The following is a 54163-nucleotide window of genomic DNA, read 5'->3' as shown; positions in this document are numbered from 1 at the left end:
AGGAGATCGGCCCCGCCACCGCGCCGCAGGCCGTCGCGCTGTGCGACTGGCTGGAGTCGGTGACGATGCCCGACGGCGGCCTGCCGTTCGCGCTCCCGCTCACCCTGCCCGAGGGCACCGCGCCCTGGTGGGCGGGCGCGGACCATGCCACCTCGTCGTTGCAGATCACCGCCGTCTCGGCGGCGGCGGCCCACGCCGTGGCCGCCCACGACCCGGCCGTGGCCGCGCACCCGTGGCTGGAGCGGGCAACCCGCTACTGCCTCGACGCGATCCAGGCGCTGGAGGACCGGCCGCACGCCTACGTGCTCTCCTTCGCCGTGCACTTCCTCGACGCCGTCCACGGGACGCGGCCCGAGGCGGCCGGGCTGCTCAAGCGGCTGGCGGCGTACCTGCCCGACGACGGGCGGGTGCCCGTGGAGGGCGGCACCGCGAAGGAGCGGCTGAACCCCCTCGACTTCGCGCCGTTCCCGGGGCGGCCCGCGCGCGAGCTGTTCGCGCCCGAGGTGATCGCCGCCGACCTCGACCGGCTGGCAGGGTCGCAGCAGGACGACGGCGGCTGGGTCGTGGACTACGCGCCGATCTCGCCCGCCGGCGTGCTCGAATGGCGGGGCGCGGCCACCGTGCGGGCCATCCGGGTCCTGCGCGGGAACGGCGTGCTCTGACGGCTAGCGCAGCCCCACCCGGTGGGCCGACTCCGACTCCTGGGCCATGCGGCGCAGCGTGTCGAACGCCTTGCCGTACAGTACGGTGCCCAGCACCAGGGCCTCCACGGCGGCGTCGCGCGGCCCGTCGAAGGGGATGGTGGCCATCTCGACCTCGGTCACCAGCTTCCTGGCGGCCTCGACGTACGGCGCGAGGTCGACGTGCAGGCCGAGCTGGCGCATGCGGACCAGCGTCTGGGCCAGCTCGTCGCGGGTGGGGGCGTCGTCGGCGACGGTCCAGCCGAGTTCGCCGACCAGCCGGTCGACCTCGGCCCTGGCGGTCCGCCACTCCTCGCCCTGCTCGGGCTCGACGGTCGGGCCGAGCGCCCAATGCGCGATCCCCAGCATGTGGTGCATGGGCAGCGTCTCGTCCTCGACGGCGGCGATGACCTGCTTGATGGCGGCCACGGGGAGCCTGCCCACATCCAGGAGGGCCCGGATCAGGCGGAGCCTGCGCAGGTGGGACTCGTCGTACTCGGCGCGGGTTGCGGCGGTCTGCTCGCCCTGGTGCAGCATGCCCTCACGGAGGTAGTACTTGATCGTGGGGATGGCGACACCGGATCGGGCGCTCAGTTCTGAGATGCGCATCGATAGATAATAGCGCTATCCAGATCGGGCGACGTGGCGGGCCGCGCTCACCACCTCGTGGACGTCGGCCTGCCGGTTCCACAGGAAGACCGCCTCCAGCGGCGGCACGTCCTCCTTGACGGGGACGAACACCACCGTGTCGGGCACGGTGCTGCCCTCGTGGACGCACAGGCTGTAACCGGCCCCCGCGCCCACCATGTCGACCACCAGGTCATGGGTGGCGGCGGCCGGGCCCAGCCGGGGATGCAGCCGGTGCCGGACGAACCCCTCCAGGAACCGTCGGGCCCCGGCGACCGCGTCCGACTCCGGCATGATCAGCGGCTCGGAGGCGAGGTCCGCGAGCGACAGCGCCTCCCGCCCGGCCAGCGGATGGTCGCGGGGGAGCAGCGCGCGTACGGGGAAGCGGTGGACGAGCATGCGCGCCACGCCCCTGGGCAGCGAGCCGGGGGCGTAACCCAGGCCGGCCTGGAGCGTGCCGTCGGCGATGGAGACCATCTGCTCGGCCGTGCTCATCGGCGCGATCCGCACCGGCACGTTCTGGAGCTGTGCGAGCAGCCGGGCGGCCACGTCGGCCAGCCCGTCGGCCACGCCCAGCCGGGTGGTGCGGCCCCTGCTCCGGGCGGCGGCCACGGCCCGTTCGTAGGCGTCGAGCGCGACCGTGGCCTGGGCCAGGAACGCCTCGCCCGCCTCGGTGAGCCGCACGCCGCTGGACGAGCGGCTGAACAGCTCGACGCCTATCTCCTTCTCCAGCGCCCTGAGCTGCTCCGACAGCGTGGGCTGGGCGATGTGCAGCGCGGTCGCGGCGCGGCGCAGGCTGCCGGCGCGCGCGATCGCCATCGTGTACCTGACGTAGCGCAGATCCATCTCTCACCTCGGGGTGATGATGATGGGCTATCGGCTGATCACCTCTCCGTATTACAAGACGGGGCAGCCCGCGTGAAGACGTCCAGTCACGGCATGTGCTTTCACGCTGGTCGGGACCTCGTCCGGTCTTGCGACGAAGGCCTTGGGACGGCAGGCGTCGCCGTTGCGGCCGTCCGGAAGCCCGGCAGCGAGGTTGCCGAGCAAGCGCTTGGCTAGCTGTGTTATCGTGATCGCCGAGCCGGAGGGAGCGGGATGCAGTCCTTCGCCGGGTGCGCGGCCGTGGCCGGGATCGGGATGACCGCGCTGACCAGGCGGTCGGGGCGCGGCGAGCTGGAGCTGGCCGCCGAGGCGTGCCGGGCCGCCTGCGCGGACGCCGGGATCACGCCGGGCGAGGTCGACGGGCTGCTCAGCTACCACCTGAACGACTCCGCGCCGGTCGTCCAGGTCGCCCGCGCGCTGGGCATCGAGCGGCTGCGCTGGCACAACGACATCGCCGGCGGCGGGACGCAGGCGGCGTCCGTGCTGGGGGACGCGGCCATGATCATCCATGCCGGCCTGGCCCGGAACGTCCTGGTCTTCCGGGCGCTCAACGGACGGTCCGGCACGCGCATGAACACCGCCTCCACCGGCCCCCTGGAACGCCACACCTACGGCCTGGCCGGACCGGTCCCGCTGTTCGCCATGGCCGCGACCCGCTACCTGCACGACACCGGCCTCACCGCCGAGCACCTGCACGCCGTGGTCGCCCAGTCCAGGCGCAACGCCGCGGGCAACCCGCGCGCCCTGCGCCGCGAGCCCCTCGACCTGGCCGCTTACCTGGCCAAACCGTACGTCTGCACGCCGCTGCGCACCGCCGACTGCTGCCTGGAGACCGACGGCGCGTGCGCGCTGCTGGTGAGCGGCGTCCTGGACGGGCCGCGCATCCGGGCGGTCGTCCGCGGGGGCGGGCCGGGCTGCTCCTCCATGGACCGCTCGCCGGACGTGACGGGCGTCTTCTCCTCCCACGTCGCGCCCCTGCTGTGGGAGGCGTCCGGCATGCGTCCCTCGGACGTCGAGGCGGCGCTGCTCTACGACGCCTACTCCTGGCTGGTGCCCCGGCAGCTGGAGGACTTCGGGCTGGCGGCGCGCGGGGACCTGGGGGCGTACCTGCTGGAACGGCGGCACGCCTGGGTGAACCCGCACGGCGGCCTGCTCTCCGAGGGCTACGTGCACGGGCTCAACAACGTGGCCCAGGCGGTGCGGGAGCTGCGCGCCGGCCGCGAGACCGCCCTGGTGACCGGATTCGGCGGCAGCTACGGCAGCGCGGCTCTTCTCACGCGTTGAACGTCAGGGAGTGAGCGTGAACGCGGCGTGCGAGGCCCTGCCGTCGTCGCCGGGCAGCACGCCGCGGGCCGCCAGCCAGGCCGCCGCGCCGGCCGCGTCGCGCGCCGTCGCCACCCGCTCGCCGGACAGCCGCGCCAGCACGGCCCGGCGGACCGGCCCCTCGCTGGTCAGCACGCTGCCCGCGAGCACGACGTCCCCCGAGACGTGCACCCGGCGCAGGGTGGCCACCAGGCGGTCGGCGGCCTCCTCGGCGACCTTGAACGCCATCGGGTCGCCGGCCTCGGCCGCCCGGCTGACCAGGGCGGACAGGGCGGCCAGCCGCATGTGGTCGGCCTGCGCCAGCCGTACGAGCCGGTCGGCGACCGCCCGCGGCGACCCCGGACGCTCCTCACCCAGGAAGTGCTCCACGACGAGCGCGACCAGGCTTCCCGGCTGGGCCGTCGCGCCCTGGTCGAGGGCGGAGACCACGGCCTTGGCGGCGGCGCGGCCGATCCAGAAACCCGAGCCCTCGTCGCCCAGCAGCCAGCCGAGCCCGTCGGCGATCGTGTCGATGCGGTGGCCGGTGATCCTGGCCGCGACCGCGCCCGTGCCCGACAGCAGCAGCGAGCCGTCGGGCTCGGCGGTGCCGGCGACGTAGGCCACCGCCACGTCGCGCTCGATCAGCGGGCCCGCCTCGATGCCGTGGGCGGCCCACACCCGGGCCAGCTCGGGGACCAGCGTGTCGACCTGGCCCGCGACCCCGGCCAGCGAGGCCACGACCACGCCGCCGTCGTGCGATCCCAATGCCTGCCCGAGGGCCGTGCCGATCGCCGCCACCGCCTTGTCCAGGCCGTGCGCCGAAGGGTTGCCGGCGCCCGCCCGCGCGTAGCCGACCCGGGTGCCGTCGAGGGTGTGGACGGAGACGCGCGTCGAGGTGGCTCCCGCGTCGACACCGACCACCAGCGATTTGGTCACGGTCAAATTCTGGGGGTTGACGTGACCGGGAAGCAAGAATAATTTTCGCCAGAAGACCGGGTATTCGGAAGGAATATTCGTGACTTCAGGAGCGCTCGGGCGCGTCGAAACGGAACTGCCCGGTCTGCCGGAGGCGTTGCGCAGGGTCGGCGAGGTGATACTCGGCGACCCCGCCGAGGCCGCGCGGTCGACCATCATCGCGCTGGCCGAGCGGGCGGGCAGCTCGCCCGCCACCGTGACGAGGTTCTGCCGGGCCTTCGGCTTCTCCGGCTACGCCGAGCTGCGCGTCGCGCTCGCCACCGAGACCGGCAGGGCCGCGCAGGCCGGCTGGGGCGCGGGCGTCGGGCACGAGATCGGCCCCGACGACCCGCTCGACTCGGCCATCGAGGTGATGGCCGCCGCCGACGCCAGGCTCATCCAGGACACCGCCGCCCAGCTCGACCTCTCGGTGGTCGCCCAGGTCGCCGACGCCGTCGTCAGGGCCCGCCGGGTGCTCCTGATCGGCGTCTCCACCAGTGGGAACGTCGCCACCATGCTCGAAGGCAGGCTGCGCCGCATCGCCATCCCCTGCTGGAGCGCGGGCGACGCGCACGTGGCGCTGTCGGAGGCCGCCCTGCTCGGCGCGGACGACGTCGCCATCGGCATCAGCCACCGGGGCCGTACCCGCGAGGTCATGGAGGCGCTGGCCGAGGCGGGCAGCCACGGCGCGACCACGGTCGCCGTCACGTCCTTCGCCCGCTCGCCGCTGGCCGAGCTGGCCGACCTGGTGCTGACGACGGCCAGCAGGGAGACCACGTTCAGGCTGGGCGGGCTGGCGGCCGTGCACTCCCAGCTCTTCGTGCTCGACGCCGTCTACGTGGCGGTCGCGCAACGCACCTACGAACGCACCAACGAGGCGTTCGAGCTGACGATCAGCGCGGTGGAGAGCCACCGTGTGGAGAGGAGCTGAATGAGCTACGCGTCCACGGCCCTCGCCCTCGCCGGACGGGTCGCCGAGAGCCAGGCCGAGCCGGTGCGCCGGGCCGCCGCCCTGATCGTCGCCGCGCTGCGCGCCGGCGGGGTGGTCAACGCGTTCGGGTCGGGGCACTCCGAGGCCATCGCCATGGAGATCGCCGGACGGGCCGGCGGCCTGGTGCCCAGCAACCGCCTCTCCCCGCGCGACCTCGTCCTGTACGGCGGCCGTCCCCCGAGCGTGCTCACCCCCGAGCTGGAACGCGACCCGGCCGTCGCCCACGAGATCTACGACCTGGCCCCCGTCGAGCCGCAGGACGTGTTCGTCCTGGTCTCCAGCTCCGGGGTGAACGGCACGGTCGTGGAACTGGCCACGCTGGTCAAGGAGCGCGGCCACCCGCTCGTCGCGATCACCTCGGTCGCGCACAGCACGCGCATGACCTCGCGCCATCCCTCGGGCGTCAAGCTCATGGACCTGGCCGACGTCGTGCTCGACAACGGCTCCCCGTACGGGGACGCCATCCTCGACCTGCCGGACGGCGGCACGTTCGGCGCGGTCTCCACGCTCACCTCGGCGCTGCTCGCGCAGATGGTGGTCACCGAGGCGGTGGAGGAGCTCGTCGCCCTGGGCGAGCGGCCACCCATCTACCTGTCGGTCAACGTGACCGGCGGCGACGAGCACAACAAGGCCCTGGAGAGCCGATACGCAGGGCGCATACGACGAGGATCATGAAAATCTAGGAGCCATCAATGCCTGACACCCCCCATATCAGCCGTCGTGAACTCCTGCGCGGCGCGGCTCTCGTCCCCGTCGCCGGGGCGCTGGCCGCCTGTGCCACCCCCGCCGCCAAGCCCACCGCCACCGCCTCGTCGGCCCCGGTGGCGACCAGCGCGGCCAACCCGTTCGGCGTCGCGGACGGCAAGCCGCTGGAGGTGTGGATCTTCGACGGCGGCTTCGGCCAGGACTACGCCAAGACCATCCACGAGCCGCTGTTCACGACGAAATATCCGAAGAGCGAGATCAAGCACAACGCGACCAAGGAGATCACCAAGGTCCTCCAGCCGCGCTTCGCCGGCGGCAACCCGCCGGAGGTGATCGACAACTCCGGCGCCAACTTCATGGACTTCGGCGCCCTCTCCCAGGACGGCCAACTCCAGGACCTCACCGCGTTGCTCGACGCGCCGAGCTGGGACGACCCCGCCGTCAAGGTCAGGGACACCATCGACCCGTCGGTCATCGAGATCGGCACCTACGACGGCAAGTTCAGCGTGCTGGGTTACGTGAACTACATCCACGGCATCTGGTACTCCCAGAAGGTGTTCAGGGAGAACGGCTGGGAGATCCCCAAGACCTGGGACGAGTTCACCAAGCTCTGCGAGACGATCAAGAAGTCCGGCAAGATGGCGCCCTTCACGTACGCGGGCAAGTTCCCGCAGTACCTGTACGAGCCGCTGCTGACCATGGCCGCCAAGATCGGCGGCAACGAGGTGCTGGTCAACATCGACAACCTGGAGGACGGCGCCTGGACCACCGAGGCCATGAAGACCGCCGCCACGGCCTGGGCCGAGGTGGGCGCCAAGTACCTCATGGAGGGCACGACCGGCCTCGACCACGTGCAGACCCAGACGGCCCAGAACAAGTACAAGGTGGCCATGCTGCCGTCCGGGTCGTGGCTGGAGAACGAGCAGAAGAGCACCACGCCGCCCGACTTCGAGTACGGCATGTTCCCGATCCCCGACGTCACCGGCTCCGACAAGATGCCGTACGGCACCCTGCACACCCAGCCCGGCGAGAACTTCATGGTCTCGGCCAAGAGCGCCAACCCGCAGGGCGGCATCGAGTACCTGCGCGGCATGTTGTCGAAGAAGGCGGCCGGCGACTTCAGCGAGATGGTCAAGACGGTGACGGCGGTCAAGGGCGCGACCGAGGGCCGTACGATCTCGCCCGGTGTCACCAGCGCCTCCAAGGCCGTCGCCGACGCGGGCGCCAACACCGTCTACTACCGCTGGTACACCTGGTACGGCCAGCTCAAGGACGAGGGCATCGCCGCCACCGGCGAGCTGATGTCCGGCGGCCTGACGCCGGAGAAGTACCTGGAGCGCATGCAGAAGAAGGCCGACGAGATCAAGAACGACTCCTCGATCAAGAAGTACAAGCGCTGATGTTGTTCAACAGGTATCGCCGCGGGCTGTTCATCACCGCGTTCCTGGCAGCCCCGGTGATCCTCTACCTCGTCTACGTCATCTCGCCGCTGATCCAGGCGTTCCGGATCTCGATGACCGACTGGCGCGGCGTGACGGCCACGCCGGACTTCATCGGGCTGGACAACTTCGTACGGCTGTTCAAGGACGGCGTCTTCTGGAAGGCCGTCACCCACAACGCCATGCTGCTCGTGCTGCTGCCGCTGCTCACGATCGTGATCGCGCTGTTCTTCGCCTTCCTGCTCAACGTGGGCGGGCGCAAGGGCTCGTCCGGCATCGCGGGCTCGAAGTTCTACCGCGTGGTGTTCTTCTTCCCGCAAGTCCTGGCCGTGGCCGTGGTCGGGGTGCTGTTCCAGCAGGTGTTCCGGCCCGACGGCAGCGGCATGCTGAACGGGCCGCTGCTCGCGCTCGGCGCCAAGCCCGTCGGGTTCCTGTCGGACCCCGGCGTGGCCTTCTGGTCGGTGCTCGGCGTGCTGGTCTGGCAGGCGGTCGGTTTCTACGTCGTGCTGTTCTCGGCCGGGCTGGCCTCCATCCCGCGCGACATGTTCGAGGCGGCGCAGATCGACGGCGCCGGCCGGTTCAGCCTGTTCTTCCGCATCACGCTGCCGCTGCTGTGGGACACGATCCAGGTGGCCTGGGTCTACCTCGGCATCCTGGCGCTCGACGCGTTCGCGATCGTGTGGGTGATGACTGACCAGCACGGCGGCCCCGACTGGTCGACCACCGTCATGGCCGCCGAGATCTACCGCAACGCCTTCCAGTACTTCCGCTTCGGCTACGCCTCGGCCCTGGGCGTCATGATGTTCTTCTTCACCGTCGGCTTCGCCATCCTCTCGCTGCGCCTGTCCCGCCGCGAACGAATCGAGTACTAGATGACAACGACGACCACGTGGACGGTGGCGAACTCCCGCAAACTGGCCCGTCAGGAGCGCCGGCGGCGGCTCGGGCCGATGGCCGTGCTGTCCCACGTCGCGCTCCTGGTGTGGACGGTGCTCGTCGTGGTGCCGATCCTGTGGACCTTCCTGGCCTCGGTGAAGAGCGAGGACGAGATCTTCGGCGAGGCCTGGGGGCTGCCGGCCAGGCTCAACTGGGACAACTTCGCCCGCGCCTGGGAGCAGGCCCACATCGGGCAGTACATGCTCAACAGCGTCGTCGTCGTCACCTTCAGCGTGGCCGGGACGATGCTGCTCGGCTCGATGGCCGCCTACGTGCTGGCGCGTTACCCCTTCCGCGCCAACCGGCCGATCTACTTCCTGTTCGTCTCCGGGCTGGCCTTCCCGGTCTACCTGAAGCTGACGCCGCTGTTCTTCGTCGTGCAGAACATGGGGGCGGTGCCGCTGGTGGGGCCGTACATCGGGTTGAACACGCACGCGGGGCTGGTGCTGGTCTACATCGCGTACTCGATGCCGTTCACGGTGTTCTTCCTGACCGCGTTCTTCCGTACGCTGCCCACGGCGGTGGGGGAGGCGGCCATGGTGGACGGCGCCTCGCACACCCGCGTGTTCTTCCAGATCATGTTGCCGATGGCGCGGCCGGGCATCATCAGCATCACGATCTTCAACGTGCTGGGGCAGTGGAACCAGTACCAGCTTCCGCTGGTGTTGCTCCAGGACCGGGACAAATGGGTGCTCACTCAGGGGATCGCGGACATCTCCACGGCGGCGGGGTACGACCAGGACTGGTCGGCGCTGTTCGCCGCGCTGACGCTGGCGATCCTGCCGATGCTGGTCGTGTACACGGTGTTCCAGCGCCAGATCCAGTCCGGCCTGACCTCGGGAGCCCTCAAATGAACAGCTTCACCTAAGGGGGCTTCGCCTCTGGGCTCAATGGGCTCCGTCGGGGGCGCTTCGCGCCTGGAGACTCAGGCGGTCCTTCTTGGGGCGCCTGGCGGCGCAACCCCCGCGCCTGGCGGCGCCATGGCGCCGCCGGCGCCCGTGCTCTGACCGCATACGTTCGCCGGATCGGTGGCCGCTTCCTTCGCCCCAGGAGCGGCCCGTGTTTCTGGGAGGCGGTGTCACGCAAGAAAATTGATTGCCTGGGGGCCAAGGCTCATGTTGGCTGGTCAGCATGGCTGAACTGCGTACCGAGCGCCTCATCCTGCGCCGATGGCGTGACTCCGACCTTGAACCGTGGGCGGCCATGAACGCCGATCCCGAGGTCCGGGAGCACTTGGGCGACCTGCTCACCCGCGAACAGAGCGACGCCTCCGTGTCCCTCTTTCAGGCCGAGTTCGACCAGCGAGGCTACGGGTGGTGGGCGGTCGAGGTGGAGGGCACGCGTGAGTTCATCGGCTTCGCAGGCTTGGACGAAGTGGACGACCACATGCCGTTCACAGGAGTGGAGATCGGCTGGCGGCTCGCCCGCTCGGCGTGGGGCCAGGGCTACGCCACCGAGGCTGCGCTGGCGGTCCTGGCCCACGGCTTCGACGCTCTTGAGCTTCCTGAGATCCTCGCTGTCACAACGGCCACCAACCTTCGTTCCCAGGCGGTGATGCGCCGGATCGGCATGACCCGTGACCCGGCCGACGACTTCGACGACCCCACCGAGCCCGAAGGGCCACTGCGTCCGAACGTCCTGTACCGCATCGCCCGTAGTGCGAGCATCTGACGTTCTCCACCAGGGGCGTTTGATCAGACTGCGGTGGGCGTCACCGCACATCGAACCGCCACGACCGCCACCACGGCGAACCTGTGCGGTCAGAGCACCAGGTCGTCGGACTGGTCGGCTGGGATTCCGGCCAGGAGTCGCGTCCAAGGGCAGTGGCTCTTGAAACCGGATGCCAGATGTCTCCGGGCGGCGGTGCCATCTCGCTGGTCGCGCCTCAGAATTCGTCGTACCCGGAGACCTGGCCGATGGGGAAGATGTGCCGACTCGCGGCACAGATCGTCTCAAGGACATGGACCGGCGTGCCCTCGGTCGAATAGCTCGCGCGCAGCACCTGGACCACCCACTCGCCTGGATCAAGCTCCAACGTCTCACGCTCGAAGGCGGTCGGGAGCCGGGCGGTCAGATTCTCCTCGGCGTGGCCGAACGCGTAGCCCAGGGCGGTCAACGCCGACTGCAACGAGGGCGTCACGAACTCCGGCTCGGCGATCCGGGTATCGCCGAACAGGTCCGCCCGGAAGTAGCTCGTCGCGACCCGCACCGGTACGTCGTTCGCGCTCATCATCTTGCGCCGGGCCACGATCTCGGCCTCGGGTTCGACACGCAGGCACGCCGCCACATGCTCACTGGCGGGCTCCAGCCCGACGTACAACATGCGGCGATCCGCCTTGAGCCCCTGCCGTTCCGCCTCGGCCAGAAAGAGCGATTTCGAGCCTCGGACTGCCGGTTCGGTCGGCAAGGCCCGCTGCACCAGCACCCGAGGGGCGGGCGAGGCGGGCCCTTCCGGCGCGCGGGCCGCCGGTCCCTTCCGCATCTGCGAGATGCGTCCCGGTGAGACGCCCAGCCGCCCGGCGATGTCCTCCAGGCTCATGCCGGACTCCCGCGCCTCGGCGATGGCCTGCCGCCGCATCTTGGCGGCCTCGGTCACCAGTCCCTGTTCCTCGGTCATGAGCCGGCTGAGAACACGGGCTCGTTCCACGGGATCACTGACCTGGGCGACTTCCCTCAGCGTCTTCAAGTCCATCCGTGTGCCGCCTCCTCAGCGACCGACATTCGGCGCACTTTAGACCCCCTATTGCAGGGGTCTCACCTCGGCTCTACCCTCGACTTTAGCCCCCCTAAAGCGGGGCTGTAGTAAGACCCCCACCTACGGGACAAACGGTGCTGTAACACCACCCGTAAGCAGGGGTCTGGGCATCGAGAGCTTTGGGGCGTCAACGATGCAGGACAAGGTTATCGCCGTACCCAAGAACGGCAAGGAACTCCAAGCCGGACCATCCGCAGATCTCCTGTGCAAGGTCCTGCGAGACGAGCACGGCATCCAGACGGACAGCCACATCGGATACGGCCTCGCCTTGGTGTGGGTGTGGGACGGACTGGTGATCTGGTGCGACGGTGAGTGGTGCCGGTGGCGAGCGGACTGGGACGGCTGGCGCACGCGGGTGTTGCACGCCCGCCATCCGGCCATCGAGTCATCACGGGCCGCGCGCCGGATCGCCTTCCGCTACGCGGAACTGCGCAGGTCGCAGGAGAGGTCCGCGCTCACCGTGGGAGCACGGGCATGAGCCTGACGGTCCAGGAAGTTCTCGGCAGGTTTCCCGGGTGGCGGATCATCGACGTGACCGGCGGCTGGGTCGCGTTCCGCGTCCCCCTCGTGTCCCGTGACAGCGGGCTCTCCAACGTCCGCTGCGGGGCGACCCTGGCGGAACTGGCCGGCAACCTCCAGGCCGAGAGCAGGCTCGACAAGTCGCGCTCACCCGCGACGAGCAACTGAGCAGACGGAGGCCGACCGGGCACGCCATGCCTGTCCCGCCGCCCCCGAAGCAGTCGTTCTCAGAGTCTTTCCGGCAGGAGGAGCAGCGAATGGGTGTGGTGCGGGCGCACCACCGTGAAGTGTCGGCGATCGAGCGTGGCCACCTCTGGAGTGTTGAGCCGTTCGGCGATCGCTATGACGGAGGCGTCGACCGCGCCCAGAGGCAGGTTCGCATAGGCGGCGACCAACCTGCTCATACGCCGAAGGTCCTGCTCAGTAAGATCGACCAAGTTCAGACCTGCCCCGAAGGTTCGCAAGAACGAAGCCTCCGCTGCGCTGCCCTGCCGCCTCTCCAGCAGCTGACACACCTCGGTGACCACCGTGGACGGGACGAGCAACGGACCCGGATGCGTACGCAGAAGGCGTGCACACCTCATGGTGCCTGTCTTTGCTGTTGAGCGCCGCGACCAACGGGCCTGTGTCAAGGACGATCACAAAGGGTGATTGTCCTCCGCCCGCAGGATCTCCTCGGCGCGTTCCGCGAAATCCGGCTCCGCCTCAAGCATTCCGATGAACGGCAGGTCCCGTACCGCCTGCTGCTCGTCGAGCTGATCCCGGACCAGACGGAGCAGAGGCGCGACCTTCTCTTCGGGCAGCCGGTCCACCAGGTGATGAAGTTCATCGCGCATCACGCTCATGCCATCCAGTCTACGAGACATGAGCGTCCTGAGCCTGGGACACCCTTGTCCTGGCAGGGGAAGGTCGTCCCGTCGAGCTCCGGCTCGCTGGAGGTGAGGCCGACTGGGCAAGCGGCACCTCGTCGATGACGGCGCCGAAGCACAATCTGATCGCGACGCCGCGCCGCCGGCCTAACCCTGGGTGACGGCCTTGTGGACGTCGCTGAGGAAGCGTTCGATGGTGGCCTGTTCCGTGGTGTCGTACCGGCCCATGAGGGTGACGATCTCGTGGATGAGCGGGCCGAAGAAGGTCCAGCCCAGCGTGACGGCGCTCTCGTCGACCTTCAGCAGCACCCGCCGCCGGTCCTGGGTGTCGCGTTCCCGGCGGACGTGACCGAGCCGTTCCAGACGGTCCACCACCGCGGTGGTGCCCGCGGAGTTGAGGCCGAGGTGCGTGCCCAGCGTTCCGGGGGTGGCGGGGGTGCCGGTGCGGGCGGCGTCGAGAAGGCAGATGAGGGCGCGTACGTCGGTCGGGTGCAGGGCGTTGTCGGCGGCGAACCGCTCGCCCATGCGGTCGAGTTCCACGGTGATGGCGCGCAGCAGATGGACCAGCCGCATCCCGGCGTCCTGATCGTCCACCTTCCCGGCATGCTCAGGCCGCATCGTCATGCCACCAGTATGGCATTATCTCGCCCAGCGAGATTATTGCTGAGCGAGCTATTCAGTAAGGTGCGGCATGTCCGACTTCCTCTCCGCCTACGACGCGGTCCTCGAACGCTGGCCGGTTCCGGTCGAGACGATCGACCTGCCGTCGCCGTACGGCACGACCCGGGTGAACGCGTGCGGCCCCGCCGACGGCCCGCCGCTGGTCCTGCTGCACGGCGGCGGCACCACGGCGGCGATGTGGTTCGCCAATGTCGCCGCGTTCGCACGGCGTCATCGGGTGTACGCCGTGGACCGCATAGGCGAGCCGGGGCGGAGCATCCGGGGCGAACGCCCTCCTCGTGACGTCCGCGACCTGCTCGGCTGGCTGGACGGGGTGCTCGACGGGCTCGGGATCGACAGCGCCGCGGTGTGCGGACACTCCCACGGCGGGTGGATCGCCCTGACGTACGCCCTCCACGCCCCCCGGCGGGTCGGTCGGCTCGTCCTGCTCGACCCGACGCAGTGCTTCGGCGGGTTCCGGGCGGGATACCTGGCCCGCGCGCTGCCCACCCTGCTGCGGCCGACGGCCACGCGCGCGCGGGCCTTCCTGGCGTGGGAGACCGGCGGCGCGCCCGCCGACCCCGCCTGGCTGCGGCTCTACGGCCTGGCCGCGGAGTTCCCGGACACGAAGGTCGTCACCGGAAAACGCCCCGAGCCCGGATCGTTGCGCGCGCTCACCACACCGGCCCTCGTGCTCGTCGCCGGGCGTGGCAAGGCGCACTCCCCGCACCGCGTCGCCTCCGCCGCCGCCCGCCTGCTGCCGGGCGCGCGGACCGCTGTGCTGCCGCGCCTGTCCCATCACGCGATGCCGTGGCACGAGCCCGCCGACCTCAACGCCCGCGTCGTCGACTTCCTCGACGAACAAGCCACCTGACTCGACGGACGAGCCGCCTGACTCGACGGACGAGCCGCCTGACTCGACGTCGGCGCGCCGCCGCCCCCCTCCGGTGGAACCGCGTCTCTCGGAGGCGCGCGAGGATGCCCGTCTCGCCGCCCCGGAACTTAGACTCCCTGGCAATCCGCGACGTAGCAGGCCGTGAGGAGACTCCCATGTCGTCCGCGCCCGAGCAGGAATCGCTGGCCGCTCTCGCGGCCCGTCACGGGTTGCGGCGATCCGTGGCCCGGCCGGACATGCGCGTCTACCTGCGCCGATTATGGGAACGACGGCACTTCGTCCTGGTGTACGCGACCTCCCGCACCGCCTCGAAATACTCCGCCTCCGCGCTCGGGCAACTCTGGCAGGTGCTGACGCCGCTGCTGAACGCCGGCATCTACTGGGTCATGTTCGGCCTGGTCCTGGGCGGGCACGAGCACATCGCGAACTATCCGGCGTTCCTCGTCACGGGCATGTTCGTCTTCACCTACAGCCAGCGGTCGGCCTCCGCGGGGGCCAAGTCCGTCTCGGGGAACCTCTCGCTCATCCGCGCCCTGCACTTCCCCCGCGCGGCGCTGCCCCTGGCGTACACCCTTCAGGAACTGCGGCAGTCGGCCGTCTCCATGGGCGTGCTGCTCGTCCTGGTGGTCGTCATGGGGGAGTTCCCCACCTGGTACTGGCTGCTGATCCCGGTCGTCCTGCTGCTGCAGACGATGTTCAACACGGGGCTGAGCCTGGCCCTGGCGCGTCTGGGGGCCTCGCTGCGCGACGTGAACCAGCTCCTGCCGTTCGTCCTGCGGACCTGGCTGTACGCCTCCGGCGTCTTCTTCTCGATCCAGTACAAGATCGTGGGATATCCGGACCCGGCCACCGGCAAGCCGGTCGGAGGGGTCGGGCTGCCGCAGTGGGTGGCGGACGTCATGTACCTCAACCCCGCCGCCTCCGTCATCGAGGTCATGCGCGGAATCCTGATCCACACCTACAGCCCGCGCCCGATCGTCTGGCTGAGCTGCGTGTTCTGGGCGGTCGCCGGACTGACCCTCGGGCTCTGGTACTTCTGGCGGGCCGAGGACACCTACGGGCGCGGGTGAGGGCCGGAAAAGGGTTCGCGTGCGGGGGCGTGCTCTGATTTGCTCCACATCATGACGTCTGCGTGGGTCGGCGAGCGCGTGCGCCTGAGGGCCATCGAACCGGAGGACTGGGCGGCGTTCCTCGCCTTCGACGAGGACACCGACGCGGCCAGGAACGGCTGGCGGCTGCCTCCGCCCCGCTCGGCCGCCCAGGCGCAGAAGTGGGCCAGGGAGCTGGCCGAGCAGGAGTCCGACATGGACGAGCTCCGCCTGGTGATCGCCGACGCGGCCGACGGCCGCCCGGTCGGCATGCTCAACACGCACGAGGTCGAGCGCGTGCACGGCACGTTCTGCTACGGCATCTCCATCGGCACGCCCCACCACCGCAAGGGCTACGCCAGCGAGGCGATCGTCCTGCTGCTGCGCTACATGTTCGCCGAGCGCCGCTTCCAGAAGGCCGAGGCGTGGGTCTACAGCTCCAACGACCCGTCGCAGGCCCTGCACCGGCGGCTCGGCTTCGTCGAGGAGGGCCGCCGGCGCAGGAGCCGCTTCGCCGCCGGGCGCTACGACGACGGGATCCTGTTCGGGATGACGGTCGAGGAGTTCACCGAGCTCTACGGCTGAAGCTCGGCCCGCAGCCGCCGGGTGGCCTCGACGACGTGCGCCAGCGACGCCTCCACCTGCTCGTACGTCCGCGTCTTCAGCCCGCAGTCGGGGTTGACCCAGACGCGCTCGGCCGGCAGCGCCGCCAGCGTCCTGCGCAGCAGGTCCTCGACCTCGTCCGCGCCGGGCACGCGCGGGGAGTGGATGTCGTACACGCCGGGCCCGAGGCCGCGGCCGAACGCGCGCACCGCGCCCAGGATGCGCGCCCCCGAGCGGGCCGACTCGATCGTGGTGACGTCGGCGTCCAGGCCGTCGATGGCGGCCAGGATCTGGTCGGCGTCCGAGTAGCACAGGTGGGTGTGGATCTGGGTGCGGTCGGCCGCACCCGAGGTGGCCCGCCGGTAGGCCGCCACCGCCCACTCCAGGTAGTCGGCCTGCGCGGCCCGCCGCAGCGGCAGCAGCTCGCGCAGCGCGGGCTCGTCCACCTGGATGATCGACACCCCGGACGCCTCCAGGTCGCGCACCTCCTCGCGCACCGCGTCGGCGACCTGGAACACCACGTCACGCAGCGGCAGGTCGTCGCGGACGAACGACCAGGCCACGATCGTCACCGGCCCGGTGAGCATGCCCTTGACCGGCTTGTCGGTGAGCGACTGCGCGTAGGAGGCCCAGCGTACGGTGATGGGCCCGGGACGGCCGACGTCGCCGTGCAGGATCGGCGGCCGGGTGCAGCGCGACCCGTACGACTGGACCCAGCCGTTCCTGGTGACCGCGAACCCGTCCAGGTGCTCGGCGAAGTACTGGACCATGTCGTTGCGCTCGGGCTCGCCGTGCACGAGCACGTCCAGGCCGAGGCGTTCCTGCACCCTGATGACGTGCTCGATCTCGGCCTCGACGCGCCGCTCGTAGTCGTCCTCGGTCAGTGTGCCGGCCACCACGGCCGCGCGCGCCGCGCGCAGCTCGCCGGTCTGGGGGAACGAGCCGATGGTGGTGATCGGCAGCGCCGGCAATCCCAGGTGTGCGGCCTGGGCGGCGGCCCGGACGGCGTACGGCGCACGTTCCTCGGACGCGGCCGGCGAGGTCAGCGGCACCGAGGGCGCGACGGGGGCCGGACCCTGGAAGTCCGACCGGGCCAGCGCCACGACCTCGGCCACCTTCTGCTCGGCGAACGCCAGCCGTTCCCGCAGCGCCGGATCGAGGTCGGGCTCGGCGTCCACGTCGTAGGGCACGTGCAGCAGCGAGCACGACGTGCTCACCGTCACCCGGTCCGCCCGCACGCCGCCCAGGGCGGCCAGCGCGCGCTCCGGCGACGTGCGCCACACGTCCCGGCCCGACACCACGCCCGCGACCACGGTCTTGCCCGGCAGGTCGGTCACGGCGCCGCCGCGCACCAGGTCAATGCCGATCGCCTCCACGGGCGTGCCGGCCAGCACCGGCAGCGCGGGGCCGAGGTCGCCGAAGTAGGAGGCCACGAACAGTCCAGGGCGGGCGGTCGCCGACCCCAGCCGGTCGTAGGCGTCGCGGACGGCCTCCAGCTCCTCGGGCGTCCGGTCGCCGACCAGCGCCGGCTCGTCGAGCTGCACCCAGGCGACGCCCTCGGCGGCCAGCGCCGCGAGCAGCTCCTCGTAGCAGCCGAGCACGTCCTCCAGCCGCTCGGGCGCCCCGGCCAGCAGCAGGAACGTCACCGGCCCGACCACGACGGGCCGGGTCTCGTAGCCCAGCGCGCGGGCCTCGCGCACCTCGGCGAGCGGCTTGGAGGCGTCCAGCTTGAAGACGGTCTCCGGGCCGATCTCCGGCACGATGTAGTGGTAGTTGGTGTCGAACCACTTCGTCATCCGCAGCGGCGCCAGGCCCTCGGTGCCCCTGGCCATCGCGAAGTAGGGGTCCTCGGCCGCGCGGTAGCGCTCGGGCACCGCGCCCAGCAGCACCGCGGTGTCCAGCACGTGGTCGTACAGGGAGAAGGTGTTGGACGGCAGTCCCTCCAGGCCCAGCTCGGCCAGCCGGCGCCAGGTCCGCTCCCTGATCTCGGCGCCCGTCCGCTCCAGCTCCGCCCGGCCGGACCGCCCGTCCCAGTACGACTCCAGCGCCCGCTTCAGCTCCCGTCGCGGCCCGATCCTCGGATATCCGAGCACCGTGGACGTGGGGAATGGCGACATCTCAGCTCCTCGATCACGTCGGTCAGATGGCGGAATCGTGTCGGGCACCGCCGAGGTCGTGCATCATCGATAAGTGCTGCTTATGCTCAAGGAGATCCACTGCTTCCTCCTGGTCGCCGAGCGACTCGGCTTCTCGGCCGCCGCCGCTGACCTCGGCATGTCGCAGCCCGCCGTCAGCCAGGCCATCACCCGGCTCGAACGTGCCGCCGGGGTGAGGCTTTTCGAGCGCAATGCCCGCGAGGTGCGGCTCACGGCCGAGGGGAAGGGCCTGCTGCCGTACGCCCGGCAGGTGCTCGAATCGGCCCAGGCGTTCACCGCCGAGGCCGCCAGACTGGCCCGCCCGACCATTCACCTGGCTTATCCACCGTTGGTGGGGACACTGGCCGCGCGCATCGCCAGACGGCTGGCCGGGCGCGTTCCGGCGATCGGCGTGGAGCTCGTCGTGGCCGGCCGGGGCGCGGCCGCTCAGGCGCTGGGGAGCGGGGAGGTCTCGGCCGCGATCCTGGCCACGCCGGCGCCCGCGCAGTTCGTCACGGCGGCCCGCTTCCACGTCACCGTGGACCATCTGGCCGTCCCGCTGGGGCACCGGCTGGCCGGGCACGGCAGGGTCACGCCGGGCGATCTGGGCGGGCAGGTGCTGCTGACGCCGGGGAGCCGGCCGTGGCCGGGGCTGCCGGGGCGCTCGCGGATGGTGGCCGACGACGACTTCGCCGCCGCGCTCGACCTGGTGGCCGCCGGGGCGGGGCTGCTGCCGATCCCGCAGCTCCTGGTCAGGGCCGTCAGGCGGGAGGATGTGCGGTTCGTGCCGCTGGAGGCGGGGGAGCTGCGCATCACCTACGCGCTGGCCTGGGCGCGGGAGCGGGTGACGCCGGAGCTGATGGCGCTGGTGCAGGCGGTGCAGGACGCTCTGTGGACCAGATGAGCTGTGGACCAGATGAGCGGGGTCTAGTCGACGGCCAGGTTCTTCAGCGCCTCCCGGCGGCTCAGGCCCGAGATGCCCTTGGCGCGTACGTAACGCACGACCTCGTCGGGATTGGTCTTGGCGTACTCCCGTAAGGCCCAGCCGATGGCCTTGCGGGCGAAGAAGTCGGTGTCGGACAGGCTGGGTTCGATGCAGGCGTACAGCAGGGCGGTGTCGGTGCGGGACTTGAAGCGGTTCTGGCACAGGATCGCCGTGCGGCGCTTCCACAGGTCGTCGCCGGCGGCCCAGTCGAGCACGAGCGGGCGCATGGTGTCGGGGAAGGCGGTCAGCAGGCCGCCGACGCGGTGGGTGGCCAGCTCGTCGACCAGGTCCCACCAGGCACCGGTGACGATCATCTCCTCGTACATCGGCACGGTGTAGAGGGTCTGGAAGTCGCGGTAGTAGTGGTAGCCGGTCAGCTCGACGGCGGCGTAGCGCTCCTCGCGGAACTCGGCCTCCCGCCACAGCGAGAGCACCGCGCGCCGCCACTCGGGCGCGGAGTCGATGCGGTGGTCGGCGAACACCCGCCTGAGCGCCGCCCGCCTCGGCGTCGCCTGCACGCCGAGGAAGGGCATCTCCGACTTCATGTACGCGCGCATCGGCTCGGCCTTGTGCGGCTCGGCGATCTCCTGCAGTGCCAGCCGCACCGCCTTGCCGAGGCTCATCCCTGGCGCTGGGTCGTGCGCTCGCCGGTGGCGAGGCCGTCGAACAGCACGGTGATGTAGTGCTCGGCCAGGGCGGTGGTGTTGAGCCTGCCGCCGGGACGGAACCAGCGCACGGCCACCCAGATGGTGTCGCGGATCATCCGGTAGGTCAGCTTGGGGTCGACGTCGGCCCTGAACAGCCCGGCCGCCTGACCGGCCTTGATCTGGGCCACCCAGATCTGCTCGACCTCGTCCTCGGCCTTGACCAGGTAGTTGAAGCGCTCGAACTGGCGCAGGTAGTTCCAGTCGTTCTGCATGACGGTGATCGCGGCGCGGTGGGGTTCCAGCGTGCCGAAGCCGATGCGGACCATCTCCGACAGGACCGTGCGGGCGTCGGCGTTGTTGTCGACGGCGGCGCGGTAGCGGGCGATGAGGTCGTCGAGGAAGGTGGACAGCACCTCGTCGACGATCGTCTCCTTGGAGTCGAAGTGGTGGTAGAGGCTCCCGGACAGGATGCCCGCCTCGTCGGCGATCTCGCGTACGGTCGTGGCCTGGAAGCCCTTGCGCGCGAAGAGCTCCGCGGCGAGTTTGACGAGATGGTCGCGCCGCTCGGAGGCCGCCCCCGAGGTGGCGCGCTGGCGCTTCGCCGGTGACGTGGTGGTGCCGGAGTTCTTTCGCGTGGTCACGTTTCCATTATGAGCCCTCAGACAATCGCTTGTTCACGCAACAGGCCCAGCTCGTACGGCCTTACCTTGCTTACCAAGCGCTTGTTAGGATACGGAGATGAGTGAGGCTTACATCGTCGCCGCCGTCCGCACCCCGGTCGGGCGCAGGAACGGCGGGCTGGCCGCGGCCCACCCGGCCGACCTCGGCGCGCACGTGCTCCGCGAGCTGATGGACCGCGCGGACGCCGACCCCTCCGCCGTGGAGGACGTCATCTTCGGCTGCGTGGACACGATCGGGCCGCAGGCCGGCGACGTCGCGCGCACCTGCTGGCTGGCCGCCGGGCTGCCGGAGGAGGTGCCGGGCGTCACCGTCGACCGCCAGTGCGGCTCCTCGCAGCAGGCCCTGCACTTCGCCGCCCAGGCCGTGCTGTCGGGCACGAACGACCTGGTGGTCGCGGGCGGCGTGCAGAACATGAGCATGATCCCGATCTCCTCGGCCATGCTGGCGGGCCGGCCGCTCGGGCACGAGACCCCGCTCGCCGGGTCCAAGGGCTGGGCCGCGCGGTACGGCACGGCGGAGGTCTCCCAGTTCGCCGGAGCCGAGCAGATGGCGGTGGCCTGGGACCTGTCGCGCGAGGACATGGAACGCTACGCCTACGAGTCGCACCGCCGCGCGCTGCGGGCCGTGGACGAGGGGCGGTTCCGGCGCGAGATCGTCCCCTACGAGGGCGTCGCCGACGACGAGGCCCCGCGCAGGGACACCACGCCGGAGAAGATGGCCGCGCTCAGGCCGCTGACCGAAGGGGGACGGCTCACGGCGGCGCTGGCGTCCCAGATCTCCGACGGCGCGGCGGCGCTGCTGGTCGCCTCGCCCCGGGCCGTACGCGACCACGGGCTGACCCCGCGCGCCCGCGTGCACCACCTGTCGGCGCGCGGCGCTGACCCGGTCATGATGCTCTCCGCGCCCATCCCGGCCACCGCCCACGCCCTGGGCAGGACGGGCATGGCCATCGACGACTTCGACGCGATCGAGGTCAACGAGGCGTTCGCCTCCGTCGTCCTGGCCTGGATCAAGGAGACCGGCGCCGACCCGGCCCGGGTGAACCCCAACGGCGGCGCCATCGCGCTCGGCCATCCGCTCGGCGCGACCGGCGCGGTCCTGACCGTGAAGCTGCTGCACGAGCTGGAGCGCACCGGCGGCCGGTACGGCCTGCAGGCCATGTGCGAGGGCGGCGGACAGGCGAATGTCACCGTCATAGAGCGCCTCGCCTGAGAGCCGGGCCGCGGCGACTGGAGTGGCCATTTCCGGCATTGGTTGAATTCGACACGGAAGGAACGTGGCTGACATCAGAAAATGCCTCTAGCAAATAGGAAACTTTCCTATTAGATTTCGGGTCATGCCCCTCAGCGGTGACCTTCTTCGCCTCGCCGACGCCGTCCTCCTCCCTGGTTTCGCGGGAAGGACGCCTCCGGACTGGATCCTCCGCCGACTCGGCGAGGGACTGGCCGGTGTGGTGTTGTTCTCCCGCAACATCGCCGACCCCGCCCAAGTGGCCCGGCTCACCGCCGCGCTGCGTGCGGAGAACCCCGCGGTGCTCGTCGGCACCGACGAGGAGTCCGGCGAGGTCACCCGGCTGGAGGTGAGCACCGGCAGCAGTCGTCCCGGCGGGTACGCCCTGGGCGTCGTGGACGACGTCGGCCTCACCGAGGCCCTGGCCAGGGACCTGGGCGGCGACCTGGCGACAGCGGGCATCACCATCGACTTCGCCCCTTCCGCCGACGTGAACTCCAACCCCGACAACCCGGTCATCGGCCTGCGCGCCTTCGGCTCCGACCCCGCGCTGGTGGCCAGGCACACCAGGGCGTTCGTCCGCGGCCTGCAGTCGGCCGGGGTGGCCGCCTGCGCCAAGCACTTCCCCGGCCACGGGGACACCACCGTCGACTCCCACCACGGCGTGCCCGTGGTGGCCGACGCGGGCATCGAGGAGGCGCTCTTCCCGTTCCGGGAAGCGATCAAGGAGGGGGTCAAGTCGATCATGACCGGCCACCTGCTCGTGCCCTCCTACGACGCCGAACTGCCCGCCACGCTCAGCCCGAAGGTCCTCACGGGCCTGCTGCGCGAGGAGCTGGGCTTCCAAGGAATGATCATCACGGACGGCATAGAAATGGCCGCGGTGTCGGGGGCGTACGGGATCGGGGGCGCCTCCGCCCGCGCCATAGCCGCGGGAGCCGACGCGATCTGCGTGGGCGGCGAGCGGGCCGACGAGGCCACCGCCATCGAGGTCCGCGACGCCATCGCCGCCGCCGTGACCGATGGACTGCTGCCCGAGGAGCGACTGGCCGACGCCGCCCGCAGGGTCCGCGAGCTGGCCGCCTGGACCACCTCCTCGGGCAGCCCCGTACCGGAGGACGGCTACCTCGGGCTCTCCGCGGCCCGGCGGGCCGTACGCGTCACCCGCAGGTCCACCGCGCCCGTGCTGCCGCTCACCGGGGCGGCGCACGTGGTCGAGCTGACGCCCGAGATGAACCTGGCCATCGACAAGGGCACCCCGTGGGGCGTCGGCGAGCCGCTCGGCCGGCTGCTGCCCGGCACCGCCGTCACCCGGCTCGCGGCCGCGGACACGACCGGGGCCCGGCTGGAGCGGCTGATCGGCGAGGCGGGACAGCGTCCGCTGGTGATCGTGGTCCGCGACGCCCACCGCTACGCCTGGCAGGGCGAGGCGCTACGGCACCTGCTCAGCGCCCGCCCGGACGCCGTCGTCGTGGAGATGGGCCTGCCCGCCCGCTCCGACCTCGGCGCCGTGCACATCGCCACGTACGGGTCGGCCCGGGTCTGCGGCCAGGCGGCGGCGGAGGTGCTCACCGGTACGCTGTGACACCGTGAACCTCGACGGCGAAGACCTCTCCCACAGCCGCCCGGCCCTCCACGGCGACGGGCCGCACGTCTTCCGCGGCTGCGACCTGACCGAGGTCGACCTCTCCGGAGCCGCGCTGGCCGGCGCCCTGTTCGAGTCCTGCGTGCTCGACGGCGCCGACCTGCGCAAGGCCGACCTCGACGGCGCGGTCTTCAAGGGCGGCGGCGGCATGCGCCCGAGGTTCAACGACGCCGACCTGATCGACGCGACGTTCACCGACGTCGACCTGTCCTCGGCCCAGTTCGGCGGCGCGCTGCTGACCGACGCCTCCTTCACGGGCTGCCGCATGATCGGCGCCGCGCTCACGGCCTCGCGCGGCACCGGTTTCAAGGTCGCCCGCTGCAACCTGACGCTGGCCAACCTCGGCGGCTGCTCGCTGCGCGGCGAGTTCGTCGAGGGGGTGCGCTTCGACGACGCCGACCTGTCGGGCTGCGACTTCACCGAGGCCACCTTCAGCGACTGCCGGTTCATCGGCACGCGGCTGCTCAACACCACGTTCGCCAAGGCCGACCTGCGCGGCGCCGACCTCGGTCAGCCCGACGACGCCAAGCTGCGCGCCTTCACCGGCGCGATCATCAACCAGGCCCAGGCCAACGCCATCCTCGCCGCCCGGGGCATCACCGTCCTGTGAGCCGGGCCAGGCTCCCGCGCACGTCCTCGGCCTCGGCCATCACCCGCTCGATCAGCTCGGCGCACGACGGCAGGTCCTCGATCACGCCCACCACCTGACCGGAGGCCATCACCCCGAGGTCGGCCCGTCCGTCCACCATCGCCGCCCGCAGCAGCACCGGCGTGTTGGCCGCCTGGAGCACCTGCGCCCAGGTCAGCTCCCGGCCGCGCCGCATCCGCCGTCCCTCGCGGACCAGCGCGGCCCACGACAGGCCGGACAGCCGCCTGAACCGGGCGCCGTTCAGCACCGCGCGCAGCAGCCGCGACCGTTCCAGCGAGGCCACGAACGGCGTGCTGAGCACGCGGTGCGGCACGCCGTCCACACTGGTCGTCACGACGGTCTCGCGGGCGGCGAGGTAGACGTCCTTGACCCCGCCGGGCACCGGGGACTCGCGGGTCAGCAGGAAGCGGGTGCCCATGGCGACCCCGCACGCGCCGTAGGCCAGCGCGGCGACCAGGCCCCGGCCGTCGAAGAACCCGCCCGCCGCGATCACCGGGATGTCCACCGCGTCCACGACCTGCGGCAGCAGCAGCGTGGTGGCCAGCGGGCCGGTGTGCCCGCCGCCCTCGCCGCCCTGCACGATCACCGCGTCCACGCCCCACGCGGCCACCTTCTCGGCGTGCCGGCGCGCCCCCACCGACGGGATGGTGACGACCCCCGCGTCCTTGAGCCGGGCGACCAGCTCCCGCCGGGGCGCCTGGGCGAACGACGCCACCCGCACCCCCTCCTTGATCAGCACCTCCACCCGCTCGGCCGCATCGTCGGCGTCGGAGCGGAGGTTCACCCCGAAGGGGGCGTCCGTGCGCTCCTTCACCCGCCTGACCGCCGCCGTCATCTCGGGCACCGACATGGTCGCGGCGCCGATCACGCCCAGCCCGCCCGCCGCCGAGACGGCCGCGGCCAGCCGGGCGCCCGCGACGTACCCCATGCCGGTCTGGACGACGGGATGGCGGCAGCCGGTGAGCTCGGTCAGGGCGGTCCTCACGTCGCCACCTCGCGGTCGCGCGCCCGTCCGGGGTCCAGCCGGTCCAGGACGGCCAGCTCCCCGGCGTCCGGCTCCCGCGTCGTGGGCACGTCCGGCGGGACGACCAGCTCGAAGCCCGTGGCGGCCACCACGTCGGCCACGCTCACGCCCGGATGGGTGGACACCAGGCGCATCGAGCCGTCGGCGGTGGCGAAGTCGAGCACCGCCAGGTCCGTCACCACCCGCCGCAGCTCGTACGCCCCCCGGTCGGTCCCGAGTCCGCTCACCATGTCCACCTCGGGCACGAACACCCGGCGGGAGTGCCGCGGGATCCAGTAGCTCGTCGGGTCGCACCGCGTGTTCCCCGGCGCCCCGCGCACCCCCAGGAGCTGGGCCCTGGGCCGCGCCCAGTCGCCGATGCAGGAGATGTTGCTGTTCCCGTGCCGGTCGATCTGGCTCGCGCCGAGCATCACGTGCCGCCGGCCGTTCAGCACCAGCCACAGGTGCTCCCGGAACGGCAGCCAGCCCTCCACCACCCCGGGCGCCGCCCCCAGCGCGGGCACGTCGCCGGTGAGCAGGCAGACGCCGTCGTGGGTGAGCAGGTCGGGCTCGAACGTCAGCCGGGCCAGCCGCGCGGCCAGCACCGTGACCGCGCCGCCGATCCCGGCCGCCAGGATCTCCCCGTCGCCCCTGAACGCCTCCGCGCAGGCCAGCACGCACACGTCGGCCCTGCTCACCTCAGTTCCCCTCATCGACGCCGCCCTCCACGTACCGCCGCTGCCGTTTCTCGTCACGCCCGTAGTCCGGCTCGCACGAGGTGAACCCCGCCCCGCCGGGCGCCTCGACCACGCCGGTCACCATCGACCGGCTGATCAGCAGCGACTGCACCGGCCCCTCCTTCAGCAGGTCGGCGGTGTCCACCAAGCGCTCGCACGACACGTAGCAGCGCCCGGCCGCCTTGGCGTACAGGTCGTCGAAGTACGGGTCGGGGCCCAGGTACTGGGCGTTCCCGCGGGCGTCGGCCCGGTTGAGGTGCACCAGGGCCACGTCCATGGTCAGGGCGGGCACCGCGACCAGCTCCTCCCCGTCCCCGTACGGCGAGCGCACCGTCCGCAGGTCCGGGTTGACCCGCATCACGCCGGACCCCAGCCCGGCCCGCGTCGGCAGGAACGGCAGCCGGTGCGCCGCCGCCAGCAGGCCGAACATGAACATGCCCTCGTCGTACTCGGCGAACTCGACCGCGCCCGCCTGCCGGGCGGCCCGGAAGTGCGGTTCGAGGGGGATCGAGTCGAGCGTGACGAACGGCGCCACCACCTTGCGCACCTTGCCCGCCGCGCACAACATGCCGACGTCCGGGCCGCCGTAGGAGACGATCGTCAGGTCCTGGACGGGCGCCCGCAGCAGGCCGCCCACCAGGGCCATGGGCTTGCGCCGCGAGCCCCAGCCGCCGATGCCGACCGTCATCCCGCTCTCCACCGAGGCCGCGACCTCCTCGACGGACATCACCTTGCTCATCGGAACCGCTCCCTGTGCTCGTCGCCCATGCCCATGAGGTTCAGCTCGAAGGTGAAGCCCTGCTCGAAGCGGTAGCTGCGCCGGACGTCCACCGGGTCGATGCCGTTCAGCGACTCCTTGGCGCGGCGGATCACGTACGGGTCCTTGTCCGCGATCAGCCCGGCCACCTCCATGGCCGCCTCCCGCAGCTTGTCGCGCGGCACCACCTCCAGGACCGACCCGAACGCGTGCAGTTCGGCCGCCGTGACGTTCCTGCACGTGTAGACCATGGCCCGCATGAGGTGCTGGGGCACCAGCCGGGCCAGGTGCGTGGCGGCGCCGAGCGCTCCGCGGTCCACCTCGGGCAGCCCGAAGTAGGCGTCCTCGCTGGCCACCACCACGTCCGCGTTGCCCGCCAGGCCGACCCCGCCGCCCAGGCAGTGGCCGTGCACGGCGGCGATCACCGGCACCTCGCACTCGTAGACGGCCGCGAACGCCTCGAAACACTGCCGGTTCGCCCCGACCAGCGCTGTGTGCCCGGGATCGGCCTGCATCTCCTTGATGTCCACGCCGGCGTTGAACCCGCGTCCCTCGGCCCGCAGCACCACCACCCTGGTCGCCGGGTCGCGCCCGGCCGTGCGCACGGCCGCCGCCAGCTCGGCCCAGCCCCCCACGGTCAACGCGTTCACCGGCGGCACGTCCACCACGACCTCGGCGACCGGCCCGTCCCGCAGTGTGATCCCCATCGCGCTCCCTGGTCGCACCTAACGCTTGCTTGGTACGGTAGCACCCGTGACGGTCACTTACGACTACACGGGCAGGTCCGTGCTGGTGACGGGCGGCACCCAGGGCATCGGCGCGGGCATCGCCAGGGCCTTCCGCGCGGCCGGCGCCGACGTGACGGTCTGCGCCAGAAGGGACCCGGGCCCCTTGGACGGCCTGCGCTTCGTCCAGGCCGACGTACGCGTGCCGGAGGACGTCGAGCGCCTGGTCGCCGGGTTCGACCGGCTCGACGTGGTGGTCAACAACGCCGGCGGCTCGCCGCCCGCCCCCGTGTCGGGCACCTCGCCACGCCTGCACGCCCGCGTCATCGAGCTCAACCTGACCGCGCCCCTGCTGGTGTCCCAGCGGGCCCACCCGCTGCTGGCCGCCGTCCGCGGGGCGATCGTGATGATCGGCAGCGTCAGCGGCGCCCGTCCCTCGCCGGGCACCGCCGCGTACGGCGCCGCCAAGGCGGGCCTGCACCACCTGGCCCGCTGCCTGGCCGCCGAGTGGGCCCCCGAGGTCAGGGTCAACTCGGTCGTCGTCGGCCTGGCCGGCACCACGGCGGCCGAGCGGTACACCGGCCACGGGCGGGCGGACGCGACCATCCCCGCGGGCCGCCCGGCCACGCCCGCCGACGTGGCCGGGGCGTGCCTGTGGCTGGCCGCCCCCGGCTACGTGACCGGCGCCGAGGTGCGGGTGGACGGCGGCGGCGAGATCCCCGCCTGGCAATACCTGGCTTCCGACGATATTTCCTGATATCTGTTCATGATCCCCTTGGGAGGTCTTGTGGGCATTTGCGCTGGCCGTGTGGTGATCGTGACAGGCGCCGGACGCGGCATCGGCAGGCAGCACGCCCTGGAGTTCGCCCGCCAGGGCGCCCGCGTCGTGGTGAACGACCTCGGCACCGCCCGCGACGGCGGCGGCGCGTCCGCCGGCCCGGCGCACGAGGTCGTCGCCGAGATCGAGGCCCTCGGCGGCCGGGCGGTGGCCAACTGCGACGACGTGTCCGACTGGGCCGGCGCCGCCCGCCTGGTCAAGACCGCCGTCAGCGCGTACGGCCGGCTGGACGTGCTGGTGAACAACGCCGGCTTCCTGCGCGACCGGATGCTGGTCTCGATGACAGAGCAGGAATGGGACGACGTCGTCCGCGTGCACCTCAAGGGCCACTTCCTGCCGCTGCGGCACGCGGCCGCGTACTGGCGGGAGCGGTCGAAGGCGGGGGAGGAGGTGTCCGGCAGGGTGGTCAACACCTCGTCGGGCGCGGGCCTGCTCGGCAGCGTCGGCCAGGGCGGCTACTCGGCGGCCAAGGCCGGGATCGCCGCCCTCACCCAGGTCGCCGCCGCCGAACTGGCCCGCTACGGCGTCACGGTCAACGCCATCGCGCCCGCCGCCCGCACCCGGATGACCGAGGAGGTGTTCGCGGCCACCATGGCCAGGCCGCCGTCCGGCTTCGACCCCATGGACCCGGCCAACGTCGCCCCCCTCGTGGTCTGGCTCGGCTCGGCGGCCTCCGCGCACGTGACGGGCCGGGTGTTCGAGGTCGAGGGCGGCACGATCTCCCTGGCCACCGGCTGGCGCCACGGCCCCGCCGTGGACCGGGGCGCCCGCTGGTCGCCGCAGGAGGTCGGCGAGGCCGTCGCCACGCTCCTGGAGGCCGCCCCCGAACCCGAACCCGTCTACGGCGCCGCCCCCTGACGTCCTCCCGCCGCAAGGGCGTCAGCGCATCGACGACCGGGCGGTGGGACGCAGGCGGAAGCGCACCGGCGGGGCGGTCAGGCGGCCGTCGAGCAGGGAGAGGTCCGCCTCGCGCTCGTCCTCGGGACGGGCGAAGCGGGTGAACCACACGAACACGTTCTCCCCGGTCCGGACGGGCAGGCGGGGAAAGGTGTTCTCGGCGTGCTCGCTCTCCAGGCAGCCGACCGGCGGCGTCCCGGCCTCGGCCAGCGCGGGCGCGACCTGCCGGGCGAAGAAGTCGGCGAAGCCCTCCTCGACGTGGCAGATCGTCGCGACGTAGAGCGCGGCGGGCGGTTCGGCCGCGACCGAGGCCGGCCGGTCCCAGGACGGAAGCGGCGGCCCGGACGGGTGGAGCAGGAGCACGTCGTCCGAGTCGATCATCGTGGCGTTGGCGGCGTCGCGGTGGGCCGCCCAGACCGGGCCGCCGTAGAAGCCCTCCAGCGCCGCCCGGCGGGCCTTCATATCGGGGAAGGCGCGCAGCCAGGTGAAGGTGTCGGGGGCGTCGAGGTCGCGGAAGGTGCCGGCGACGCGCATGCCGAGCGCCTCCTGCGGCTCGACGAACTCGCGCTCGAACAGCGTGACCAGCGTGTCGCGCCGCCCGGGGTGCAGGGTGTAGCGCCGCAGTTCGTAGATCATGGCCGGACCGTAGGGCCGGGTCACTGCCATCTCATGTCAGGGTGGGCCACGAACAATGTTCTGATCACTCTTAGCTACCGTGTGGCAACGCAGAGTTATATAGTCGCATTGACCTTGATCCGAATGGGTCACAGAAGGTCAAAAAAGGGGGCGGTGGCTGCCCAGGGCCCTGGTGCCCCGCCGCTTCCCAAGGGGTCCTCACCGGTAAGGAGCAGAAGTGATCAAAAGGCTGAGCGCCGCGGGTGCCGTCCTGGCCGCGGCCGCCGGCGTCGCCATGGCGGCCGTTCCCGCCCACGCTGACACCTGGTCCGACAACTGGAGCAGCAACAGCGACTCGTCGCAGGCCGGCAACAACTTCGGCGACGTCTCCGCGGCCAACCACGGTGGCTGGGACTCGACCAACGTCAACAACATCAACGGCATCGCGTCCACCGCCACCGACGGCGGCGTCGCGGTGACCTACATCTTCCACTGACGTCCGTACAGCTCTGAAGGAAGGGACATCGACATGATGAAGAAGCTCTGCGTGACCACCGGCGCCGTCGCCGCGGCCGCCGCCCTGACGCTCCTGTCCTCCCCGGCCTACGCCGACATCACCTCGGGCAACTCCAGCTCCAACCACGACACCTCGCAGTCGGGCAACAACTTCGGCAACGTCGTGAACGTGAACGTGAGCGGCACCGACGCCACGAGCGTCAACAACGTCAACGGCAACGCCACGACCGCCACCGACGCCAGCCACGCCGGCTCCAGCGTCGACTCCTAACCGGACCCGGGGGCGTCCTCCGGCGCGGAGAGGGCGCTCCCGTACGGGCCGGGTCGAGATGACCCGGCCCGCCCCCACTACCATCCGTGGATGACGAAATGCGCATATGTCACCTTTGATGACCGAACCGGCCAGGACGACGAGCGTGACCTCGCGCTCTCCCACTGGCAGGCCCACGGCATCGAGGCCCGCGCCGAACGCTGGGACGACCCCGAAGCCGACTGGAGCGCCTACGACGCCGTCGTCGTGCGATCGGTCTGGGACTACATCGACCGGCGCGAGGAGTTCCTGGCCTGGGCCCGCAGGGTGGAGTCCGTCACCCGGCTGCTCAACCCGGCCGCCGTCCTGGAGAGCAACACCGACAAGACCTATCTGAGAGACCTGGGCGTGCCGACCGTGCCCACCCACTGGTCCGCCGACGACCTGCCCGACTGGCCGGAGTACGTCGTCAAGCCGGCGATCTCCGCCGGGGCCCGCGACACGACCAGGACCACCGACCGGGGCAAGGCCGCGGAGCTGGCCGCCGCCCTCCAGGCCGCGGGGCGGCAGCCGATGGTCCAGCCCTACCTCGACATGGTGGAGTCGGAGGGCGAGACCTCCCTGCTGTACTTCAACGGCCGCCTCAGCCACGCCGTCCGGCGCCATCCGATGCTGGCGGCGGGCGCGACCTTCGACCACAACGCGCGGGCCGAGCTCCGCACCCCGGCCCCGGACCAGGTCGACCTGGCCGAGAAGGTGCTCGCAGCCATTCCCCACGCCCTTCTCTACGCCAGGATCGACCTGGTCCGGCTGTCCGACGGCACGCCGGTGGTCATCGAGCTGGAGCTGACCGAGCCGTACCTGTTCCTGCGTTACGCGCCGGACGCCGCGGCGAACCTCGCCCGGGCCCTGGTCGAGCTGGTCTGATCAGCAGGAGATGCCGCCGTCCACCGGGATGACCGTGCCCGTCAGGTACGCCCCCGCCCGCGAGGACAGGAAGATGGCCGCGCCCGCCATGTCGTCGGGCCGGCCGATCCGTCCCAGGGGGATGGTCGAGGCGATGGCGGCGCGGGTGGCGGGATCGTCCAGGGCGAAGGCCATCATCTTGGAGTCGAACGGCCCGGGGGCGATGGCGTTGACCGTGATGTGGTCCTTGGCCAGCTGCCTGGCCAGGTGGCGGGTCAGCATGTGCACGGCCGCCTTGGTGGAGGAGTAGGCGTAGCTCTCCAGGGCGGGCACCCGGATGCCGTCGATCGAGCCCACGTTGATCACCCGGGCCGGGTCGTCCGCGCCGGCCGCCTCCCGCAGGTGCGGCAGGAACTTCTGGGTCAGGTAGAACACGCCCTTGACGTTGATGTCCCAGAGCTTGTCGAAGGCGTGCTCCGGATACTCCTCCAGAGGTGCGCCCCAGGTCGCGCCGGCGTTGTTGACCAGCACGTGCAGCGGGCCGCCCACCGCCGTGACCAGCGTGTCCACCCCTTCGGGCGTGGACAGGTCGGCCTGGACGGCCGTGCACCCCAGCTCTGTGGCCGTCTTCTCGACCTCCGCCGACTTGCGCGCCGATATGACGACGGTCGCGCCCGCCTCCACGAACCCGGCGGCGATCATGCGGCCGATGCCGCGCGAACCACCGGTGACGACGACCGTCTTGCCTTCCACCGAGAACAGAGTCATGTTCCGGAAGCATGCCATACCGACCGGTCGGTTACTAGCTGCCCGCGTCCTTCACCCAGAGTCGCAGCAGCCCGCGGAAGTGCTCGGTGAACCGCTCACGCTCGCCCGCCGGGTACGTGGCCGCCACCGTGTCCACCAGCAACCGATCGAACTCCGGCCCGGCCACCCAGTCCAGGACGACCTCATCGAGGTGCCCCAGATGGGTACGGCAGAACTCCTCGTACCGGTCCACCTCGAAGTACCGGTCGGCCAGCTTCCGGTACTGGGCCAGCCGTTCCCCGTAGTCGCCGGTGACCTCGAAGTAGTCGTGCGTCTCCAGGTCGATGCGTGGGCGGCGGCGGGTGGCCACGCAGAACACGCTCCACTTCACCAGCGCCTTGATCGCCCAGGGGAAGTAGTAGTGGAGGCTGGTCAGGGCCACGTCGGGGCAGGCGTTGGCGTAGTCGATCGGGTGCACGTCCGTGCCCTTGACCAGGGTCTCGCAGGAGTTGAACTCCCAGCGGAAGAACGCGTTCACCAGCCGCCCGACGGTGACGACCTCCTCGCCCACCGACGGCGAGAGGAACTCGTGGTCCACGGCGTAGCGGTCGTGCATCGGCTCGTCCGGGCGGAAGCGCATGACCATGGTCTCCGCGCCGATCGACAGCGACCTGGCGAAGGCGTCGTACCCCTCGACGGACTGCTGGAGGTGCATGAGCATCTCGCCGCTCTGGTCGTAGGCGCGGTGCAGCTCGTCGCGGTCGCGCACGCGGGAGACGCCCCGCCAGGCCCCGCCGTCGTACGGCTTCATGAACAGCGGGTAGCCGATGCGCTCGGCGACCGCGTCGAGGTCGAAGGACCGGTTGTAGCGCTCGGCGGTGTAGGCGTAACGGGCGTTGTCCAGCGGGTTCTTGTACGGCACCAGCACCGTCTCCGGCACCTTGAGGCCCAGCCGCATCATCGCGCAGTAGGCCGCGTGCTTCTCCATCGACTGGAACGTGAACGGGCTGTTCAGCAGATAGACGTCGTCCATCATGGCGATCTTCTTCAGCCACTCGCGCGGGTGGTAGTACCAGTACGCCAGCCGGTCGATCACCAGCTCGTGGCGTGGCTTGGCGCGCAGGTCGAACGGCTCGATCGTGATGCGCTCGACGTCGAACTCGCCCACCCCCTTGATCGGCCCCAGCCGGCGTAACACGGTCTCGAACGCCGCCGGCCAGTCCTCCTCGGTCCCCAGCAGCAGCCCAATGAGATGACGCACGATGCTCCTCCGCGGTCGCCGCGAGGGCTCACACGCCGGGCAGGCGACCGTTCCTGAACAGGTCGACGAACCGTTGATGGTCTTCACGAGCCTGTGCCCCATAACGGTGGGCGAAATCCACCAACATGCCGATGAATCCGGATTGATCGCCATCGATGACCCTGACGATCGCCTCCTCCGTCGAGAAGTCCACCAGGTCGTGGCTGGACTCGTCGTCGGCCACCGAGTGCATGCGGGCCACCGCCCGTCCCAGGTCGCGCATGATGGAACGCAGCTCGTCCGGCTCGTTGACGTCGTCCCAGTCGAGGTCGGCCGAGTACGGCGACACCTCGGCCACGAGCTGGCCCACCCCGCCGAGCGAGGCGTACCCGAGCCACGGGTCGGCGTAGGCCTGCAGCGCCCGCTGCGACTCCGCCGTGCGGTGGCCCTGGTGCAGGAAGTAGGAGGCCGCCTTCTCGTTGTCGACGTACCGGGCCACGGCCGGCGCCTGGGCCTGCTTCATGTAGAGGATGACGTCGTTCTCCAGCGCCTGCGAGCGCCCCTCCAGCAGCAGGTTGTACGACGGCAGCCCCGCCGACCCGATCCCGACGCCCTTGCGCAGCGCCACGTCCTTGACGACGTGCTCGACCGGGTTGGACGGCGTCGGCAGCGTCGCCAGGTAGCCCTCGAACGCCGCCAGCACCTGCTCCCGGGTCGCGGCGTCGACCGGCTCCCGGCCGTCCATGAGGGCGAAGCGCCGGTCGTAGTCGTCGATCACGGTCTCGACGTCCAGCATCGCCACCCGCGTGCTGAGCCGCGCCGTCTGGAGCACCCGGTGCAGCACGCCGCCGGTGGTCTCCAGGGTGAGCGAGCCGATGGCGTCGTCGCCGCCGGTCGCGATGCCGTGCAGCTCGGTCAGGTACGCCCGCCCGAACTCGCCCACCAGCGTGCTGATCGTGTCGTCCGACAGCGCCTTGGCGTAGCCGATCAGCGCCACGCTGGCGGCGAAGCGCTTGAGGTCCCAGACGTAGGGGCCGACGTAGGCCTCGTCGAAGTCGTTGACGTTGAAGACCAGCACCCCGGAGGCGTTCATGTACGTGCCGAAGTTCTCGGCGTGCAGGTCGCCGTGGATCCAGACCCGGCCGGTGGGCTCGTCGACGTAGGAGCCGTCGGCGAAGTCGCCGGTCAGGTCGGCGTAGAACAGGCCGGCGCTGCCCCGGTAGAACGCGAAGGGGGAGGCCGCCATCTTGCGGAACTTGCGCCGGAAGGCGGCCGGGTCCCGTTTGATCGACTCGCCGAACTCACTGATCAGGACGTCGAGCAGGAAGGAGGAGCGTGTGCCCATGACACGGACGGTAGTCCGCCGCCTCCCCGCCGCCTACCCCGAATTCTCCCTGACAGGGCCAGCTCAGGGATGTTGCGAGGAGACCGAGACGGTCTCGCCCGTCATGTACGAGGAGTAGTCGCTGGCCAGGAAGACGATCACGTTGGCCACCTCCCACGGCTCGGCCGACCGCCCGAACGCCTCCTTGGCGGCCAGCTCGGCCAGCAGCTCCTCGCTCGTCACCTTCGCCAGGAAGGGGTGCACGGCCAGTGACGGCGCCACCGCGTTCACCCGGACGCCGTGTTCGGCGACCTCCAGCGCGACGCACCTCGTCAGCGCCATCACCCCGGCCTTGGCCGCCGCGTAGTGCGCCTGCCCGCGCTGCGCCCGCCAGCCGACCACCGAGGCGTTGTTCACGATCACGCCGGAGCCCTGGCCGATCATGTGCCGGACCGCCGCCCTGGTGCAGCGCATGGTGCCGTTGAGGGTGACGTCGACGACCGCGTGCCACTGCTCGTCGGTCATCTCGGCCAGCGGGGCCGTACCGCCGAGACCGGCGTTGTTGATCACCACGTCGAGCCGGCCGTGCGCCTCCACCACCGCGTCGAACAGCGCCAGCACCTGCGGCTCCGACGTCACGTCGCACGGGACCGCCAGCGGCTTGACGCCGGTCAGCTCGGTCAGCGACTCGGCGGCGGCGGACAGGCGGCGCTCGTGCCGGTCGGAGATGACGATCGTCGCCCCCTCCTCGGCGCAGCGCCTGGCGGTGGCGTAGCCGATACCCGCGCCCGCGGCGGCGGTCACCAGCGTGACCTTGCCGTCGAGCAGGCCGTGCGACTTCGGATAGGGCGGTGCCATCCGTGCTCCAATCAGCGGGGGAGTCCGAGAGTGCGCTCGGCGATGATGTTCCGCTGGATCTCACTCGACCCGGCATAGATCGTGTCCGCCCGGCTGAACAAATACAAGCGTTGCAGGTCGTTCAGCCCGTCCTGCGCCACGAGCCCGGCCTTCCCCTGGACCTCCTGCGCCAGCTCGCCCAGCCGGCGATGCCACTCCGACCAGTAGAGCTTGGCGATCGACACCTCCGGGCCCGGGTCCGGGCGCAGCATGCGCAGGGCGTTCATCCGCATGATCTCCAGCTCCAGCCACGACCGGACCAGCCGGTCGCGCAGCACCGGATCGTCGGCCGCCCCCGTCCGCCGGGCGGTCGCGATCACCTCGGCGAGCTCCCGCCGGAACCCGATCTGCTGGCCCAGCGTGGACGCCCCGCGCTCGTGGCCCAGCGTGGCCATGGCCACCCGCCAGCCCTCGCCCGGCGCCCCGAGCACGTTCCCCGCCGCCGTGCGCGCGCCGTCGAAGAACACCTCGTTGAACTCGGAGGTGCCGGTGAGCTGCCTGATCGGACGTACGCTGACGCCCGGCCGTCCCATCGGCACCAGCAGGTACGACAGCCCGCGATGCCGCTGCGAGCCCTCCTCGGTACGGCACAGGACGAAGCACCAGTCGGCGACGTGGGCCAGCGATGTCCACACCTTCTGCCCGGAGACGACCCACTCGTCTCCTTCGAGCCGCGCCCTGGTCCGGACGTTCGCCAGATCGGAACCGGCCTCGGGCTCGGAGTAACCCTGGCACCACAACTCCTCGCCGCGCTGGATCGGCGGGAGGAAGCGGTCCTTCTGCTCGTCGGTGCCGAACTCCAGGATGGTCGGGCCGATCAGCCCCTCGCCGATCAGGCCGACCCGGGCAGGAGCGTCGGCCCTGGCGTACTCCTCGTAGAAGGCGACCTGGTCGTCGAGGGAGGCGGCGCGGCCGCCGTACCGCTCGGGCCAGCTCAGGCAGGTCCAGCCCGCCTCGCCGAGCCGGCGCTCCCAGGCCAGGCGCAACTCGTGCCCCTCGTGCTCCCTGCCGGGGCCGCCGAGGCCGCGGACGTGCGCGAACTCGCCGGACAGGCTCTTCTCCAGCCAGGCGCGGGCCTCCTCACGAAGGCTCAACAAATCCTCCGTAGCCGCCCTGGAAGAAGACCAGCGGGCCGCCGTCGGCGTGCGTGTCGAGCTGCAGCACCCGGGCCACCACGATCATGTGGTCGCCCGCCGGGTGCTCGGCCTCGATCACGCAGTCGATCCAGGCCAGCGCGCCTTCGAGCACCGGGTTGCCGCCGGGGGAGCCGGTCCAGGCCAGGCCGGCGAACTTGTCACCGCCCTTGGCCGCCATCTGCGCGCAGACCGGCTGCTGGTGCTCGGCCAGCACGTTCACGGTGACGACCTTCGCGCCGCGTACCCGGGGCCAGCTCGTGCTGGTGTGGGCGACGCAGAAGGCCACCAGCGGAGGGTCGAGCGAGACCGAGGTGAAGGAGTTGGCCGCCAGGCCGCAGGGCTGGTCGTCCGCCGGGTCGAGGGCGGTGATCGCCACCACGCCGGTCGCGAACCTGCCGAGGACCTGCCGGAACCGGCGGCTGTCGGGGTGGCCGTTCCCGCTGTGCTGTGAAGGGCCGGGCGGCATGGCGGCTCCGTTGCGAGTCCTGCTGCGCTGGTGGGGCGTCGGAAGGCCGCGACAGCCGTCCGGCGCGATGAGCCGGGCAGCGTGTGTGCTCATGGGTCCGCCTCCTCGTGACCGACTGCGCCCATTCTACATACCAAGCGCTTGCTTGGACACTAAGCCCACCCCACCCCCCTGTCAACCCACCCCACCCGCCCCCCACGCAGGCCCGCCGCCCGCGGCCCGTGCCGGTGGCGCCGCCCGCCGCCCGCCCGCCCGTGTCGGTGGCGCCGCGGGCCTCCGGCGCCGCCCTCCCGGCCGCGCCGGCCCTCGCCCCGGTCCCCGCGCCGCTCGGCCGGTGCTGGGACGGTTCTCGGCGGCTTCTGGTGGGAGGTTCCGGGTCCGACTCCGGCGCCGGGTCGGTGGGGTGGGGGACGGTGCGGGCCGGCGCAAGGTGTACGGCGAGGGTCGTTCGTTCGTCCGTCGGCTTGCGTGTTCCGGTGTGCCGTCCCCTTGAGGGAGGCGTCCCTGGGGCTGCGGGGTGGTGGTTGACATGGGGAAAGGGAGGGGCATAGCGTGGCCGATGTGCCCAAGCGCTTGCTTGAATTTCGGGATGTGACCGCCGTAGCGGGAGTCGGCTACACCCCCTTCACCAAGAACTCGGGCGTCAGCACCCTCACCCTCGCCTGCCGCGCGATCCTCGCCGCCCTCGACGACGCCGGCCTCCCCCCGGACGCCGTGGACGGCCTGGCCACTCACCGCGTCGGCGACTCGGCCCCGCCCTCCCTGGTGGCCCCCGCGCTCGGCCTGCCCGATCTCGCCTGGCACCTCGACCAGTTCGGCGGCGGCAGCGTCTCGCACGCCGTCGTCGGCCAGGCCGCCCTGGCCGTGGCCACGGGCATGGCCGAGACCGTCGTCTGCTACCGCGCCGTCAACGCCCGGTCCGAGTTCCGCATGGGCGGCACCGGACGCGGCCTCCCGGCGAGCCCCGAGGTCCAGTACCAGGCCCCGTACGGCTACTTCGCCCCGCCGCAGCAGTACGCCATGTACGCCCGCGCCCACATGCTCCGGTACGGCACCAGACCCGAGCACTTCGGCCGGCTGGCCGTCACCCAGCGCGCCAACGCGGTCAAGAACCCGCGGGCGCTCATGCGTACCCCCATCACGCTGGAGGACTACCTGGCCAGCAGGTGGATCGCCGAGCCGTTCCGCCTCCTGGACTGCTGCCTGGAGACCGACGGCGCCTGCGCGGTCGTCGTCACCACGGCCGAACGCGCCCGCGACCTGCGCCGCCACCCCGTCCTGATCTCGGCGGCGGCCTGGGGCGGCGGCACGTCCCACCTGTCGGGCACGGGCCCGGCCGACCCCACGGTGACCGCGGCCGCCACCCTGGCCCCCCGCCTGTACGCGCAGGCCGGTCTCGGCCCCGGCGACGTGGACGTGGCCGAGATCTACGACTGCTTCACGTACTCGGTGATCGTCCAGCTGGAGGACTACGGCTTCTGCGGCAAGGGCGAGGGCGGCCCGTACGTGGAGTCGGGGGCCACGGCCCTGGACGGCGAGCTGCCCGTGAACACCCACGGAGGCTTCCTGTCGGAGGGGTACGTGCACGGCGTCAACCACATCGCCGAGGCGGTCGCCCAGCTCCGGGGCGAGGCGGGCGACCGGCAGGTGCCCGGCGCCGAAGTGGCGCTCTCGACGGCCCAGCCCGGCTACATCCTGCCGGCCACCTCCGCACTGATCCTCAGGAGGTCGTGACCCATGGCCCACGGTCCCCGTCCCGAGCCCGACCGCGACTCCGCCGAGTGGTGGGAGCGCCTGGCGCGGGAGGGGTTCGCGGTTCAGCGCTGCGACGGCTGCGGGACCGCGCGCTTCCCGGCGCGGGCCTTCTGCCCGTCCTGCCGGGGCGAGGCGTGGCGGTGGGACCCGGTGCCGGCCGAGGGCGTGGTCGAGAGCTGGATCGTCAACCGGCGGCCCTTCATGCCGGGCGCGGCGGAGCCGTACGTCGTGGTGATGGTCCGGCTGGACGCGGTCCCCGGCTGCCTGGTGCACGGGAACTGGCGCGGCGCCGCTCCCGAGCCGGAGCCCGGCCGGCGCGTGCGAGGGGTCCGCACGCGGATCGACGACCGGCTGACCCTGCTCGACTGGGAGCCCCTGAGCGGGGATCTGGATGCCCATTCGCCCGAGCGCACATCCTCCCGCTGATCGACCTCGGTCCGGAGTTTCGATTGGTACCGGAAATTCCCACCAGTCCCACCATTGCGAAGGTGCCCCCAGGTTGGCCCTCAAGGGTTGATGATGAAGCGGAGGCGTCAAACATGGAGGCGACCCGGACTTGGCGGCGTACGTGTGCGGTAGCGACTCGGCGACAGCCGTGACCCCGAGGTCACGACCGCTGACTCCTGCCGCCGGCCCGGGCCTGAGCCGGGTGGCGCGCAGCCCTCCGGACACGGGGGCGGTACGGCGGCGCAAGAGGGTCCCTCGGAGGAAGGCGCGTCCTGGCGGGCGTGGGGGACCCGCCAGGACGCGCTTCCTGCCCCGTGAGCGGCGACGCCAGGACTCCGGCGAGGGATGGAGTCCTAGGCCGTGAGTTCGCGCACGGAGTCGGTGGGGGTGTGCGAAGGCACGTGCCGCCGGCGACGAGCGGTGATGCGTCGAGCTGAGCCGATCGGGTCATCCATGGGGTGCGTGACGGGGGCGCCACCCTCCTCGTTCCAGACAAAGGATCCGTCTATGCGCCACACGGTCGGTTCGGTCGACACCGAGAGCACGGACATTCCCATTTCCGTGCTCTGACATCTGTGGGGGAACCCGGCGCGTCGCAACGCGTAACGCAGTAAACGAGTTGCTTCACGAGGGTTCTGCCAGGGCAGGAACGGCGTGTCCGAGTGAACCGGCAACACTTGGCCTCCACCCCCTCACCGGCCTTTAGATGGATTTGTACCAACGAATGGATGATGGGCCGGTCGAGGGGCTTCGGTCAAGGGGTTGTGGCCTGCTAGAACCAGATCGTCTAAATTGTTGGAACAAAAGGGGTGAAAGTGGCAAGGTCGGTGCTGTATCAGCAGGTGGCGGCGGAATTGCGTCGAGCCATCTACTCGGGTGTCCTCGGCCCCGGGGCGCAGCTGCCGACCGAGGCACAGCTCATGGAAGACCACGGGGTGAGCAGGAACACCGTCAGGCTGGCCCTCGGAGAGCTCGTCAACGAGGGACTGGTCACGCGTACGCCGCGGCGCGGCACGGTGGTCCGGGACCGCAGGCCGTTGCTCATCTACCCGCAGCGCGAGCTGGAGCCGCAGCCCACCGGAGAACTGAAGGAGGCCTTCGCCTACGCCGTTGCGCAGGAAGGCCGGGCGCCCAGCCAGTACATTGAAGTGCTGACGGTTTCTCCCGTCGAGGAGATCGCCAGCAGGCTGGAGCTGGCGGATGGGGAGTTGGCGGTCGTGCGCCGCCGTCTGCGGTTCGTCGACGGCCAGCCGTACAACACCAACGACTCCTACTTTCCCCGTGATCTGGTCGCCGATTCCGAGATCGCCAGGCCCGGAGACATCGCACGAGGGGCGAACAGGGTCCTGGAAGAACTGGGCCATGCGCAGATACGCGTCGTCGACGACATCTGGGCCCGCATGCCCAACCAGGAGGAGGCCGAGCGCCTCCAACTCGAACTCGGCACACCAGTCATGGTGTACGTCCGGGTCGGGTACGACGGGGCCGACATACCCGTGCGTGTCGCTGTGTCGGTGCTGCCCGCCGACAAACATCTGATCAGATACGAGCTCGATCGTCGCCGCTGACGGGCTCGGTTGAAGGGGTGATCCCGCCGGCCGGGCGCAGCGAGAAAGCCGCCTCGCTGGCCTAGGGGAGTCGTGCATACTCCCCTAAATCGCCATTTATCCATATATATCGGGTTGAGGACCCGTTTCGCCCCTGCGCGACATCGTGCCATCACGCTCTGTGTCGGCATGGGCACCCTACGCATCGAAGGGCTGTATTATGCACACAAACACCCTCCTTCACCCCCTCGCACTCCGGCGCGCGGAGCCCGCGGACCTTCCCGGCGTACTCAGGCTTCTCGCGGACACCGCCGAGTGGCTTTACACGAAGGGAGTGCGGCAGTGGCCGCGGCAGGGGTTCGGCCCCGAGCGGATCGAGCCGCTCATCGAGGAGCGGACCCTGTACCTGCTCGACGACGAACTCCGCTATCTCGACCTCGACGGGCAGACCCCGCCCGTGGCCACCATCGCCCTCGACGACCACGCCGACCCGGAGTTCTGGACCCCCGCCGACGCTCCGGGGGCCGCGCTCTACGTCCACAAGCTGGCCGTGGCGCGGCCGTGGTCCGGCAGCGGGCTCGGTGACGCGCTCCTCGACTGGGCCTGCTCCTCGGCCCGTTCCGCCGGGCTGCCCTGGCTCCGGCTCGACTGCGCCAAGGCCAACCCGCGGCTCCAGGAGTACTACCGCAGGCGCGGTTTCCGGCACGTCCGCACGGTGGACCTGCCGCACCGCTCGTCCGGGGCCCTGTTCCAGCGGGCGTCGCGGGACCTGTCCACGACGGCCTTCCGTGACCTGACGGTCGCGGAGCTGATCAGCGCCTAGCGACCCCTCTGGCCGGATCCGGTCCGGTGGGGGGCCGGGTCCGGCCGGCGGTCGCGCCGCCCAGCCGGTCGTGTGGGTCCAAGATCATACCGCAAGGGCCTCAATGGGCACGTGCGTTTCCGGCGCAAGTGGACAGAGCACCATATAACCTCTCCTCCATGACCGGTTCCCTCCTTGAGGTGATCGCGCTGAACGTGCGCGACGCCGTGGCCGCCGAGCAGGGCGGCGCCGACCGCCTGGAGGTCGTCGCCGACATGGCGGCCGACGGGCTCACCCCAGCACCGGAGACGGTCGCCGCGATCGCCGCGGAATGCCCCCTGCCCCAGATGGTGATGCTCCGCTGCGAGGCCGGCTTCCTCGCCGACCCCGACGTCCTGGACCGGCTGCGCCGCGACGCCAAGGCGCTCGCGCAGGCGGGCGCGGCCGGGTTCGTGTTCGGTTTCCTGGACGGCGCGGGCGTGGTCGATCTGGCGGCCACCGAGGCGCTCATCCACGCGGTCTCGCCGCTCCCGTGGACCTTCCACCGCGCGGTGGACCACGCCGCCGACGTGCAGGCGTCCTGGCGGGCCGTGCGGCTGCTGCCCAACCTGGCGACCGTGCTCACCTCCGGCTCCCCCCACGGGGTCGGCGCGGGGCTGCCGACGCTGAGGTCCAGGGCCGAGGCCGGCGACGGGTCGATCATCCTGGCCGGCGGCGGCCTCAAGCCCGCCCACGTGCCCGACCTGCTGGACTACGGCATCCGCGCCTTCCACGTGGGCTCGGCCGTACGGGCGAGCTGGACGGACCCGGTCGAGTGGCGGCTGGTCCGGCAGTGGCGCTCCCTGGTAGAGCGCGACTGAGCCCTCAGGTTCGGATGGACAGGGCCGCGTCGGCGCGGCGCAGGGCGGCGGCCAGCGCCTTGACGGTGGCGGGCTCGTCCATGACGCCGCCCCCGGACGCCCGCCCCTCCTCCCAGGCCCGTACGCGCTCCCGGTAGGAGTCGTAACGGGCCAGGTGGAAGGCGTAGACGGTGGCGAACCTGCTCACGAGCTGGGCCGGGTGCATGTCCCAGCCCTGATGGAAGCCGTGGGCCAGCGAGTGGCCGACCAGCCGGGCGTGCCGTCCCCACAGGGCGTGGACGTCCTCGGCCCGGTCGGAGGCGGGCGCGGCGGCCAGCGAACCGTCGGACAGCTCGACGCCCGTGCCCGCGAACGCCGTCTGCATCACGTGCCTGGCGTGGTCGCAGGCCGGATGGTCGAGCCGCTGCTCGTGCGGCGGCAGGCCGATGGCGGCGGTGTAGTCGAACACGCCGAAGTGCGCCGCGGCCAGCCGCCCGCCGAGCGACCCGGGCAGCTCGGCGCGCAGGAAGGGCAGCGTCTGCGGGGCCTCCACCTGCATCTCGAAGCGCAGCCCGGACAGGCCGAGGCGCGCCTCCAGCCGGTCCAGGACGCCCGCGAACTGCCCGAGGTACTCCTCCATGAGCACCTTCGGGAACGTCACCGTGAACCCCGCGGGAAGCTCGCCGGCCCGCTCCAGCACCTCGGTCAGGAAGCCGCCGAGCGTGCGCACCGACCTCGCCGGGTCGCCGTCGGCGAACGACTTCACCCGCAGCCCCCACCGGCGCGGCAGCGTGCCGCCGGCGTGCAGGTCGGCCACGGCCCGCGCGGCCCGCTCGGCGTGCCCGTCCTCCTCCTCGTACGGGCGCACGCCGTAGCCGTCCTCGAAGTCGATCCGCAGGTCCTCGACCGGCTCGCGGGCCAGCTTGCCGAGCACCCGGTCGCGCACGTCGGGGGCGGACGCCTCCAGATGCGCCTTGGCCAGCGAGAACGCCTGCTCGCCCCACTCGGCGACGGTCGAGGCGGAGAAACGGTCGGCGGGCACGTAGACCGTGTGGACCGGCTGCCAGCCCGGCTCGGCCATGGGGAAGCGGGCCTGCTGGACCGCGTGGACCTCGGCGAAACCGGGCACGGGCTCATCGTTCACGTACGGGCTCATTCCAGGTGGGCGCAGGCGCGGAGCATGGTGTCGACGCCGACCAGTTTGACGCGCTCGCCCCGGCCGAGCGACCTGGCCAGCTCGCCCTCGGCCCGTTCGATGGCCAGCCAGTCGTCGTAGGTCACCGGCCGCACCCCGCGCTCGGCCAGCAGCGACTCGACCGACGGCCGCGACACCCGCGCGCCGCCCTCCAGGAGCTCGCCCTCCAGGTCGGCCAGCAGCGTGCGGACCGTCTCGGCGGCGTCGGACTTGTTGGTGCCGATGACGCCGGTCGGACCGCGCTTGAGCCAGCCCGCCACGTACTCGTGCGGGCGCACCCGGCCGGCCTCGTTGGGCACGGTCATCGTCCGCTCGGAGAAGGGCACGCCGGGCAGTGGGACGCTCTGGTAGCCGACCGAGCGCAGGACCATGCCGACGGGCAGCGTCTCGTACTCGCCGGTGCCGACGACGCGGCCCTCCTCCGACAGGCGGGTGCGCTCCAGCCGGAGCCCCTCGACCCGGTCGGCGCCCAGGATCTCCACAGGACGCAGCCAGAAGCGCACGTCGAGGCGGCGCGGACGGCCCACGGGCTCGCGGCCGGCCCACGACTGCAGGACGTTGATGTTGCCCTGGACCTGGCGCGGGAAGTCGGCGCCGAGCACGGCCGCCTCGTCCGGGCGCACGCACACGTCGGCGTTGGTCAGCTCGCCCAGCTCGCGCAGCTCCTTGAGGGTGAACTTGGCGTGCTCGGGCCCCCGCCTGCCGACCATGTGGATCGCCTTGACCTGGCTCTGGCTCAGCCGGTCGAGGACGTCGTGCGGCACGTCGGTGTGCCGCAGCTCCTCGGCGGTCTTGGCCAGCACCCGGACGACGTCGACGGCCACGTTGCCGACCCCGATCACCGCGACCTCGGAGCTGTCGAGGGTGAACCGGCCGGGATCGACGTCGGGGTGGCCGCAGTACCAGTTGACGAAGTCGGTGGCCGCCACGCTCCCCGGCAGGTCCTCGCCGGGGATGCCGAGCCGCCGGTCGACCATCGCGCCCGTGCAGTAGACGACCGCGTCGTAGACGCCGAGCAGGTCCTCGACGGAGACGTGGCGGCCCAGGGTGACGCCGCCGAGGAAGCGCACCTGGGGCAGCTCCAGCACCCTGCGCAGGTAGTTCGCGATCGACTTGATCGAGGTGTGGTCGGGCGCCACGCCGTACCTGACCAGCCCGTACGGCGTGGGCAGCCGTTCGAGCACGTCGACCCGGACAGCCTCGCCCGACTGTTTGACCAGCGCCTCAGCCGTGTAGATCCCGGCGGGGCCCGACCCGATGACCGCCACGTGCAACGCCACGCTGCCTCCTCATGCCGGTGAAGGTGCGACGCGGAGGACGCGTCCCTAGAGGTGCAACCGGCCCGTGTGCTCGATGTATCCCCGGTCGGCCGCGCGGATGAACCCGTCTCCCGTCAATGCCGTCCTCTTCGGATTCTCGCCCACGCGGCCGCTCATGGCAGCCCCTGAAACGCCGGTGGTCCGGAGACGGCCCGGGAACGCAGGGCGAGCTTGTCGACCTTGCCGTTGACGTTGACGGGCAGCGCGTCCACCACCTCGACGCGCTTGGGCACCTTGTAGTTGGACATGTTGGCCTTCGCCCAGTCCAGCAGCGCGACGGCGGTGACGCGGGCGTCCGGCCGGGGCACCACGTACGCCACGCCGGCCTCGCCGGAGACCGCGTCGGGCACGCCGACCACGGCGGCCTGGGCCAGCGAGCCCTCCCGCAGCAGGAGCGCCTCGACCTCGGCGGGGGAGACGTTGAACCCGTTGACGATGTAGAGCTCCTTCTTCCTGTCCACGATGGCGAGGTTGCCGGCCTCGTCCAGCACGCCGATGTCGCCGGTGTGCAGCCAGCCGTCGGCGTCGATCACCTCGGCGGTCCTGGCGGGCTCGTCCCAGTAGCCGCGCATGACGCCGTAGCCGCGTTGCAGGATCTCGCCGCGCGTGCCGGGCGCGACCTGCTCGCCGTCGTCGTCCACGATCTTGATCTCGATGCCCGGTACGGCCCTGCCGGTGGTGTTCGCGACCACGTCGATGGGGTCACCGGCCCGCGTCATGGACACGACCGTGCCCTCCATCAGCCCGTACGCGTTGATCATCCGTTCCAGGCCGACCCGCTCGGCCAGCCGGGTGATCAGCGTGGCGGGCACGGACGCGGCCCCGCAGATGGCCACGCGTAACGAGGAGACGTCCCGGTCGGCGCGCTCCAGCTCGTCCAGGATCCGGGCGAACAGAGTGGGCGGCCCGGCCAGGATCGTCACCCTCTCGTCGGAGATCAGCGACATCAGGGCGTCCGGCGAGAAGGACGGGATCGGCAACATCGTGGCCCGGCGCAGCACGCAGGCGACGAGCCCGGCGTTCAGCCCGAACCCGTGGTTGAACGGCGCGATCACCGGATAGCGGTCGTGCTCGTCCAGCGTGACGATCTCCGCCCAGTCCCAGTAGCCGCGCAGGACCTGGGCGTGGTCGAGCATCACCCCCTTGGGCGTGCCCGTGGTGCCGGACGTGGACATGATCTCGCACAGGTCGCCGGGCCCGACCCCGAGCGCCCGCTCCTCGGCCACCCGCCCGCTCACCCCGCCCGCGTCCAGGTCGCCCGCCGCGCGGACGGCCACCGGGCCGTCCAGGGGCGGCAGCAAGCCGGCGAGCGGCGGATCGCCGACGATCAGCACCTTCACCCCGGTACGGGCGATCAGCCCCGCCGCCTCGATGCCCTTGTACCGCGACGACAACGGCACGAGGACGGCCCCCGAGTCCCAGACGCCGAACGCGTGCCGCACCCAGGACGCCGAGTTCGAACCCCAGATCGCCACCCGGTCGCCGGGCCCGACGCCGAGGGCGATCAGGCCGCGGGCCACCTCGGCGGCTCCCGCCCTGAGCTCCGACAGCGTGACCCGGGCGCCGCCCTCGACGACCACGACGTCGTCGGGATGGCGTTCGGCCTGGTCGCGCAGCATGCGGGGGAGCGTCCCCCAGTCGGGCATCGATGCCATCGGCTACTCCGTCGCGCTAGCTGAGGAGGGCTCTGTCCCGTCCGAGATGGTGGCCGCGCCGGTCGTCCACAGTGCCGGGCACAGGGGTCTCCTGGACGTCCTGGGCGATCCGCACGTCGACGGAGATCGGGGTCAGGGCCCGTACGGCCTGCTCGATCCTCGACCGCCACATGGGGTTCCTGATCAGGCTCTCCCGGCCGAACGACACGGTCAGGGCGGCGGCGTCCAGGGTGCCCTGACGTTCGACCGACAACTCCCAGCCGGTCACGCCGTCGATCTTCGACAGTGCCTTCTCGATCCGGGGCAACGCCAGCCACACGCCCCTGACCAGCACGTGCTCGCCGACGGTGTGCGCGGGCGCGGGCAGCTCGGAGCCGTCGGCCCTGGCCACCAGGCCGGTCCTGAGCACGGCGTCGCCCAGCGTCGGGTGCCCGGACGGCGTGACGACCAGCTCGGCCAGCGCGGCCTCCTGACCGGCCCGGTCGTCCTTGGTCAGCGAGGCCAGGCCCAGCACGCCGTCCGCGAGCGGGGTGAGCGGCGCGTCCTCGGCCGTCCTGAACGCGAGCGCGCCGCCGCCGAACGGGCTGGCCAGCACCTCCGTGACCGCGCAGCCGAACTCGCCCGCCAGGTGTCCCATCGTGCGCTTGGAGGCGATCTCGCCGGTCAGGACGATGTGTTCCAGCCCGAGGTCGAGCGGGTCGAGGAGGAACTCCAGATGCAGGCGGGCCAGCAGGTCCATCGCGCCCGTCGGCGTGCTGACCAGCGTGGTCGCGCCGAGCGCGGTCAGCGCGTGGTGCAGGCGCAGGCGGCCGCGCGGCCCGACCGCGGCGGCGGCCCGCGCGACGTCCGCGGCGGCGGCGGCCCACAGCGCGCCCGCCGGTTCGGCGAGCGCCACCACGACCCGGTCACGCCCGCCGACGCCGGCCGCGCGCAGCGCCGCCCCGGTGAGCCCGGTCGCGGCGGCCTCCTGCGGGCCGGCCGGGAACACGCTGGACAGGTCGGGGGCCACGAGCAGCAGCCCTTCGGCGGAGCGTCCGGTCGCGGCGAGGTCGTCGCGGGTCAGCCAGCGGGCGGCCGTCAACGGGCCACCTCGTTCATGAACAGCGTCATCGACTCGCACACCCTCTCGTGGGCCAGCCCGCCGACCTGCGCCTGGATGATCAGGTCCGTGGCGCCCGCCTCGGCGATCCTGGCCAGGGCCTTGCGCGAGCCCTCCACGTCGTCCACCACGACCATGAGGTGCTCGCGCAGCGTGGCCATGGCCTCCTCGGGCGGCATCCCGGCGGCGAGCTGGCCCAGCACGCGGTGGGTGGCGTGCCGGGCGTCGTAGTAGTCGGGCGGGGTGACCAGGTTGACCTGGCGGCGGATGTACCACAGGACGGCGTCGGCGGCGGTGGCGGTGGCCTCGTCCCGGGTGGGGGCGGCGAACCAGGGGATCATCAGGGCGATCCGGCGGGAGTCGGGGTCGAAGCCGCTCTCGGCCAGGCACTCCCGATATTTCGCGATATCGGCGGCGACGTCGTCGATGCCCTTGAGCATCGTCATGCCCAGCAGGTTGTAGCCGTGGCGGGCGGCGGCCAGGTAGCCCTCCAGCGAGGTGGAGGCCACCCACACGGGCGGGTGCGGCTCCTGGACCGGACGCGGGTAGACGGCCACGTCGGGAATCTCGAAGAACTCGTTCGACCTGCTGACCGGCTCGCCGTCGGCCCGCCAGATGGCCAGGGTGGCCTCCAGCGAGTCCTCCCAGATCTGCCGCGACTTCTCGAACGGCTTCTGGAAGGCCTGGTACTCCAGGGGCGAGGCGCCGCGTCCCGTGCCGAACTCGACCCGGCCGCCGCTCAGCACGTCGAGGGTGGCGACCCGCTCGGCGGTGCGGATGGGGGACTGGAACGGCAGCAGCACCACGCCGAGCCCCAGGTGGATGCGCTCGGTGCGCTGGGAGATGGCCGCCAGGACCAGGTCGGGGGCGGAGGAGTGGGAGAAGCCCCTGGTGAAGTGGTGCTCGACGAACCAGGCCGTGTCGAACCCGAGCCGATCGCCGAGGACGACCTGCTCGATCACGTTCTGGAACGCCTGTTGCTCGACCTCGCGGGTGCGGCCGCGGACCTCCAGTTCGTACCCCAGGCTGATCCGTAGGGACGTCATCGCGCCTCCGGCGAAAGTAGTGAACCAAGCGCTCGCTTGGTAGAGACTATCAGGGCCGAAGTCTTGCGGGAAGGGCGCGCCGCCGATCAGAGTGGTTGCTCGTGAGGCGAAAGCACGCGCTGCGGCGGTCGAAGGACGGCACGTTCCACGACCATGGCGACGACGATCCCTCACTCTCCGACGCGCGGGGCTACGAGGCGTTCGGCCGGGTGATGGCCGCCCTCGCGACCGAGGCCGACTTCATCGAGTGCTGCCGCGACCTGACGTGGTGGCGCGGCGCCGACCGGAGCTGGCACATCGAGTGGCGCGACGGGCCCTACGCCTCGGAGGTGGCCGCGCTGCTCGCCGAGCAGGCGGGCGACGCCGACGCGTCCGAGCCCGCGGCCGCCGGCCACTCGGGCGCGGGCTCGGCGGTGCTGGAGGTGATGGGCGTGCGGTTCGAGCTGCGCGCGGTCGACCCCATGGGCCGGGCGCGGGTGCGCGCGCGTCCCGGGCTGTGGCGCCTGGCCGAGGCCCTCGACACCACCCGCCGCACCAACACCCGCCATCCGTGGGAGGAGCTGCTCGGCGGCTGAGCCGTGCTACGCCTCGCCGAAGACGTGCGGGGCCAGGCGGGCGCGGTGCGCCTGCGGCGGGCCGAGGAGCTGGGCGTCGGACGTGGCCCGCTTGAGATACCGGTGCGCCGGATGTTCCCAGGTCACCCCGATCCCGCCGTGCACCTGGATGTTCTCGCCCGCCGCCGTCAGGTAGGCCTCCGCGCAGTACGACCCCGCCACGGCGGCGAAGACGTCCGGCTCCGCTGCGGACTGGGCCGCCGACTCCGCCGCCGCGTGTGCCGCCGAGCGGGCGGACTCCACGAGCAGCAGCACGTCGGCCAGCTTGTGCTTGATCGCCTGGAACGAGCCGATCGGCCGGCCGAACTGCCGCCGCGACCGCGCGTACTCGGTGGCCATCTCCAGGCAGCGGGCCGCGCCGCCGGTCTGCTCGGCCGCCAGCGCCGCGATCCCGAGGTCCCGTACGCGGGCCCACGACGTCCCCGGGCCCAGCAGCCGCACGGGTGCGCGGTCGAAGGCGAGGCGGACCAGCGGCCGGGTCTCGTCCACGGTCGGGTACGCCGCCCGCCGCGTCGGCACGGCCTCCACCAGGCGCCCGCCGGCGTAGGCGAGCACGACCTCGCCCTCCAGCGCGTACGGCACCGCCCCCGAGAGCCGGTCGCCCTCCAGCAGCAGGTCGCCGTCGCCCGGCAGCACGACGGTCGCCGTCGCCGCCCCCGAGGCCAGCTCCGGCAGCAGCCGCGCGCGCGCCGCGCCGTCCCCGTCGGCCATGAGCGCGCCGACGGCCATCACGGCCGACTGCAGGAACGGGTGGGGTGACAGCGCGCGTCCCAACTCCTCGGCCACGGCCGCCGCCTCCCGCGGGCCGCAGCCGGCGCCGCCGTACCGCTCGGGCACGAGCAGCCCCGCCACGCCCACGTCGCGCGCGAACGCCTGCCATGTCGCGTCCGGCCGGTCGGCGAGATAGGCGCGGACGACGGCGCCGAGCTCATCGGAGAGGGTCACCCGAGCATCCTAAACCAAGCGATTGCTTGCCTTAGATCCGGATGACCGAAATTTGCCTTTTTAGGATGGATACATAATCTGGATGTGGTCATCCCTAGACATTTCCGGGGGAGGGATTGACCAGGGAATGAAGATGAACCACACCGCAATCGAGTACGCCGACTTCGCCGAATGCGACCGGCGTCTGCGCCGCATGGAACACCACGTGCTGGCGGCCTTCCTGGCGGGACTGGCCGTGGGCCTGGTCGGCATGCTCACCGCCGGCAAAGGACCGGTCTGGTTCGGCCAGCTCTACGACCCGTACGCCTACCTGACCCTCGCGCTGGTCGTGGGCGCCACCGCGTCGGGGTTCGGCTGGGCGCTGCTGACCACGTTCCTGGCGGCGGTGTCCACCCTGGTCGCGGCCATGGGCGCGAGCGCGCTGCGCGGTGCGGACGGCTTCGACATCATCGGCGGCGGCGTCGCCGGCCTGAACTGGACGGTCGGCCTGCTCGTCGGCCTCGGCCTGCTCGCCTACGTCACCCGCAGGAGGGACGCCTGGGGCGACCTGGCCGCGGGCGCGATCGGCGCCCTGCTCATCGCCGACGTCGTCGACCGCGCGACCCCCGGGTTCATCGACAGCGAGCCGGCGTTCTGGCCGGGACCCGCCACCGTGGTCGCGCTGCTGGCCGTCGCCCTGGTCGTGGTGCTGCGCAGGAACAGGCGGGCCCGCGTGCGCGCGCTGGCCGTCTCGGCCGTCTTCGCGGGCCTGTTCTCGGTGGGCCTGGCCGTCTTCGTGGGCGGCTGGCTGCCCCTCTCCGCCTGATCGCACGCCCCGGCGATCCGGCCTCTCGTCCGTACGCGCCCGTTTAACGCCGAGCGGCATGGCTCCCCGAGTCGATAGCCTGTAGTCCTTCACATCCAGGCCCGAGCAAGGAGTAGCCGTGTTGCTGCGCATGTCGTCGTTGTTTCTTCGCACCCTGCGGGACGACCCGGCAGACGCGGAAGTGCCGAGCCACAAGCTCCTCGTCCGCGCCGGCTTCGTCCGCCGCGTGGCGCCCGGCATCTACTCGTGGCTGCCCCTCGGCAAGCTGGTGCTGGAGAACGTCACCAGGATCGTCCGCGAGGAGATGAACCGGATGGGCGGTCAGGAGGTGCTCTTCCCCGCCCTGCTGCCCCGCGAGTACTACGAGGCCACCGGCCGCTGGACCGAGTACGGCGACCTGCTGTTCCGGCTCCAGGACCGCAAGGGCACCGACTACCTCCTCGGCCCCACGCACGAGGAGCTCTTCACCGACATGGTCAAGGGCGAATACTCCTCGTACAAGGACTACCCGGTCACGCTCTACCAGATCCAGACCAAATACCGCGACGAAGCCAGGCCCAGGGCCGGCATCCTGCGCGGCCGCGAGTTCCTGATGAAGGACTCCTACTCCTTCGACCTCGACGACGACGGCCTCAAGCGCTCCTACGAGCAGCACCGCGAGACCTACATCCGCACGTTCGACCGGCTCGGCATCGAGTACAAGATCGTGTTCGCCACCTCGGGCGCGATGGGCGGCTCGGCCTCCGAGGAGTTCCTGGCGCCCACCCCCACCGGCGAGGACACGTTCGTGGCCTGCCACTCCTGCGGCTACGCGGCCAACGCCGAGGCCGTCACCACCACCCCGCCGGCCGTCCGCGACCTCGACGGCGCCGCGCCGATGCGGGTCCTCGACACGCCCGACACCCCGACCATCGAGTCGCTGGTGTCCTACGTCAACGAGCGCCACGGCCTGTCCGTCACCGCCGCCGACACGCTGAAGAACGTCGTCGTCAAGGTCACCACGCCCGGCTCCGACAAGGTCGAGACGCTGATCGTCGGCGTGCCCGGCGACCGCGAGGTCGACTTCAAGCGCCTGGAGGCCGCGCTCGCGCCCGGCGAGCCCGCCATCTTCGAGGCCGCCGACTTCGCCGCCCACCCCGGTCTCGTACGCGGCTACATCGGCCCGCAGGTCCTGCGCGAGCTGGGCATCCGCTACCTCGTCGACCCCCGCGTCGTCACCGGCACCTCCTGGGTCACGGGCGCCAACGAGCCCGGCAAGCACGCCGTCGACGTGGTCGCCGGGCGCGACTTCGTCCCCGACGGCACGATCGAGGCCGCCGAGGTGCGCGCGGGCGACCCCTGCCCCCGCTGCGGCTCCCCGCTGTCCATCGACCGCGGCATCGAGATCGGTCACATCTTCCAGCTCGGCCGCAAGTACGCCGACGCGGCCGGCCTCGACGCCCTCGGCCCCGACGGCAAGCCCGTCCGCATCACCATGGGCTCGTACGGCATCGGCGTCTCCCGGGCCGTGGCCGTCATCGCCGAGCAGGCCCACGACCAGCTCGGCCTGGTGTGGCCGCGCGAGGTCGCGCCCGCCGACGTGCACATCGTCGGCACCGGCAAGGAGAACCAGGTCGAGGCCGCCCTTGAGCTGGCCGGCGAGCTGGAGGCGCAGGGGCTGCGGGTGCTCGTCGACGACCGTGCCCAGGTCTCGCCCGGCGTCAAGTTCAAGGACGCCGAACTGCTGGGCCTGCCGACGATCGTGGTGATCGGGCGCGGGCTGTCGCAGGGCGTCATCGAGCTGCGCGACCGGGTGACCGGCGTCAAGGAGGAGATCCCCCTCGCCGAGGCCGCCACGCGCATCCTGGCCGCCTGCCGCTGACCCGCCCGCCGTGGGGCCGGGCCACCGGTCCGGCCCCGCGGTGGTCAGCCCCGGGGGGCCGGGCCACCGTCCCGGCGCCGCGGTGGTCAGCCGCCGGGGCGCGACGGCGACGTCGTGGGGGCGGGGCTGCTGCCCGGCATGCCGGGGAAGGCCGCGGGCGGTGCCGGCTGGAAGGCGTAGGCGCGGGTCGCCGACTCCTGCATGGCCAGCGCCGCGTATCTGCGCAACGTCGCGTCGCGGGCGGCGGCCAGCTCCAGATAGGCGGCCGTGATGCCGTTCTCCACCTGCGCCGCCAGCCGGGCGGCCTGCGCGCCGCCCGTGGGCACGTACGGCAGCGCGTAGGAGGGCTCCGACTCGTTCGGCCTGCCCCCGCGGCTGGTGATCAGGCTGCGGAGCTGATCGCGGTGGGCCCGGTGGGCGTCGTACGCGGCGCCGGTCAGGTCCCGCAGGGCGCCGCTCGTACGCGCCCCCAGGAGGCCGTAGGCGAACACGGCGGCGTGTTCGGCGGCCAGGGCCTTGCGCAGCTTCTCGATGTCGTCCCCGTCCACCACGACCCCGTTCACGATGATTTCGGCAGCGACACGGCGTGGACCGCCTCGCACGCCCCGATGCTGGCGATGAGCTGGGCCACGCCGGGGGACAGGCCGGCGAGCTGACGGGGCCGCTGGGCCGCCGCCCGGCGCTCGACGTCCCGCAGCCGCGCCAACGAGGGCTTGGGGGACTTCGACGGCGTGGCGGCGGGCGACGCGCCCGGCGAGACCGGCGCGGTCGGCGTGGCGGCGGGCGGTGTGCCCGCGGGCAGGTACTTGCGCAGCTCGGCCAGGTGCGCCTGGTGACGGGCGCGGAAGGGCTCCAGGGACTCGGCGCCGCCCGCGATCAGCGCCGAGTAGAGGGCGACCGTGCGTTCCTTGTCGGCGATCACCTGCCGCAGCAGGACGGTCTCGGGCGAGTCGGGCTCAGGGGTCGCGGGCTTGGCCGGGCCCGAGGCGCTGCAGGCCGTCAGGGCGGCCGCTCCGCCCGCCAGCACGGCTCGCCTGGAGAGGTGACGCGGGCGCACGGGCTTGGACCTCCGGTGACTACGGACCCGGTGACGACGGACCCCGGTGACCGGGATGCCGCCGGAGACGGCTCCAGGTGACTGCGGGCGCAGATAGCATCGTACGGGCTGGTGCCCGGGAACGCCGTCAGGCGACGCTCCGCCACTCGACCACGACGAGTGGCGCTCTCCTCGTGCCTCCGTACAGATAGGGTGTCAACTGTCGTCGCTGGCTGCGCAGCCGGCCGACGGAGAGCCAGTGGC

Annotated in this window: 59 protein-coding genes (1 of these 59 running past the window's edge); 30 read left to right on the top strand and 29 right to left on the bottom strand. The window is 71.7% G+C overall.

Going from position 1 to position 54163, the window contains the following annotated elements; translation table 11 throughout:
• Positions 1–662 carry the 3' portion of a hypothetical protein gene (locus ACWCSU_RS34670; RefSeq protein WP_449940636.1) on the top strand. 226 nt of this gene lie to the left of the window's left edge, so 662 of the gene's 888 nt are visible here — the last part of the coding sequence; its start codon lies beyond the left edge, outside the window; the stop codon is at positions 660–662.
• Positions 663–665: 3 nt separating this feature from the next.
• Here the strand turns inward: ACWCSU_RS34670 and ACWCSU_RS34665 are convergent, their stop codons facing one another.
• Entirely contained in the window at positions 666–1289 is a 624-nt protein-coding gene (locus ACWCSU_RS34665) for a MerR family transcriptional regulator (protein ID WP_449940635.1), read from the bottom strand.
• Positions 1290–1304: 15 nt separating this feature from the next.
• Positions 1305–2153, bottom strand: coding sequence for a LysR family transcriptional regulator (locus ACWCSU_RS34660; RefSeq protein ID WP_364093929.1), 849 nt, complete (start codon positions 2151–2153; stop codon positions 1305–1307).
• Positions 2154–2405: 252 nt separating this feature from the next.
• On the opposite strand from ACWCSU_RS34660, the gene ACWCSU_RS34655 reads away from it, so the two are divergent.
• Positions 2406–3476 carry a thiolase C-terminal domain-containing protein gene (locus ACWCSU_RS34655; RefSeq protein ID WP_449940634.1) on the top strand — a complete coding sequence of 357 codons (1071 nt, stop codon included), beginning with the start codon at positions 2406–2408 and terminating at the stop codon, positions 3474–3476.
• 3 nt (positions 3477–3479) lie between these two features.
• On the opposite strand, the gene ACWCSU_RS34650 is transcribed toward ACWCSU_RS34655, so the two are convergent.
• The gene (locus ACWCSU_RS34650) at positions 3480–4430 is read right to left on the bottom strand and encodes an N-acetylglucosamine kinase (protein WP_449940633.1); all 951 of its coding nucleotides are present in this window, start codon (positions 4428–4430) and stop codon (positions 3480–3482) included.
• A 79-nt stretch (positions 4431–4509) separates the two neighbouring features.
• On the opposite strand from ACWCSU_RS34650, the gene ACWCSU_RS34645 reads away from it, so the two are divergent.
• The 6 genes from ACWCSU_RS34645 to ACWCSU_RS34620 all read left to right on the top strand — a co-directional run bounded on the left by ACWCSU_RS34645 (position 4510) and on the right by ACWCSU_RS34620 (position 10190).
• Positions 4510–5379, top strand: a complete 870-nt coding sequence (locus ACWCSU_RS34645) for a MurR/RpiR family transcriptional regulator (RefSeq protein ID WP_357694514.1) — start codon at positions 4510–4512, stop codon at positions 5377–5379.
• Positions 5380–6114 (top strand): SIS domain-containing protein, encoded by a 735-nt coding sequence (locus ACWCSU_RS34640; protein ID WP_364093936.1) that lies wholly within the window; start codon positions 5380–5382, stop codon positions 6112–6114.
• A gap of 17 nt (positions 6115–6131) precedes the next feature.
• A complete protein-coding gene (ngcE, locus tag ACWCSU_RS34635) occupies positions 6132–7544 on the top strand; it encodes an N-acetylglucosamine/diacetylchitobiose ABC transporter substrate-binding protein (RefSeq protein ID WP_364093939.1) in 1413 nt (470 codons plus the stop codon).
• Positions 7544–8455 carry a carbohydrate ABC transporter permease gene (locus ACWCSU_RS34630; protein WP_364093942.1) on the top strand — a complete coding sequence of 304 codons (912 nt, stop codon included), beginning with the start codon at positions 7544–7546 and terminating at the stop codon, positions 8453–8455. The genes ngcE and ACWCSU_RS34630 overlap by 1 nt, the downstream gene beginning before the upstream one ends.
• Positions 8456–9373 carry a carbohydrate ABC transporter permease gene (locus ACWCSU_RS34625; protein ID WP_357694506.1) on the top strand — a complete coding sequence of 306 codons (918 nt, stop codon included), beginning with the start codon at positions 8456–8458 and terminating at the stop codon, positions 9371–9373. It begins immediately after the preceding gene.
• 277 nt (positions 9374–9650) lie between these two features.
• Entirely contained in the window at positions 9651–10190 is a 540-nt protein-coding gene (locus ACWCSU_RS34620) for a GNAT family N-acetyltransferase (protein WP_449940629.1), read from the top strand.
• A gap of 214 nt (positions 10191–10404) precedes the next feature.
• Here the strand turns inward: ACWCSU_RS34620 and ACWCSU_RS34615 are convergent, their stop codons facing one another.
• Positions 10405–11211 (bottom strand): UTRA domain-containing protein, encoded by an 807-nt coding sequence (locus tag ACWCSU_RS34615; RefSeq protein WP_449940627.1) that lies wholly within the window; start codon positions 11209–11211, stop codon positions 10405–10407.
• 196 nt (positions 11212–11407) lie between these two features.
• Between ACWCSU_RS34615 and ACWCSU_RS34610 the strand changes: the two genes are divergently transcribed.
• Together ACWCSU_RS34610 and ACWCSU_RS34605 are read left to right on the top strand one after the other, a co-directional pair.
• Positions 11408–11752 carry a hypothetical protein gene (locus tag ACWCSU_RS34610; protein ID WP_449940624.1) on the top strand — a complete coding sequence of 115 codons (345 nt, stop codon included), beginning with the start codon at positions 11408–11410 and terminating at the stop codon, positions 11750–11752.
• Positions 11749–11961 (top strand): hypothetical protein, encoded by a 213-nt coding sequence (locus ACWCSU_RS34605; RefSeq protein WP_449940622.1) that lies wholly within the window; start codon positions 11749–11751, stop codon positions 11959–11961. The genes ACWCSU_RS34610 and ACWCSU_RS34605 overlap by 4 nt, the downstream gene beginning before the upstream one ends.
• A 59-nt stretch (positions 11962–12020) precedes the next feature.
• Here the strand turns inward: ACWCSU_RS34605 and ACWCSU_RS34600 are convergent, their stop codons facing one another.
• From ACWCSU_RS34600 to ACWCSU_RS34590, 3 genes are all read right to left on the bottom strand, one after another.
• Positions 12021–12377, bottom strand: coding sequence for a type II toxin-antitoxin system VapC family toxin (locus ACWCSU_RS34600; protein WP_449940619.1), 357 nt, complete (start codon positions 12375–12377; stop codon positions 12021–12023).
• A 54-nt stretch (positions 12378–12431) separates the two neighbouring features.
• Positions 12432–12638: a hypothetical protein gene (locus ACWCSU_RS34595; protein ID WP_125647153.1), complete on the bottom strand. Its 207-nt coding sequence runs from the start codon at positions 12636–12638 to the stop codon at positions 12432–12434.
• Positions 12639–12809: 171 nt separating this feature from the next.
• Positions 12810–13286: a MarR family winged helix-turn-helix transcriptional regulator gene (locus tag ACWCSU_RS34590; protein WP_449940616.1), complete on the bottom strand. Its 477-nt coding sequence runs from the start codon at positions 13284–13286 to the stop codon at positions 12810–12812.
• Between the two features lie 67 nt (positions 13287–13353).
• Between ACWCSU_RS34590 and ACWCSU_RS34585 the strand changes: the two genes are divergently transcribed.
• The 3 genes from ACWCSU_RS34585 (at position 13354) to ACWCSU_RS34575 (ending at position 15890) form a co-directional block, all read left to right on the top strand.
• Positions 13354–14196 carry an alpha/beta fold hydrolase gene (locus ACWCSU_RS34585; RefSeq protein ID WP_449940613.1) on the top strand — a complete coding sequence of 281 codons (843 nt, stop codon included), beginning with the start codon at positions 13354–13356 and terminating at the stop codon, positions 14194–14196.
• A 176-nt stretch (positions 14197–14372) separates the two neighbouring features.
• Positions 14373–15287 carry an ABC transporter permease gene (locus ACWCSU_RS34580; protein ID WP_449940610.1) on the top strand — a complete coding sequence of 305 codons (915 nt, stop codon included), beginning with the start codon at positions 14373–14375 and terminating at the stop codon, positions 15285–15287.
• Positions 15288–15338: 51 nt separating this feature from the next.
• Positions 15339–15890 (top strand): GNAT family N-acetyltransferase, encoded by a 552-nt coding sequence (locus ACWCSU_RS34575; RefSeq protein ID WP_357694491.1) that lies wholly within the window; start codon positions 15339–15341, stop codon positions 15888–15890.
• Here the strand turns inward: ACWCSU_RS34575 and metE are convergent.
• Positions 15881–18025: a 5-methyltetrahydropteroyltriglutamate--homocysteine S-methyltransferase gene (metE, locus tag ACWCSU_RS34570; RefSeq protein WP_449940607.1), complete on the bottom strand. Its 2145-nt coding sequence runs from the start codon at positions 18023–18025 to the stop codon at positions 15881–15883. The genes ACWCSU_RS34575 and metE overlap by 10 nt on opposite strands.
• Before the next feature lie 82 nt (positions 18026–18107).
• On the opposite strand from metE, the gene ACWCSU_RS34565 reads away from it, so the two are divergent.
• On the top strand, positions 18108–18947 hold the full coding sequence (locus tag ACWCSU_RS34565) for a LysR family transcriptional regulator (protein WP_357694673.1): 840 nt from the start codon (positions 18108–18110) through the stop codon (positions 18945–18947).
• Between the two features lie 23 nt (positions 18948–18970).
• Here ACWCSU_RS34565 and ACWCSU_RS34560 read toward each other — a convergent pair whose 3' ends face one another.
• Both ACWCSU_RS34560 and ACWCSU_RS34555 read right to left on the bottom strand, forming a co-directional pair.
• The gene (locus tag ACWCSU_RS34560; RefSeq protein ID WP_357694487.1) at positions 18971–19651 is read right to left on the bottom strand and encodes a DNA alkylation repair protein; all 681 of its coding nucleotides are present in this window, start codon (positions 19649–19651) and stop codon (positions 18971–18973) included.
• Positions 19648–20316, bottom strand: coding sequence for a TetR/AcrR family transcriptional regulator (locus ACWCSU_RS34555; protein WP_357694485.1), 669 nt, complete (start codon positions 20314–20316; stop codon positions 19648–19650). Before ACWCSU_RS34555 ends, ACWCSU_RS34560 begins: the two co-directional genes overlap by 4 nt.
• 97 nt (positions 20317–20413) lie before the next feature.
• On the opposite strand from ACWCSU_RS34555, the gene ACWCSU_RS34550 reads away from it, so the two are divergent.
• The 3 genes from ACWCSU_RS34550 to ACWCSU_RS34540 all read left to right on the top strand — a co-directional run bounded on the left by ACWCSU_RS34550 (position 20414) and on the right by ACWCSU_RS34540 (position 23841).
• Positions 20414–21568, top strand: a complete 1155-nt coding sequence (locus ACWCSU_RS34550; RefSeq protein WP_357694483.1) for an acetyl-CoA C-acetyltransferase — start codon at positions 20414–20416, stop codon at positions 21566–21568.
• Between the two features lie 124 nt (positions 21569–21692).
• Positions 21693–23171, top strand: coding sequence for a glycoside hydrolase family 3 protein (locus ACWCSU_RS34545; protein ID WP_449940604.1), 1479 nt, complete (start codon positions 21693–21695; stop codon positions 23169–23171).
• Positions 23172–23175: 4 nt separating this feature from the next.
• Positions 23176–23841 carry a pentapeptide repeat-containing protein gene (locus ACWCSU_RS34540; protein WP_449940603.1) on the top strand — a complete coding sequence of 222 codons (666 nt, stop codon included), beginning with the start codon at positions 23176–23178 and terminating at the stop codon, positions 23839–23841.
• Here the strand turns inward: ACWCSU_RS34540 and ACWCSU_RS34535 are convergent.
• From ACWCSU_RS34535 to ACWCSU_RS34520, 4 genes are read right to left on the bottom strand one after another with little or no spacing between them, the layout of a single operon-like run.
• Positions 23828–24865 carry an NAD(P)H-dependent flavin oxidoreductase gene (locus tag ACWCSU_RS34535; protein ID WP_449940601.1) on the bottom strand — a complete coding sequence of 346 codons (1038 nt, stop codon included), beginning with the start codon at positions 24863–24865 and terminating at the stop codon, positions 23828–23830. The genes ACWCSU_RS34540 and ACWCSU_RS34535 overlap by 14 nt on opposite strands.
• Positions 24862–25596 carry a CoA-transferase subunit beta gene (locus ACWCSU_RS34530; RefSeq protein ID WP_449940600.1) on the bottom strand — a complete coding sequence of 245 codons (735 nt, stop codon included), beginning with the start codon at positions 25594–25596 and terminating at the stop codon, positions 24862–24864. The genes ACWCSU_RS34535 and ACWCSU_RS34530 overlap by 4 nt, the downstream gene beginning before the upstream one ends.
• A complete protein-coding gene (locus ACWCSU_RS34525; protein ID WP_449940598.1) occupies positions 25583–26359 on the bottom strand; it encodes a CoA transferase subunit A in 777 nt (258 codons plus the stop codon). The genes ACWCSU_RS34530 and ACWCSU_RS34525 overlap by 14 nt, the downstream gene beginning before the upstream one ends.
• Complete coding sequence (locus ACWCSU_RS34520) at positions 26356–27084, bottom strand: enoyl-CoA hydratase family protein (RefSeq protein WP_449940596.1); 729 nt, start codon at positions 27082–27084, stop codon at positions 26356–26358. Before ACWCSU_RS34520 ends, ACWCSU_RS34525 begins: the two co-directional genes overlap by 4 nt.
• 46 nt (positions 27085–27130) lie before the next feature.
• Here ACWCSU_RS34520 and ACWCSU_RS34515 point away from each other — a divergent pair, with 46 nt between their 5' ends.
• Together ACWCSU_RS34515 and ACWCSU_RS34510 are read left to right on the top strand one after the other, a co-directional pair.
• On the top strand, positions 27131–27859 hold the full coding sequence (locus ACWCSU_RS34515) for an SDR family oxidoreductase (RefSeq protein WP_364093991.1): 729 nt from the start codon (positions 27131–27133) through the stop codon (positions 27857–27859).
• A gap of 9 nt (positions 27860–27868) precedes the next feature.
• Positions 27869–28798 (top strand): SDR family oxidoreductase, encoded by a 930-nt coding sequence (locus ACWCSU_RS34510; RefSeq protein ID WP_449940593.1) that lies wholly within the window; start codon positions 27869–27871, stop codon positions 28796–28798.
• A gap of 21 nt (positions 28799–28819) precedes the next feature.
• Here ACWCSU_RS34510 and ACWCSU_RS34505 read toward each other — a convergent pair whose 3' ends face one another.
• On the bottom strand, positions 28820–29473 hold the full coding sequence (locus ACWCSU_RS34505) for an NIPSNAP family protein (RefSeq protein ID WP_364093999.1): 654 nt from the start codon (positions 29471–29473) through the stop codon (positions 28820–28822).
• A gap of 217 nt (positions 29474–29690) precedes the next feature.
• On the opposite strand from ACWCSU_RS34505, the gene ACWCSU_RS34500 reads away from it, so the two are divergent.
• From ACWCSU_RS34500 to ACWCSU_RS34490, 3 genes are all read left to right on the top strand, one after another.
• Positions 29691–29948, top strand: a complete 258-nt coding sequence (locus tag ACWCSU_RS34500; protein WP_357694466.1) for a hypothetical protein — start codon at positions 29691–29693, stop codon at positions 29946–29948.
• A 33-nt stretch (positions 29949–29981) separates the two neighbouring features.
• Complete coding sequence (locus ACWCSU_RS34495; RefSeq protein WP_357694464.1) at positions 29982–30239, top strand: hypothetical protein; 258 nt, start codon at positions 29982–29984, stop codon at positions 30237–30239.
• A 90-nt stretch (positions 30240–30329) separates the two neighbouring features.
• On the top strand, positions 30330–31145 hold the full coding sequence (locus ACWCSU_RS34490) for an ATP-grasp domain-containing protein (protein WP_449940589.1): 816 nt from the start codon (positions 30330–30332) through the stop codon (positions 31143–31145).
• Here the strand turns inward: ACWCSU_RS34490 and ACWCSU_RS34485 are convergent, their stop codons facing one another.
• The 6 genes from ACWCSU_RS34485 to ACWCSU_RS34460 form a co-directional block, all read right to left on the bottom strand.
• On the bottom strand, positions 31146–31892 hold the full coding sequence (locus tag ACWCSU_RS34485) for a glucose 1-dehydrogenase (protein WP_449940586.1): 747 nt from the start codon (positions 31890–31892) through the stop codon (positions 31146–31148). It lies immediately after the preceding gene.
• Between the two features lie 34 nt (positions 31893–31926).
• Positions 31927–33132: an ATP-grasp domain-containing protein gene (locus tag ACWCSU_RS34480; RefSeq protein ID WP_357694459.1), complete on the bottom strand. Its 1206-nt coding sequence runs from the start codon at positions 33130–33132 to the stop codon at positions 31927–31929.
• A 28-nt stretch (positions 33133–33160) separates the two neighbouring features.
• Positions 33161–34456 carry a DUF2252 domain-containing protein gene (locus ACWCSU_RS34475; protein WP_449940584.1) on the bottom strand — a complete coding sequence of 432 codons (1296 nt, stop codon included), beginning with the start codon at positions 34454–34456 and terminating at the stop codon, positions 33161–33163.
• Between the two features lie 63 nt (positions 34457–34519).
• Positions 34520–35293, bottom strand: a complete 774-nt coding sequence (locus tag ACWCSU_RS34470; protein ID WP_357694455.1) for an SDR family oxidoreductase — start codon at positions 35291–35293, stop codon at positions 34520–34522.
• A gap of 11 nt (positions 35294–35304) precedes the next feature.
• Positions 35305–36426 (bottom strand): acyl-CoA dehydrogenase family protein, encoded by a 1122-nt coding sequence (locus tag ACWCSU_RS34465; RefSeq protein ID WP_449940581.1) that lies wholly within the window; start codon positions 36424–36426, stop codon positions 35305–35307.
• Complete coding sequence (locus ACWCSU_RS34460) at positions 36413–37027, bottom strand: flavin reductase family protein (protein ID WP_449940579.1); 615 nt, start codon at positions 37025–37027, stop codon at positions 36413–36415. Before ACWCSU_RS34460 ends, ACWCSU_RS34465 begins: the two co-directional genes overlap by 14 nt.
• A 480-nt stretch (positions 37028–37507) precedes the next feature.
• Here ACWCSU_RS34460 and ACWCSU_RS34455 point away from each other — a divergent pair, with 480 nt between their 5' ends.
• From ACWCSU_RS34455 to ACWCSU_RS34435, 5 genes are all read left to right on the top strand, one after another.
• Positions 37508–38668 (top strand): thiolase C-terminal domain-containing protein, encoded by a 1161-nt coding sequence (locus tag ACWCSU_RS34455; protein WP_357694669.1) that lies wholly within the window; start codon positions 37508–37510, stop codon positions 38666–38668.
• 3 nt (positions 38669–38671) lie between these two features.
• On the top strand, positions 38672–39115 hold the full coding sequence (locus tag ACWCSU_RS34450) for a Zn-ribbon domain-containing OB-fold protein (RefSeq protein ID WP_357694451.1): 444 nt from the start codon (positions 38672–38674) through the stop codon (positions 39113–39115).
• Between the two features lie 848 nt (positions 39116–39963).
• Complete coding sequence (locus ACWCSU_RS34445) at positions 39964–40704, top strand: GntR family transcriptional regulator (protein ID WP_449940576.1); 741 nt, start codon at positions 39964–39966, stop codon at positions 40702–40704.
• A 313-nt stretch (positions 40705–41017) separates the two neighbouring features.
• On the top strand, positions 41018–41506 hold the full coding sequence (locus tag ACWCSU_RS34440) for a GNAT family N-acetyltransferase (protein ID WP_357694447.1): 489 nt from the start codon (positions 41018–41020) through the stop codon (positions 41504–41506).
• Positions 41507–41664: 158 nt separating this feature from the next.
• Positions 41665–42345, top strand: a complete 681-nt coding sequence (locus tag ACWCSU_RS34435; protein WP_357694445.1) for a copper homeostasis protein CutC — start codon at positions 41665–41667, stop codon at positions 42343–42345.
• Between the two features lie 4 nt (positions 42346–42349).
• Here the strand turns inward: ACWCSU_RS34435 and ACWCSU_RS34430 are convergent, their stop codons facing one another.
• The 5 genes from ACWCSU_RS34430 to ACWCSU_RS34410 all read right to left on the bottom strand — a co-directional run bounded on the left by ACWCSU_RS34430 (position 42350) and on the right by ACWCSU_RS34410 (position 48638).
• The gene (locus ACWCSU_RS34430) at positions 42350–43468 is read right to left on the bottom strand and encodes a DUF6986 family protein (RefSeq protein ID WP_449940572.1); all 1119 of its coding nucleotides are present in this window, start codon (positions 43466–43468) and stop codon (positions 42350–42352) included.
• Between the two features lie 8 nt (positions 43469–43476).
• Positions 43477–44799: an FAD-dependent oxidoreductase gene (locus ACWCSU_RS34425; protein ID WP_449940570.1), complete on the bottom strand. Its 1323-nt coding sequence runs from the start codon at positions 44797–44799 to the stop codon at positions 43477–43479.
• A 152-nt stretch (positions 44800–44951) separates the two neighbouring features.
• Positions 44952–46493, bottom strand: a complete 1542-nt coding sequence (locus ACWCSU_RS34420) for an AMP-binding protein (RefSeq protein ID WP_449940567.1) — start codon at positions 46491–46493, stop codon at positions 44952–44954.
• 16 nt (positions 46494–46509) lie between these two features.
• Positions 46510–47574: a hypothetical protein gene (locus ACWCSU_RS34415; RefSeq protein ID WP_449940565.1), complete on the bottom strand. Its 1065-nt coding sequence runs from the start codon at positions 47572–47574 to the stop codon at positions 46510–46512.
• A complete protein-coding gene (locus ACWCSU_RS34410; protein WP_364094040.1) occupies positions 47571–48638 on the bottom strand; it encodes an LLM class flavin-dependent oxidoreductase in 1068 nt (355 codons plus the stop codon). Before ACWCSU_RS34410 ends, ACWCSU_RS34415 begins: the two co-directional genes overlap by 4 nt.
• 101 nt (positions 48639–48739) lie before the next feature.
• Between ACWCSU_RS34410 and ACWCSU_RS34405 the strand changes: the two genes are divergently transcribed.
• On the top strand, positions 48740–49213 hold the full coding sequence (locus ACWCSU_RS34405; protein WP_449940563.1) for a hypothetical protein: 474 nt from the start codon (positions 48740–48742) through the stop codon (positions 49211–49213).
• Between the two features lie 6 nt (positions 49214–49219).
• Here ACWCSU_RS34405 and ACWCSU_RS34400 read toward each other — a convergent pair whose 3' ends face one another.
• Positions 49220–50197 (bottom strand): acyl-CoA dehydrogenase family protein, encoded by a 978-nt coding sequence (locus ACWCSU_RS34400; protein ID WP_449940562.1) that lies wholly within the window; start codon positions 50195–50197, stop codon positions 49220–49222.
• Positions 50198–50330: 133 nt separating this feature from the next.
• Here ACWCSU_RS34400 and ACWCSU_RS34395 point away from each other — a divergent pair, with 133 nt between their 5' ends.
• Together ACWCSU_RS34395 and ACWCSU_RS34390 are read left to right on the top strand one after the other, a co-directional pair.
• A complete protein-coding gene (locus tag ACWCSU_RS34395; RefSeq protein ID WP_357694430.1) occupies positions 50331–51002 on the top strand; it encodes a hypothetical protein in 672 nt (223 codons plus the stop codon).
• A 118-nt stretch (positions 51003–51120) separates the two neighbouring features.
• The gene (locus ACWCSU_RS34390; RefSeq protein WP_449940559.1) at positions 51121–52863 is read left to right on the top strand and encodes a proline--tRNA ligase; all 1743 of its coding nucleotides are present in this window, start codon (positions 51121–51123) and stop codon (positions 52861–52863) included.
• Positions 52864–52949: 86 nt separating this feature from the next.
• Here the strand turns inward: ACWCSU_RS34390 and ACWCSU_RS34385 are convergent, their stop codons facing one another.
• Positions 52950–53426 carry a ferritin-like domain-containing protein gene (locus tag ACWCSU_RS34385; RefSeq protein ID WP_397042948.1) on the bottom strand — a complete coding sequence of 159 codons (477 nt, stop codon included), beginning with the start codon at positions 53424–53426 and terminating at the stop codon, positions 52950–52952.
• A complete protein-coding gene (locus ACWCSU_RS34380; protein WP_449940556.1) occupies positions 53423–53920 on the bottom strand; it encodes a hypothetical protein in 498 nt (165 codons plus the stop codon). The genes ACWCSU_RS34385 and ACWCSU_RS34380 overlap by 4 nt, the downstream gene beginning before the upstream one ends.
• Positions 53921–54163 lie beyond the last annotated feature (243 nt).

The sequence above is a fragment of the Nonomuraea sp. NPDC001699 genome (assembly GCF_053596455.1).
Note: the sequence above shows the minus strand (reverse complement) of the source record. Positions and strands in the feature narration are given on the sequence as shown.

What these genes read in the sequence shown, in the direction of transcription:
- ACWCSU_RS34665 (WP_449940635.1), bottom strand. Translation starts at nt 1,289, where the DNA reads ATGCGCATCTCAGAACTGAGCGCCCGATCCGGTGTCGCCATCCCCACG.
- ACWCSU_RS34660 (WP_364093929.1), bottom strand. Translation starts at nt 2,153, where the DNA reads ATGGATCTGCGCTACGTCAGGTACACGATGGCGATCGCGCGCGCCGGC.
- ACWCSU_RS34655 (WP_449940634.1), top strand. Translation starts at nt 2,406, where the DNA reads ATGCAGTCCTTCGCCGGGTGCGCGGCCGTGGCCGGGATCGGGATGACC.
- ACWCSU_RS34640 (WP_364093936.1), top strand. Translation starts at nt 5,380, where the DNA reads ATGAGCTACGCGTCCACGGCCCTCGCCCTCGCCGGACGGGTCGCCGAG.
- ngcE (WP_364093939.1), top strand. Translation starts at nt 6,132, where the DNA reads ATGCCTGACACCCCCCATATCAGCCGTCGTGAACTCCTGCGCGGCGCG.
- ACWCSU_RS34630 (WP_364093942.1), top strand. Translation starts at nt 7,544, where the DNA reads ATGTTGTTCAACAGGTATCGCCGCGGGCTGTTCATCACCGCGTTCCTG.
- ACWCSU_RS34625 (WP_357694506.1), top strand. Translation starts at nt 8,456, where the DNA reads ATGACAACGACGACCACGTGGACGGTGGCGAACTCCCGCAAACTGGCC.
- ACWCSU_RS34620 (WP_449940629.1), top strand. Translation starts at nt 9,651, where the DNA reads ATGGCTGAACTGCGTACCGAGCGCCTCATCCTGCGCCGATGGCGTGAC.
- ACWCSU_RS34615 (WP_449940627.1), bottom strand. Translation starts at nt 11,211, where the DNA reads ATGGACTTGAAGACGCTGAGGGAAGTCGCCCAGGTCAGTGATCCCGTG.
- ACWCSU_RS34610 (WP_449940624.1), top strand. Translation starts at nt 11,408, where the DNA reads ATGCAGGACAAGGTTATCGCCGTACCCAAGAACGGCAAGGAACTCCAA.
- ACWCSU_RS34605 (WP_449940622.1), top strand. Translation starts at nt 11,749, where the DNA reads ATGAGCCTGACGGTCCAGGAAGTTCTCGGCAGGTTTCCCGGGTGGCGG.
- ACWCSU_RS34600 (WP_449940619.1), bottom strand. Translation starts at nt 12,377, where the DNA reads ATGAGGTGTGCACGCCTTCTGCGTACGCATCCGGGTCCGTTGCTCGTC.
- ACWCSU_RS34595 (WP_125647153.1), bottom strand. Translation starts at nt 12,638, where the DNA reads ATGAGCGTGATGCGCGATGAACTTCATCACCTGGTGGACCGGCTGCCC.
- ACWCSU_RS34590 (WP_449940616.1), bottom strand. Translation starts at nt 13,286, where the DNA reads ATGACGATGCGGCCTGAGCATGCCGGGAAGGTGGACGATCAGGACGCC.
- ACWCSU_RS34585 (WP_449940613.1), top strand. Translation starts at nt 13,354, where the DNA reads ATGTCCGACTTCCTCTCCGCCTACGACGCGGTCCTCGAACGCTGGCCG.
- ACWCSU_RS34580 (WP_449940610.1), top strand. Translation starts at nt 14,373, where the DNA reads ATGTCGTCCGCGCCCGAGCAGGAATCGCTGGCCGCTCTCGCGGCCCGT.
- ACWCSU_RS34575 (WP_357694491.1), top strand. Translation starts at nt 15,339, where the DNA reads ATGACGTCTGCGTGGGTCGGCGAGCGCGTGCGCCTGAGGGCCATCGAA.
- metE (WP_449940607.1), bottom strand. Translation starts at nt 18,025, where the DNA reads ATGTCGCCATTCCCCACGTCCACGGTGCTCGGATATCCGAGGATCGGG.
- ACWCSU_RS34565 (WP_357694673.1), top strand. Translation starts at nt 18,108, where the DNA reads ATGCTCAAGGAGATCCACTGCTTCCTCCTGGTCGCCGAGCGACTCGGC.
- ACWCSU_RS34560 (WP_357694487.1), bottom strand. Translation starts at nt 19,651, where the DNA reads ATGAGCCTCGGCAAGGCGGTGCGGCTGGCACTGCAGGAGATCGCCGAG.
- ACWCSU_RS34550 (WP_357694483.1), top strand. Translation starts at nt 20,414, where the DNA reads ATGAGTGAGGCTTACATCGTCGCCGCCGTCCGCACCCCGGTCGGGCGC.
- ACWCSU_RS34545 (WP_449940604.1), top strand. Translation starts at nt 21,693, where the DNA reads ATGCCCCTCAGCGGTGACCTTCTTCGCCTCGCCGACGCCGTCCTCCTC.
- ACWCSU_RS34530 (WP_449940600.1), bottom strand. Translation starts at nt 25,596, where the DNA reads ATGAGGGGAACTGAGGTGAGCAGGGCCGACGTGTGCGTGCTGGCCTGC.
- ACWCSU_RS34525 (WP_449940598.1), bottom strand. Translation starts at nt 26,359, where the DNA reads ATGAGCAAGGTGATGTCCGTCGAGGAGGTCGCGGCCTCGGTGGAGAGC.
- ACWCSU_RS34520 (WP_449940596.1), bottom strand. Translation starts at nt 27,084, where the DNA reads ATGGGGATCACACTGCGGGACGGGCCGGTCGCCGAGGTCGTGGTGGAC.
- ACWCSU_RS34510 (WP_449940593.1), top strand. Translation starts at nt 27,869, where the DNA reads ATGATCCCCTTGGGAGGTCTTGTGGGCATTTGCGCTGGCCGTGTGGTG.
- ACWCSU_RS34505 (WP_364093999.1), bottom strand. Translation starts at nt 29,473, where the DNA reads ATGATCTACGAACTGCGGCGCTACACCCTGCACCCCGGGCGGCGCGAC.
- ACWCSU_RS34495 (WP_357694464.1), top strand. Translation starts at nt 29,982, where the DNA reads ATGATGAAGAAGCTCTGCGTGACCACCGGCGCCGTCGCCGCGGCCGCC.
- ACWCSU_RS34490 (WP_449940589.1), top strand. Translation starts at nt 30,330, where the DNA reads ATGACGAAATGCGCATATGTCACCTTTGATGACCGAACCGGCCAGGAC.
- ACWCSU_RS34485 (WP_449940586.1), bottom strand. Translation starts at nt 31,892, where the DNA reads ATGACTCTGTTCTCGGTGGAAGGCAAGACGGTCGTCGTCACCGGTGGT.
- ACWCSU_RS34475 (WP_449940584.1), bottom strand. Translation starts at nt 34,456, where the DNA reads ATGGGCACACGCTCCTCCTTCCTGCTCGACGTCCTGATCAGTGAGTTC.
- ACWCSU_RS34470 (WP_357694455.1), bottom strand. Translation starts at nt 35,293, where the DNA reads ATGGCACCGCCCTATCCGAAGTCGCACGGCCTGCTCGACGGCAAGGTC.
- ACWCSU_RS34460 (WP_449940579.1), bottom strand. Translation starts at nt 37,027, where the DNA reads ATGAGCACACACGCTGCCCGGCTCATCGCGCCGGACGGCTGTCGCGGC.
- ACWCSU_RS34450 (WP_357694451.1), top strand. Translation starts at nt 38,672, where the DNA reads ATGGCCCACGGTCCCCGTCCCGAGCCCGACCGCGACTCCGCCGAGTGG.
- ACWCSU_RS34435 (WP_357694445.1), top strand. Translation starts at nt 41,665, where the DNA reads ATGACCGGTTCCCTCCTTGAGGTGATCGCGCTGAACGTGCGCGACGCC.
- ACWCSU_RS34420 (WP_449940567.1), bottom strand. Translation starts at nt 46,493, where the DNA reads ATGGCATCGATGCCCGACTGGGGGACGCTCCCCCGCATGCTGCGCGAC.
- ACWCSU_RS34410 (WP_364094040.1), bottom strand. Translation starts at nt 48,638, where the DNA reads ATGACGTCCCTACGGATCAGCCTGGGGTACGAACTGGAGGTCCGCGGC.
- ACWCSU_RS34395 (WP_357694430.1), top strand. Translation starts at nt 50,331, where the DNA reads ATGAACCACACCGCAATCGAGTACGCCGACTTCGCCGAATGCGACCGG.